The sequence below is a fragment of the Sphingomonas sp. PAMC26645 genome (assembly GCF_004795835.1).
In the GTDB taxonomy this organism is placed as follows: Bacteria; Pseudomonadota; Alphaproteobacteria; order Sphingomonadales; family Sphingomonadaceae; genus Sphingomonas.
Genome location: NZ_CP039249.1, coordinates 4,223,864 through 4,281,534, shown reverse-complemented (window position 1 = coordinate 4,281,534; position 57,671 = coordinate 4,223,864). Strand labels below are relative to the sequence as shown.

At 66.4% G+C, this 57,671-nt stretch carries 48 protein-coding genes (2 of these 48 running past the window's edge); 24 read left to right on the top strand and 24 right to left on the bottom strand.

The annotated features are described in order from the left end of the window. On the top strand, nt 1-3 hold the 3' portion of the coding sequence (gene groL / locus E5673_RS19485) for a chaperonin GroEL (RefSeq protein WP_056065680.1). Its footprint begins 1,641 nt before the window's first position; the window shows 3 of its 1,644 coding nt (coding positions 1,642-1,644); its start codon lies beyond the left edge, outside the window; the stop codon is at nt 1-3. Between the two features lie 199 nt (nt 4-202). After that, on the top strand, nt 203-757 hold the full coding sequence (locus E5673_RS19480; RefSeq protein WP_136191265.1) for a Uma2 family endonuclease: 555 nt from the start codon (nt 203-205) through the stop codon (nt 755-757). Between the two features lie 5 nt (nt 758-762). Here E5673_RS19480 and E5673_RS19475 read toward each other — a convergent pair whose 3' ends face one another. Beyond that, the gene (locus tag E5673_RS19475) at nt 763-1,638 is read right to left on the bottom strand and encodes an alpha/beta hydrolase (RefSeq protein ID WP_136191264.1); all 876 of its coding nucleotides are present in this window, start codon (nt 1,636-1,638) and stop codon (nt 763-765) included. A 145-nt stretch (nt 1,639-1,783) separates the two neighbouring features. On the opposite strand from E5673_RS19475, the gene E5673_RS19470 reads away from it, so the two are divergent. The 3 genes from E5673_RS19470 to E5673_RS19460 are packed head-to-tail and all read left to right on the top strand — an operon-like array spanning nt 1,784 to nt 3,688. Further along, nucleotides 1,784-2,776: a sigma factor-like helix-turn-helix DNA-binding protein gene (locus E5673_RS19470; protein WP_136191263.1), complete on the top strand. Its 993-nt coding sequence runs from the start codon at nt 1,784-1,786 to the stop codon at nt 2,774-2,776. A gap of 47 nt (nt 2,777-2,823) precedes the next feature. Further along, on the top strand, nt 2,824-3,267 hold the full coding sequence (locus E5673_RS19465; RefSeq protein WP_056489716.1) for a hypothetical protein: 444 nt from the start codon (nt 2,824-2,826) through the stop codon (nt 3,265-3,267). A 19-nt stretch (nt 3,268-3,286) separates the two neighbouring features. Further along, a complete protein-coding gene (locus E5673_RS19460) occupies nt 3,287-3,688 on the top strand; it encodes a winged helix DNA-binding protein (protein ID WP_136191262.1) in 402 nt (133 codons plus the stop codon). Nucleotides 3,689-3,752: 64 nt separating this feature from the next. On the opposite strand, the gene E5673_RS19455 is transcribed toward E5673_RS19460, so the two are convergent. After that, a complete protein-coding gene (locus tag E5673_RS19455; protein ID WP_247599707.1) occupies nt 3,753-6,074 on the bottom strand; it encodes a glycoside hydrolase family 31 protein in 2,322 nt (773 codons plus the stop codon). 263 nt (nt 6,075-6,337) lie between these two features. On the opposite strand from E5673_RS19455, the gene E5673_RS19450 reads away from it, so the two are divergent. The 12 genes from E5673_RS19450 to mdoH all read left to right on the top strand — a co-directional run bounded on the left by E5673_RS19450 (nt 6,338) and on the right by mdoH (nt 21,792). Beyond that, complete coding sequence (locus E5673_RS19450) at nt 6,338-7,732, top strand: FAD/NAD(P)-binding protein (RefSeq protein ID WP_136191647.1); 1,395 nt, start codon at nt 6,338-6,340, stop codon at nt 7,730-7,732. Then, nucleotides 7,729-8,856 carry a Na+/H+ antiporter NhaA gene (gene nhaA, locus E5673_RS19445; protein WP_348769876.1) on the top strand — a complete coding sequence of 376 codons (1,128 nt, stop codon included), beginning with the start codon at nt 7,729-7,731 and terminating at the stop codon, nt 8,854-8,856. Before E5673_RS19450 ends, nhaA begins: the two co-directional genes overlap by 4 nt. 128 nt (nt 8,857-8,984) lie before the next feature. Next, nucleotides 8,985-9,833 (top strand): TorF family putative porin, encoded by an 849-nt coding sequence (locus E5673_RS19440; protein WP_136191259.1) that lies wholly within the window; start codon nt 8,985-8,987, stop codon nt 9,831-9,833. Nucleotides 9,834-9,946: 113 nt separating this feature from the next. Then, the gene (kdpF, locus tag E5673_RS19435; RefSeq protein WP_055875324.1) at nt 9,947-10,036 is read left to right on the top strand and encodes a K(+)-transporting ATPase subunit F; all 90 of its coding nucleotides are present in this window, start codon (nt 9,947-9,949) and stop codon (nt 10,034-10,036) included. 12 nt (nt 10,037-10,048) lie between these two features. Continuing rightward, nucleotides 10,049-11,752, top strand: coding sequence for a potassium-transporting ATPase subunit KdpA (gene kdpA / locus E5673_RS19430; RefSeq protein ID WP_136191258.1), 1,704 nt, complete (start codon nt 10,049-10,051; stop codon nt 11,750-11,752). Between the two features lie 14 nt (nt 11,753-11,766). Then, a complete protein-coding gene (gene kdpB / locus E5673_RS19425) occupies nt 11,767-13,797 on the top strand; it encodes a potassium-transporting ATPase subunit KdpB (RefSeq protein ID WP_136191257.1) in 2,031 nt (676 codons plus the stop codon). A gap of 274 nt (nt 13,798-14,071) precedes the next feature. Then, the gene (gene kdpC, locus E5673_RS19420; protein WP_136191256.1) at nt 14,072-14,653 is read left to right on the top strand and encodes a potassium-transporting ATPase subunit KdpC; all 582 of its coding nucleotides are present in this window, start codon (nt 14,072-14,074) and stop codon (nt 14,651-14,653) included. After that, on the top strand, nt 14,650-17,310 hold the full coding sequence (locus E5673_RS19415; RefSeq protein WP_136191255.1) for a sensor histidine kinase KdpD: 2,661 nt from the start codon (nt 14,650-14,652) through the stop codon (nt 17,308-17,310). Before kdpC ends, E5673_RS19415 begins: the two co-directional genes overlap by 4 nt. Continuing rightward, nucleotides 17,307-17,996, top strand: a complete 690-nt coding sequence (locus E5673_RS19410; RefSeq protein ID WP_136191254.1) for a response regulator transcription factor — start codon at nt 17,307-17,309, stop codon at nt 17,994-17,996. The genes E5673_RS19415 and E5673_RS19410 overlap by 4 nt, the downstream gene beginning before the upstream one ends. Before the next feature lie 158 nt (nt 17,997-18,154). Further along, nucleotides 18,155-18,400, top strand: a complete 246-nt coding sequence (locus E5673_RS19405) for a hypothetical protein (protein WP_136191253.1) — start codon at nt 18,155-18,157, stop codon at nt 18,398-18,400. Between the two features lie 90 nt (nt 18,401-18,490). Next, nucleotides 18,491-19,984: a glucan biosynthesis protein gene (locus tag E5673_RS19400; protein WP_136191252.1), complete on the top strand. Its 1,494-nt coding sequence runs from the start codon at nt 18,491-18,493 to the stop codon at nt 19,982-19,984. After that, nucleotides 19,984-21,792, top strand: a complete 1,809-nt coding sequence (gene mdoH, locus E5673_RS19395; RefSeq protein WP_247599488.1) for a glucans biosynthesis glucosyltransferase MdoH — start codon at nt 19,984-19,986, stop codon at nt 21,790-21,792. The genes E5673_RS19400 and mdoH overlap by 1 nt, the downstream gene beginning before the upstream one ends. 135 nt (nt 21,793-21,927) lie before the next feature. Here mdoH and E5673_RS19390 read toward each other — a convergent pair whose 3' ends face one another. From E5673_RS19390 to E5673_RS19330, 13 genes are all read right to left on the bottom strand, one after another. Then, the gene (locus tag E5673_RS19390) at nt 21,928-23,427 is read right to left on the bottom strand and encodes a DHA2 family efflux MFS transporter permease subunit (protein WP_136191251.1); all 1,500 of its coding nucleotides are present in this window, start codon (nt 23,425-23,427) and stop codon (nt 21,928-21,930) included. Next, on the bottom strand, nt 23,424-24,806 hold the full coding sequence (locus E5673_RS19385) for an efflux transporter outer membrane subunit (protein ID WP_247599706.1): 1,383 nt from the start codon (nt 24,804-24,806) through the stop codon (nt 23,424-23,426). The genes E5673_RS19390 and E5673_RS19385 overlap by 4 nt, the downstream gene beginning before the upstream one ends. Nucleotides 24,807-24,961: 155 nt before the next feature. Beyond that, the gene (locus E5673_RS19380) at nt 24,962-25,864 is read right to left on the bottom strand and encodes an efflux RND transporter periplasmic adaptor subunit (RefSeq protein ID WP_136191249.1); all 903 of its coding nucleotides are present in this window, start codon (nt 25,862-25,864) and stop codon (nt 24,962-24,964) included. After that, nucleotides 25,861-26,067, bottom strand: coding sequence for a DUF1656 domain-containing protein (locus tag E5673_RS19375; RefSeq protein WP_056065737.1), 207 nt, complete (start codon nt 26,065-26,067; stop codon nt 25,861-25,863). Before E5673_RS19375 ends, E5673_RS19380 begins: the two co-directional genes overlap by 4 nt. Continuing rightward, entirely contained in the window at nt 26,064-28,106 is a 2,043-nt protein-coding gene (locus tag E5673_RS19370; RefSeq protein ID WP_136191248.1) for an FUSC family protein, read from the bottom strand. The genes E5673_RS19375 and E5673_RS19370 overlap by 4 nt, the downstream gene beginning before the upstream one ends. Before the next feature lie 10 nt (nt 28,107-28,116). Then, nucleotides 28,117-28,470, bottom strand: coding sequence for a MarR family transcriptional regulator (locus E5673_RS19365; protein ID WP_247599487.1), 354 nt, complete (start codon nt 28,468-28,470; stop codon nt 28,117-28,119). Nucleotides 28,471-28,782: 312 nt separating this feature from the next. Beyond that, on the bottom strand, nt 28,783-29,580 hold the full coding sequence (locus E5673_RS19360; protein ID WP_136191246.1) for a TOBE domain-containing protein: 798 nt from the start codon (nt 29,578-29,580) through the stop codon (nt 28,783-28,785). 13 nt (nt 29,581-29,593) lie between these two features. Beyond that, nucleotides 29,594-31,984 carry a TonB-dependent receptor gene (locus E5673_RS19355; protein ID WP_247599486.1) on the bottom strand — a complete coding sequence of 797 codons (2,391 nt, stop codon included), beginning with the start codon at nt 31,982-31,984 and terminating at the stop codon, nt 29,594-29,596. 272 nt (nt 31,985-32,256) lie between these two features. Continuing rightward, nucleotides 32,257-32,916, bottom strand: coding sequence for a thymidylate kinase (locus tag E5673_RS19350; protein ID WP_136191244.1), 660 nt, complete (start codon nt 32,914-32,916; stop codon nt 32,257-32,259). Between the two features lie 19 nt (nt 32,917-32,935). Continuing rightward, nucleotides 32,936-35,482 carry a bifunctional lysylphosphatidylglycerol flippase/synthetase MprF gene (gene mprF / locus E5673_RS19345; RefSeq protein WP_136191243.1) on the bottom strand — a complete coding sequence of 849 codons (2,547 nt, stop codon included), beginning with the start codon at nt 35,480-35,482 and terminating at the stop codon, nt 32,936-32,938. 4 nt (nt 35,483-35,486) lie between these two features. After that, complete coding sequence (locus tag E5673_RS19340) at nt 35,487-35,873, bottom strand: DUF2147 domain-containing protein (protein WP_120301320.1); 387 nt, start codon at nt 35,871-35,873, stop codon at nt 35,487-35,489. Nucleotides 35,874-35,883: 10 nt separating this feature from the next. Next, on the bottom strand, nt 35,884-36,585 hold the full coding sequence (locus E5673_RS19335; RefSeq protein WP_136191242.1) for an AcvB/VirJ family lysyl-phosphatidylglycerol hydrolase: 702 nt from the start codon (nt 36,583-36,585) through the stop codon (nt 35,884-35,886). A gap of 191 nt (nt 36,586-36,776) precedes the next feature. Next, the gene (locus E5673_RS19330; protein WP_107954710.1) at nt 36,777-37,064 is read right to left on the bottom strand and encodes a chorismate mutase; all 288 of its coding nucleotides are present in this window, start codon (nt 37,062-37,064) and stop codon (nt 36,777-36,779) included. 149 nt (nt 37,065-37,213) lie between these two features. Between E5673_RS19330 and E5673_RS19325 the strand changes: the two genes are divergently transcribed. Further along, nucleotides 37,214-38,242: a polyprenyl synthetase family protein gene (locus E5673_RS19325; RefSeq protein WP_136191241.1), complete on the top strand. Its 1,029-nt coding sequence runs from the start codon at nt 37,214-37,216 to the stop codon at nt 38,240-38,242. 5 nt (nt 38,243-38,247) lie between these two features. Here E5673_RS19325 and E5673_RS19320 read toward each other — a convergent pair whose 3' ends face one another. From E5673_RS19320 to E5673_RS19305, 4 genes are all read right to left on the bottom strand, one after another. Next, nucleotides 38,248-39,765: an oligosaccharide flippase family protein gene (locus E5673_RS19320; RefSeq protein WP_136191240.1), complete on the bottom strand. Its 1,518-nt coding sequence runs from the start codon at nt 39,763-39,765 to the stop codon at nt 38,248-38,250. Nucleotides 39,766-39,883: 118 nt separating this feature from the next. Beyond that, nucleotides 39,884-42,658, bottom strand: coding sequence for a DNA polymerase I (gene polA, locus E5673_RS19315; RefSeq protein WP_136191239.1), 2,775 nt, complete (start codon nt 42,656-42,658; stop codon nt 39,884-39,886). Between the two features lie 405 nt (nt 42,659-43,063). Continuing rightward, a complete protein-coding gene (locus tag E5673_RS19310; protein ID WP_136191238.1) occupies nt 43,064-44,020 on the bottom strand; it encodes a 2-oxoglutarate and iron-dependent oxygenase domain-containing protein in 957 nt (318 codons plus the stop codon). A 130-nt stretch (nt 44,021-44,150) separates the two neighbouring features. Then, a complete protein-coding gene (locus E5673_RS19305) occupies nt 44,151-44,648 on the bottom strand; it encodes a hypothetical protein (RefSeq protein WP_136191237.1) in 498 nt (165 codons plus the stop codon). 128 nt (nt 44,649-44,776) lie between these two features. On the opposite strand from E5673_RS19305, the gene E5673_RS19300 reads away from it, so the two are divergent. Both E5673_RS19300 and E5673_RS19295 read left to right on the top strand, forming a co-directional pair. Then, complete coding sequence (locus tag E5673_RS19300) at nt 44,777-46,036, top strand: multidrug effflux MFS transporter (protein ID WP_136191236.1); 1,260 nt, start codon at nt 44,777-44,779, stop codon at nt 46,034-46,036. Between the two features lie 79 nt (nt 46,037-46,115). Further along, a complete protein-coding gene (locus E5673_RS19295) occupies nt 46,116-46,460 on the top strand; it encodes a DNA primase (protein ID WP_136191235.1) in 345 nt (114 codons plus the stop codon). 36 nt (nt 46,461-46,496) lie between these two features. Here the strand turns inward: E5673_RS19295 and E5673_RS19290 are convergent, their stop codons facing one another. After that, nucleotides 46,497-46,706, bottom strand: a complete 210-nt coding sequence (locus tag E5673_RS19290; RefSeq protein ID WP_136191234.1) for a hypothetical protein — start codon at nt 46,704-46,706, stop codon at nt 46,497-46,499. Between the two features lie 308 nt (nt 46,707-47,014). Here E5673_RS19290 and E5673_RS19285 point away from each other — a divergent pair, with 308 nt between their 5' ends. Beyond that, nucleotides 47,015-47,680, top strand: coding sequence for a hypothetical protein (locus E5673_RS19285; RefSeq protein WP_056065788.1), 666 nt, complete (start codon nt 47,015-47,017; stop codon nt 47,678-47,680). Nucleotides 47,681-47,946: 266 nt separating this feature from the next. On the opposite strand, the gene E5673_RS19820 is transcribed toward E5673_RS19285, so the two are convergent. Further along, entirely contained in the window at nt 47,947-48,099 is a 153-nt protein-coding gene (locus tag E5673_RS19820; protein ID WP_168711678.1) for a hypothetical protein, read from the bottom strand. A gap of 99 nt (nt 48,100-48,198) precedes the next feature. On the opposite strand from E5673_RS19820, the gene E5673_RS19280 reads away from it, so the two are divergent. After that, the gene (locus E5673_RS19280) at nt 48,199-48,981 is read left to right on the top strand and encodes a thermonuclease family protein (RefSeq protein WP_247599485.1); all 783 of its coding nucleotides are present in this window, start codon (nt 48,199-48,201) and stop codon (nt 48,979-48,981) included. Between the two features lie 109 nt (nt 48,982-49,090). Here E5673_RS19280 and E5673_RS19275 read toward each other — a convergent pair whose 3' ends face one another. The 3 genes from E5673_RS19275 to E5673_RS19265 all read right to left on the bottom strand — a co-directional run bounded on the left by E5673_RS19275 (nt 49,091) and on the right by E5673_RS19265 (nt 54,371). Further along, complete coding sequence (locus E5673_RS19275) at nt 49,091-50,020, bottom strand: hypothetical protein (RefSeq protein ID WP_247599484.1); 930 nt, start codon at nt 50,018-50,020, stop codon at nt 49,091-49,093. Between the two features lie 31 nt (nt 50,021-50,051). After that, nucleotides 50,052-53,138 (bottom strand): TonB-dependent receptor, encoded by a 3,087-nt coding sequence (locus E5673_RS19270; RefSeq protein WP_210731780.1) that lies wholly within the window; start codon nt 53,136-53,138, stop codon nt 50,052-50,054. Nucleotides 53,139-53,324: 186 nt separating this feature from the next. Continuing rightward, the gene (locus E5673_RS19265) at nt 53,325-54,371 is read right to left on the bottom strand and encodes a LacI family DNA-binding transcriptional regulator (protein WP_136191233.1); all 1,047 of its coding nucleotides are present in this window, start codon (nt 54,369-54,371) and stop codon (nt 53,325-53,327) included. A 261-nt stretch (nt 54,372-54,632) separates the two neighbouring features. On the opposite strand from E5673_RS19265, the gene E5673_RS19260 reads away from it, so the two are divergent. After that, complete coding sequence (locus E5673_RS19260) at nt 54,633-56,720, top strand: alpha-L-arabinofuranosidase C-terminal domain-containing protein (RefSeq protein ID WP_210731779.1); 2,088 nt, start codon at nt 54,633-54,635, stop codon at nt 56,718-56,720. Nucleotides 56,721-56,855: 135 nt separating this feature from the next. Then, nucleotides 56,856-57,671 carry the 5' portion of an MFS transporter gene (locus tag E5673_RS19255; protein ID WP_247599483.1) on the top strand. 426 nt of this gene lie beyond the right edge of the window, so 816 of the gene's 1,242 nt are visible here — the first part of the coding sequence; the start codon lies at nt 56,856-56,858; the stop codon falls past the right edge of the window.

The window sequence follows — 57,671 nt, the reverse complement described above, 5'->3', positions numbered from 1 at the left end:
TGATTTCGGACGGGGCCAGCATATGCTGGCCCCGACACGAAATCAGAACGGCCGGCGGGCTGGGCGGCGCAAGCCCCCAGTCCCGTCCGACGAAAAGGACCGGCTTCGCCGGTCCTCCGTTCCGAACAGACGACCAAAGCAAAGGGCCGGGGAGCAATTCCCGGCCCTTTGTTTGTCCGCCCAACCAGCGTATGTCCCCGTCATGGCGAGCGACCCGCACTACCGGCTGCTGACAGCCGAGGAATTCCTCCAGATCGATTTCGGCGCCGACATGAAGGCCGAACTCGACAACGGCGTCATCCGCATGATGGCCGGCGGCACACGCGATCATTCACGCGTGCAAGTGAACCTGACGGCGTTTGTCCGGTCTGCCCTGCGCGGTTCGGGCTGCACACCCTACGGCTCCGACATGGCAGTCCGCACGCAGGATCGATCGGTGCGCTACCCCGATCTCACCATCGATTGCGGCGCGCCCGGCGACCGGCCCGACGATCTGACCCTGTCCGATCCGCGCGTCATCATCGAGATACTGTCCCCATCGACCCGACACTTCGATTTGACCGTCAAGCGAGACGAATACCGCGCGATCGATTCCGTCGACACGCTCGCCTTCGTCGACGTCGATGCCGAGGCGCTGTCGGTTCACCAGCGGATCGAGGGCGGCTGGATCGAAACATTGTTTTCGACCTCGCTTGACCTCGTCATTCCCTCGCTCGGCCTCACGATCCCCCACAGCGAGATCTTCGCTCGCGACTAAACCCGCTACTTCGCTGCCGTCGCTTCGTCCGCGGCAATCTGGTCCAGCGCACGCCACACCACCGGCGCGATGTGGCTCAAGTCGAAGCTGTGATACGCCTCACCGTCGATCGGCACGACCAAAGCCTTGCCACCAGCCGCCGCGCGCAACCGCTCCGCCGCGGCAAACGGCACGACCTCGTCCTTGCGGCCGTGCATCAGCAGCACCGGCACCGTCACGCGACGAATAGCCGCAACATTGTCGAACGCCGCTGCATATAGGCCACGCTCCAGGCCAGGCACGAACCGCGCGAAGGAGTCGAACGCGCCGAGCGTCACGACCCCGTCGACGCCCGCCCCGGCCGATAAATCCGCGGCCACGTGCAACGCCACTGCTGCGCCGAGTCCGTCACCAAACAGGAAGTGCTTGCCCTCTGGCACGAGCCGTTCTGCCAAATCCACAAACGCGCGGCCGTCCTGGTACAGTCCGCGTTCGTCCGGAACGCCCGGATTGTCGCCATAGCCTCGATACGACGCGACGAGCACGCCGCGGCCGTCACGCGCGAAGGCCTGCGCGGCCTTCGCCGCGATGTCGCGATTGCCCGCACGTCCTGGGACATAGATCAGCACCGCGCCGCCCGGTGTTTTCGGCGGCCAGAACCAGCCCTGCAAATGAACTCCGTCAGCCGCGATTGCTTCGACCAGCCTCGGCGTCCGTCCGGTCCATGTCGGCGTCGTTGCGAGCGGGGCAGGCTGGTACAGCGAACGGCCAACCGGATTGACGCAACCGGCGAGCATCGTGGACAATATCGCCGCCGCAATCAGTGGAAATCCGCCCCGCCTCAGGCGTTGCTTTTCCTCCACGCGCAGGCCCAGCCTGGCGTTTGCCGCAGCATCGATCATCGCACCCTCTCTATTTGCGCCGATACTAAGATCTGCTCGTCAATTGGGCTCCAGAAATTCTTTCCAATTCAGGGGTTTGTAATTCAGTTTCCTCCGCTCTCACGCGGAAGGTGCAACCGTCATGGGTTCCCGCTACCATCGCGGCATGACCGCAGGACGCATCGATCAGTTGACCGAAGCCCAACGCGCCTGTCTCCGGCTCGTACTGACCCATCACAACTCGAAGGAGATCGCGCTGATCGTCGGCGTGTCGCCGTCTGCGATCGACAAGCGGATCGAGCGTGCGATCCAGATCCTCGGCGTCGGCACGCGGTTCGAGGCGGCCCGTCGGCTGCAAGACCATGAGCGTGAGGGGGTGGACGATGTCCTGCTCGCTCGCGACCGTCCTGCGTCCAACGCTGGTACCCTTGCCGAGCCAGCATTACCTGCCGAACAGGCCGGCGCATACGAACGGCTACCATCCGAACCACTCGACGTTCCCTCCACCCCCTCCAAGTCTGCAAGCAGCGATCAGATCGAGCCATGGGGGTTTGTTCGCCGCTTCCTTGGGTTGTCCCGTGGCAGCGGATCGACGGGGGGCGCGCGCAATCGGTTTTCGATCGGCGACAGGATATTTCGACTGCTTGCACTCATGGGACTGATCGCTGTCACGTCGATGGCGGTGGTCAACATGGCGATGACGTTGACGACGCTGTTACGATCGAACCGAGAGCAGAACGCTCCTGTGCACGGCACCGCAACGTCGGTGCCCAGGGGAGGAATTTCGATGTTGAGGGAACGACGCCGCGCCGCCGACAGGGTAGCCAATGACTTTCTCGAGGCAGAGGCCGCGGTCGACAAGGCCGCGATGCTCACCGCTTCGTGCATGGCGACGCTGATGCAGCAGCGCGTTGCGGCGAACCTGCCGCTCGGCACCGGCGCTGCCGCGTTACAGATGGTATCGCAGGCATCGTTCGAGATGGTCGCCGTCCGGCAGCGCTTCATCGATGCACACCGTGCGTTGGTCGATGTCCGTACCGAGATCGGTCTCGGCCAGTTCTACGGCTACGGCGACACCGCGGAATGCCCGCCGAACGAGGGCACGCTGCGGCTTGCGACCGAATTCGACGCCCCGGTCCATCTGGCCGCGGTCGCCTGAACGACCGACTGACGGTCCTGCGGAGATAAGAGTTGGATCGGGTCTGGGTGTTCTACGCGATACAGTTGACCGCGTCCGGCTACGCGCTCCTGCGGGGCGGGGCACCGGAGCGGTTGACGGGCCTGGCCCTGTTGCTGGCAGCGCTCTCCACCAGCGTCATCCAGCGCGACATCCCGGTATTGTTCGCCGGGATGGAGGTCGGTGTCATGGTCGTCGACCTGATCCTGCTTGTCGTGATGATCATGATCACGTTGCATGCCGATCGCTTCTGGCCAGCCTGGGTCACCGCGCTCCACGCATTGGGGACGGGGGCTCATCTGGCCAAGGCGATCAGCCCTGACGTCATCCGGCTCGTCTATGCCGTCCTCTCTGCCGTCTGGAGTTATCCCATCGTTCTGCTTCTCGTGATCGGGACGGTCAGGCATTCGCGGCGGATCCAGGCCCAGGGCTGGGATCTCGACTGGAGTCGTCAGGACCGCACGATCCGATAAGCGAATTCGGAAGACGTTTATGACCTACGCACTTGCCATGGCGCCGATCAATATCGCCAAGCGCGCGACGCCGTTCGCCGTATCGGATACCGTTCTGGTCGATATGGCCCGGCGGCTGTACGAACTCCGCAAGGTCCGGGATGCGATGCTTGGCGACGCGCTGTTCTCGGAACCTGCCTGGGATATCCTACTGGATCTGTTCATCTCGGAACACGAGCAACGCCGGCTGAGCGTCTCGGCGGTCTGCATCGGCGCGCGGGCGCCATCGGCCACCGCGCTACGCTATCTGACGATGTTGCAGGATGCCGACCTGGTCGAACGCATTCGCGATGCCCGCGACGGCCGCCGATCGCACGTTCAGCTAACCGTGCTCGGTCGACTGCGCATGACGAACCTGCTGGGTCGGCTAGTCGACGCGTAGCCGAACAGGAAAACGCTCAGGGCAGGTCGCCTCTAAAGAAACGGGACCTGCCCTTCGTCGGGCCCTAGCGTGCCGCCGCCAGCTCGCGCGGCGTCACGATCTTCACCAGCGTATTGACCGCTTGGCGGGTCGGCAGGGGGCCGGATGCGGTCAATGTCTTCGCCGCATCGTTCCAACGAAGAACAGCGCTAGATCCGCTGCCCTTCTTGTAACCATTGGTCACGCCGTCATCGTCGTACAGCGTGAAGCTCGCGTCACGGCCGGGATAGACCTTGATCGTCTCGAGCGCCTGTTTCGTCGCAGTGCTCGGCACCTGCACGCCCATCGGGACGATCGAACCCGCGCGGACGAACAGTGGAATGCGGTCGATTGGCGCTGCGGCCAAAATCGTCTGACCACCGGCAAACCGCTGATCGGTCCAATAATCATACCATTCTGAACCGGCCGGCAGATAGACCTTGCGGCTGGTGGCGCCTTGTTCCGTGACCGGTGCTACCAGGAAGGCCGGGCCGAACATATATTCGTCGCCGATCGTCGCGACGGCGGGGTCGTTCGGGAAGTCCATGAACAGCGCGCGCATGAACGGCGCCCCCGTCTTGTAGGTCTGATAGCCGAGCGAATAGAGATACGGGATCAGCGCATATCGCAGCTTCAGGAAGCCCGCGAGCACCGGTTCCGCCGCCGCACCGTAATCCCAGATCGCCGTCGCCGGACGCTGGCCGTGAATGCGCAGCGTCGGCGTGAAGCTGTTATACGCGAACCAGCGCGTGAATAGTTCGGGATAGTCTGTGTAGCTCGGCGACATCGCGGTCGCACCCGCCGGATCAAGCAACGGCGCATGTTCCGCCTTCGGGCCGTTCGGATACTGCCAGCCGCCGGTGTCGCTGCTCCAATACGCCATGCCGGTCGCGGTAAAGCCGAGCCCCGCGGGAACTTGGCGGTGCAGCGTTTCCCAGTTCGCCTGCACGTCCGACGACCAGAACAGCGCGCCGTTCCGCTGCGTCCCAAGATAGGCGGCTCGCGCGAGGATCAGGTTGCGGAAGTCGGGCCGGTCGCGCGCGGACCCTTCCGCGACGCTGTTGGTGTGCACCAGCGGATAGAGGTTGTGATACCGGTCGCCCGACCCGATCGAGAAGAAATTGCCGTCCGGCACGAGATCCGGCTCGGTCTCGTCGAGCCAAAACCAGTCAAAGCCCTGGCTCGCGATATTGTCGCGGATCCGGTCCCAGAACCAGCCGCGCGCATCCGGATTGGTCGAATCGAGCAGCGCGCCGGCACGGTCCGAACGGATCGGTAGGCCGTCCACCACGCCGCCGTCCTTGTCCTTCAGCAGCCACCCCTTGGTGCCCAGGAAATTGAAATAGCGCGATTCCTTCTCGAACCGCGGCCACACGCTGATGATCGAGTGCATCCCCATGCTCTTCAGCGTGTCGTTCATGCCCTTGGGATCGGGGAAATAGGTGCGGTCGATGTCGAGTTGGCCCATTCGCGTCCAGTAGAACCAGTCGAGCACCATCACGTCGAGCGGCAGCCCGCGCTTCCGGTAGCCGCTGGCGACACCGAGCAGTTCGGCCTGCGTCTCGTAGCGTGCCTTGGACTGGATCAGCCCGAATGCGGCCTTTGGCGGCAGCGGCGTCGCGCCGGTCAGCTTGGCATAACCGGCGTACAATTCGTCGGTGGTGTTGCCCGTGATGACGAAGAACGACACGCGTTCGCCGACGGTCGACTGCCAGTGAGTCGAATTCGACAGGCCGGGGGAGACAGTGGTCGCCGACGGATTGTCCCAGACGATGCCGTAGCCCTTGTTGGTGACCATGAACGGCACGCACACCGTCTCGCCCGCCGGCGCGTCGTAATTGTGGCGGCAATCGATCGTCCGGCCCTTGAGATCGAGCACGCCTTCCTGGTTCTGGCCGAGCCCGTAATAATGCTCGTTCGGCTGCACCGCGAAGCTTGCACCGACGCGGAACGTCTTTTCGCCGTTGACGGTCTGCGGCGACATCTCCCAGCCGGTCATCTCGGCGATCGTCGAACCATCGGGCTTGCGCACGGCGACGGACACGGGCGGCAGCGACGGCGCGAAATAGCGCTGCATCTGCGACGGCGCCTTTGGCCAGGGCTGTGCCTTGACGGTCAACGCCATTGCGCTGGAAGCGAACACGTCGCCGCTTGCGTCGGTGCCGTGCGTCCAGCCTGTCGCGTTCGACTTTGCGTTGGGGCCTTCGCCCGGTGGCGCATCGGCCAGCGCGCGATCGAGCGAAATGGTGACCCGGACGATGTTCGGCGCATAGGGTTCGATCGCGACGAGGCTTCCGTTGCGGTCGAGCGTCGCGAGCGGATCGGCCTTTGCATGCGTCATGATTGCCGACGTCAGGCACGTGCCCATCAACAGGAGGCGCGCGGCAGAAGGGAGGGTCGGCATAGTATCGTATCTTCCGTAAGCTCAGGCCGCGCGGGCGCCGTGTTCACCCGCAAGCATGCTCGGCTTGCAGTCGGAATGCCAGATATCACGTGGTCGTAAATCGGCTCGGGATGCGCGAACGGACAGGGGGCAATGTGACGGGTTCGGAAGTGGCGATGTCGCTCGGGGGTAGGCTAGTCGCTGCCGATCAGGCATGGCGTCCAGCGTCTAACGAGGTGAACGAGCAGATGGACGACCGAGCGACGATGCCGCGGATTGCGGGGCCCGAGGATCATGTCGTCGTCGTCGGGGGCGGATTTTCGGGAGCGCTGTTCGCAGTCAATCTGATGCGGCACGAGGGGCCGCGCGTGACCTTGATCGAACGGCGAGACCGGCAGCTTGCGCGTGGTGTCGCGTATAGTGCGGCGCATCCGGATCACTTGCTCAACGTCCGCGCGGGGAACATGAGCGCGTTGCCCGACGATCCCGACCACTTCGTCCGCTGGCTCGAGGCGCACGGCAAGGGCGACCGCAAGACCTTCGTTCCGCGCACGACGTATGGCGCGTATCTGCGCGAACTGCTCGATGCGACCATCGCGGAGTCGGACGGGCGGCTGGTGCATGTCGAGGGCGAGGTCTGCGCGATCGATCCGGTCGAAGACGACGGCGTGGCGCTGACGATGGCGGATGGGCGCAAGATCGCGGCCGACACCGCGGTGCTCGCACTTGGAAACCTGCCGCCGCATACGCCGCCGGGCTTGAAGCCGGATGCCCTGCCAGTCGGCGTCTACTACGCGGACCCTTGGGCGGCGGATTTAGCCACGGGCTTGAGCGCGGAGGATACCGTCGTGCTGGTCGGAACTGGACTGACCGCGATCGACGCGGCGTTGCTGCTCGATGCTCAAGGGTTTGCCGGGCATATCCTGGCGACGTCGCGGCGCGGGTTGTCGCCGCGGCGGCACGTCGATGGCGCGCCGGCGCACCGCGGCGTCTCGGACAAACCGCAGGGTGGGCTGACCGACCTCGTCCGCCATGTCCGCGCGCGAGCCGCCGAAGAGGGCTGGCGCTGCGCAGTCGACGAGCTTCGGCCGGTCACGCAGATGCTGTGGGCGGCGGCGTCGCAGGAGGTGCGCGGGCGCTTCCTTCGCCATCTGCGACCCTATTGGGACGTCCATCGCCACCGCCTCGCACCGGCGGTTGCGGACCGTGTCGAGGCACTCGTCGCGACCGGGCGGTTGACCTTCGCGGCGGGCAAGATCGTTTCCGCCGAAGCCGACGGAACGCAGGCAAAGCTGACGTGGCGACCACGGGGCGAGACCGACCCGGTCGTCACGCGCGCGGTGCGGATCGTGAACTGCACCGGGCCGCAGGGCGACCTACTGCGCTCGGAGCAGCCGCTCGTGAAGCACCTGCTCGCGGCGAGCGCGATCCGACCCGATCCGTTGCGGCTGGGCGTCGACGTCGATGCGCAGTCGCGCGCGATCCGCGCCGACGGGACGCCCGACGATCGTATCCACTGTATCGGACCGATGACTCGCGGCGGACTGTGGGAGGTCGTCGCGGTGCCCGATATCCGCGTCCAGAGCTGGGATCTCGCGCGGCGTCTGTCCAATGCGCAATGGGTCGGGGGCGAAGGCCTTTGACCGCGATCCGGCGCTTTTTCTCGGGCGATGCGGCGGGCGCGATCGTGCTGCTCGCGGCGGCGATAGCGGCACTGATCGTTGCAAATTCACCGCTCGCGTCAACGTACTTCTCCACTCTGCACCACGTAGTCGGCGGGATGAGCGTCCATCACTGGATCGACGACGGTGCGATGGCGCTGTTCTTCCTGCTGATCGGGCTGGAGGTGAAGAGCGAGTTCGTCTCGGGGCATCTCTCGACCTGGGGCGAGCGCATCATGCCCGGTGCGGCGGCGCTCGCGGGCATGGCGGTGCCGGCGGGCCTCTATGTGCTCGTCAACATGGATACGGCCGCCAATCTGCGCGGCTGGGCTATCCCGGCGGCGACCGACATCGCGTTCGCGCTCGGCATCCTGGCCCTGCTCGGGTCGCGCGTACCGACCTCTTTGAAAGTGTTGTTGACGGCGATCGCGGTGATCGACGACCTGCTCGCGATCCTCGTCATCGCGCTGTTCTATACCGGCCATATCGCGCTGCTGCCGTTGCTTGCGGCGGGCGCCGGGCTCGGCGTGCTCGTCATCCTGAACCTGTCGGGCGTGCGGTCGCTGGTGCCGTACCTGCTGATCGGTGTCGGCATCTGGTACGGTGTCCTGCTGTCGGGCGTCCATGCGACGCTCGCCGGCGTGGCGGTCGCGTTCACGATTCCGCTGCGGACGGGGGACGGCCGACCGCCGCTCAAACGTCTCGAACACGCACTTCAACCCTGGTCGAGTTTCTTGATCGTGCCGGCGTTCGGGTTCGCCAACGCCGGGATCGCGTTCGGCGAGATGGTGGCGGACGACGTGATCGCGCCACTGCCGGTCGGGATCATGCTCGGGCTGTTCCTCGGCAAGCAGATCGGCATCTTCGCGACGATCCGTGGGCTCGTGACCTTCCGGCTAGCCGAAGCGCCCAAGAACGCGAACTGGGCCCAGGTCTACGGCATGGCAGTGCTGTGCGGGATTGGCTTTACGATGAGCCTGTTCATCGGCGGGCTCGCATTCGCCGGTGCACCGCACGCGATGGACTCGGTGAAGATCGGCGTATTCGCCGGTTCTATCCTGTCGGGCGTCGCCGGGTGGGTATTGCTACGCCGCGCCGCAGCATAATTCCGACAATGCTACGCGAAACATACGCGTAAGCCCGGCAATCGATCTCGAATTGCTACGTCGCCGGAGCCTAATTGCCAGTCCTCGCGAACCGCCATCCTTTCGGCGGCACGCGCATGGGGACCACAATGCACATTCTTCGTTTCGTCGCCGCCGCCGGTATCCTGACCGGCCTCGCCACGCCCGCGTTCGCGCAGGATACCGCGCCGCCGTCTCCCGTGACCGTCAGCGGTTCGGTGACGCTCGCGACCGATTACCGCCTGCGCGGCGTGTCGCAGTCGGACAAGGACAGCGCGATCCAGGGCGGGCTGACGATCGCGCACCAGAGCGGCGTGTATGTCGGCGCCTGGGGATCGAACCTGTCGGGCTGGGGCACGTTCGGCGGCTCGAACATGGAGCTCGACCTGATCGGCGGCTACAAGCACAAGCTCGCGGACAACGCGACGATCGACGTCGGCCTGACCTGGTACATGTATCCGGGCGGCGCCTCGAAGACGGACTATGCCGAGCCCTATGTGAAGCTCAGCGGCACGACTGGCCCAGCGACGCTGACCGCTAGCGCCTTCTATGCGCCCAAGCAGCAGGCGCTCGGCAAATGGTATCGCACCGGCGCCGATGCCGCGGCGGGAGTCTACACCGACGCGGGCGACAAGGAGGACAATCTGTACCTGACCGGCGACGGCGCATTCGCGCTTCCCGGCACGCCGGTCACCGCCAAGGCGCATATCGGCCATAGCTGGGGCAATGACGGCCTCGGGCCCAACGCGACCAGCGCGGCGCCGACCGGCGACTATTGGGATTGGTCGCTCGGTGCGGACACCACGTATAAGAATCTGACGCTGAACGTGAGCTATGTCGACACCGACATCACGCGTCGCAGTGCTGCGTATCTCCAGCCGAGCTTCTCGCGCGGCCAGGACGGCACCGGATCGATCGCCGACGGCACGATCGTTGCCTCGCTCACCGCCGCCTTCTGAAGGATCGACCGATGCAGGATCTACTCTGGATAGCGTTCATGGTCGGACTGGTGGCGGCGACGCTCGCCTATGTCCGCCTGTGCGACAACGCCTGAGCCCATGAGGACACCATCATGACCCTCGACCTCTGGCTCGCCGCGATCGTCGCGCTCGGGCTGCTGTTTTACCTCGTGGCGGTGCTCATCCGCCCCGAACGCTTTTAGGAGCGCGTCCTCATGACATTCGAAGGATGGATCCTCATCCTGGGCTTCGTCGGCATATTGCTGGCGTTGACCAAACCCGTCGGTATGTGGCTGTTCGCCTTGTACGAAGGCCGTCGCACGCCGATCCACGCCATCCTCGGCCCCGTCGAGACCGGCTTCTACAAGCTCAGCGGCATCGATCCGAAACAGGAGCAGGGCTGGCGCCGCTACGCGCTGCACATGATCATGTTCAACGCGATGCTGATGGCGCTGACCTACGCGGTGCTGCGTCTGCAAGGCGTGCTCCCCGGCAATCCACAGGGTCTCGCGGGGCTCAGCCCCCATCTCGCGTTCAACACCGCGATCAGCTTCACGACGAACACCAATTGGCAGAGCTATGGTGGCGAATCCACCATGTCGAACTTCAGCCAGATGTTCGGCCTGACGATCCACAACTTCCTGTCGGCGGCCACCGGCATCGCGCTGGCGTTCGCGCTGTTCCGCGGGTTCGCGCGGCGATCGAGCGCGACGATCGGTAATTTCTGGGCCGATATGATGCGCGTCACGCTGTACGTGCTGCTGCCGATCTGCGTCGTCGTGACGCTCTTCTACATCGCCAGCGGCGTGCCGCAGACGATGGCCGGCACGGTCGACATCTCCACGCTCGAAGGGCTCAAGCAGACGCTGGTCCTCGGCCCCGTGGCGAGCCAGGAAGCGATCAAGATGCTCGGCACCAATGGTGGCGGCTTCTTCAACGCGAACTCGGCGCATCCGTTCGAAAACCCGACCGCGCTCGTCAACCTCGTGCAGATGCTGTCGATCTTCCTGATCGGCTTCGGCCTCACCTGGACGTTCGGCAAGGCCGTCGGCAACACCAGGCAGGGCTGGGCGATCCTCTCGGCAATGCTCGTGCTGTTCCTCGCCGGCGTCACCGTAACCTATTGGCAGGAAGCCGCGGGCAACCCGATCCTCCACAATATCGGCGTCGCGGGCGGCAACATGGAAGGCAAGGAGGTCCGCTTCGGGATCGCCGCGTCCGCCCTGTTCTCGGTCGTCACCACCGCCGCATCGTGCGGCGCGGTCAACGCCATGCACGACAGCTTCACCGCGCTCGGCGGCATGATCCCGCTGCTTAACATCCAGCTCGGCGAAGTCGTCATCGGCGGCGTCGGCGCAGGCATCTACGGCTTCCTGCTGTTCGCCATCCTGGCCGTGTTCGTCGCGGGCCTGATGGTCGGCCGCACGCCCGAATATGTCGGCAAGAAGATCGAGGCGCGCGAAGTGAAACTGGCGGTGCTGGCGATCGCCATCCTGCCGCTCGTCATCGTCGGCTTCACCGCGCTCAGCGCCGTGCTGCCCGACGGGCTCGCGGGGCCGCTCAACAAGGGGCCGCACGGGTTCAGCGAGATCCTCTACGCATTCACCAGCGCGGTCGGGAACAACGGGTCGGCGTTCGCCGGACTCACCGCCAACACGCCGTATTACAACGGCTTGCTGGGGGTCGCGATGTGGCTCGGGCGCTTCTTCATCATCGTGCCGATGCTCGCCATCGCCGGTGGTCTCGCGGCCAAGAAGTACACGCCGGAGAGCTCAGGCTCGTTCCCGACGACGGGCGCACTGTGGGTCGGCCTGCTGGTCGGGATCATCCTGATCGTCGGTGGCCTGACCTTCCTGCCGAGCCTCGCGCTCGGTCCCATCGCCGATCATCTCGCGATGATCAGCGGCAAAACCTTCTGACGGGACAAGCCAAAATGGCACGCACCCCTACCAAGTCGCTGTTCACAGCCGACTTGATCGTTCCCGCGATCGGCGACGCTTTCCGCAAGCTCGATCCGCGGCAGTTGATCCGCAACCCGGTGATGTTCGTCACCGCCGTCGTCGCCACGCTGTTGACGATCCTCGTCAATTTCGGCGGCGACGGGCTCTCGGTCGGCTTCAAGATACAGCTGGTGATCTGGCTGTGGCTCACCGTGCTGTTCGGCACCTTTGCCGAAGCGCTGGCCGAAGGCCGCGGCAAGGCGCAGGCCGCGTCGTTGCGCGCGACCAAGGCTGAGCTGACCGCCCGCCGCATGAAGGGCGACCAGGTCGAGTCCGTCCCCGCCAGCATGCTGCGCGCGGGCGACATCGTCCTGGTAACGATGGGCGACCTGATCCCGGCTGACGGCGAAGTCGTCTGGGGCGTCGCCTCGGTCAACGAAGCCGCGATCACCGGCGAAAGCGCGCCGGTGATCCGCGAGGCGGGCGGCGATCGCTCCGCCGTCACGGCGGGCACGCGCGTCATCTCCGACGAGATCCGCGTGAAGGTCACCGCCAACCCCGGCGAAGGCTTTCTCGACCGCATGATCGCGCTGGTCGAAGGCGCCGAGCGGCAGAAGACGCCGAACGAGATCGCGCTGACGCTGTTGCTCGTCGGCCTGACGATCATCTTCCTGATCGCGGTCGGGACGATCCCCGGGTTTGCCAGCTATGCCGGCGGCCGCGTGCCGGTCGCGATCCTGGCGGCGCTGCTGATCACGCTGATCCCGACGACCATTGCGGCGCTGCTGTCGGCGATCGGTATCGCGGGCATGGACCGACTGGTGCGCTTCAACGTGCTGGCGAAGTCCGGCCGTGCGGTCGAGGCGGCGGGCGATATCGACGTCCTGCTGCTCGACAAGACCGGCACGATCACGATCGGCGACCGTCAGGCGAGCGAGTTCCGCTCAGTCGGTGGCACGCGTGACGAGGAACTGGCCGAGGCGGCGTTGCTGGCGAGCCTCGCGGACGAGACGCCCGAGGGCCGCTCAATCGTGGTGCTGGCGCGTGACAAGTTCGGTGTGACGACGAGTGCGTTGCCGGACGATGCGGAAGTCATCCCGTTCACCGCGCAGACGCGCATCTCGGGCGTGAAGGTAAACGGTTCGCTGATCCAGAAGGGCGCCGTCGACTCGATCCTGAAGGCCAATCCGGGGGCAGGGGCGACCGCCGCCGCCACCGAACTGCGCCGCATCACCGACGAGATCGCCCGTGCCGGCGGTACCCCGCTGGCGGTAGCGATGGACGGGCGGCTGCTCGGTGCGATCTTCCTCAAGGACGTCGTGAAGGCCGGCATCCGCGAACGCTTCGGCGAGCTGCGCGCGATGGGCATCCGCACGGTGATGATCACCGGCGACAACCCGCTCACCGCCGCCGCCATCGCCGCCGAGGCGGGCGTCGACGACTTCCTCGCGCAGGCGACGCCCGAGGACAAGCTCGACCTGATCCGCAAGGAACAGCAGGGGGGCAGGCTGGTCGCGATGTGCGGCGACGGTACCAACGACGCGCCGGCTTTGGCCCAAGCCGATGTCGGCGTGGCGATGAACACCGGCACGCAAGCCGCGCGCGAGGCGGGCAACATGGTCGACCTCGACAGCGATCCGACCAAGCTGATCGAGATCGTCGGTCTCGGGAAGCAACTCCTGATGACCCGCGGTGCGCTGACGACCTTCTCGGTCGCGAACGACGTGGCGAAGTATTTCGCGATCATCCCGGCGATGTTCGTCGCGCTCTATCCGGGGCTTGGCGTGCTGAACGTGATGCGGCTCGGTTCGCCGGAGAGTGCGATCCTGTCGGCGATCATCTTCAACGCGATCATCATCCCGATGCTGGTCCCACTCGCGCTGAAGGGCGTCGCGTACAAGCCGATGGCCGCGGGGCCGCTGCTCGCGCGGAACTTGGCGGTGTATGGGCTGGGGGGGCTGATCGCGCCGTTCGTGGGGATCAAGCTGATCGACCTGCTGGTCGGTGCGCTGGGGCTGGCCTGATGATCCAGACCAGTCCGTTGCGCGCACATGCACCCTCGCACCGACCCCCAACACCACCCCGGCGAAGGCCGGGGCCCAGATGGAAAGGTCGCAGTAACGAAGCGCATCCGCAGTTAGCAACGTCACCCAACTGGACCCCGGCCTTCGCCGGGGAGGTGCCAGGTGGGTGGTCGCGAGCTTCGACGTGTGACCTCACCCCAAAGAAATGTTCACCCGCGAAGGCGGGTGCCCAGACTGTGTACCCGCCTTCGCGCGGACACATGGAGACGACAGAATGACCTCCGATTTCACCTCCGCCCTCCGCCCGGCGTTCGTCATGACGATCCTGTTCGCGCTGTTGCTCGGGATCGTCTATCCCCTAGCGATGACCGGGATCGGACAGGCCATCTTCCCCGCGCAAGCGAACGGCAGCCTCGTCATGGCCAACGGAAAGGCGATCGGCTCGACCGTCGTCGGGCAGGCCTTCACCACCGATCGCTATTTCCAGACGCGTCCGTCTGCAGCGGGCAAAGGCTATGACGGCCTGGCCTCGTCGGGCTCGAACTACGGCCCGACCAGCCAGGCGCTCGTCGATCGCACCAAGGCCGATGTCGCCAAGCGTCATGCAGAAGGTGTGACCGGGCCACTCCCGGCCGATCTCGCCACGGCATCGGGTTCGGGTCTCGACCCGGACCTGTCGCCAGCGTCGGCTTACGCACAGGTCGCCCGCGTCGCCCGTACCCGCGGCCTCCCTGCCGCCAAGGTCCGCGCGCTAGTCGCCGCCAACGTCGACCGCCCGATGCTCGGCATCCTTGGCGAGCCACGCGTGAACGTCTTCGCCCTCAACCGCGCGCTGGACGCAACGGGCGCACGTTGAACGACGACACGCGACCATCACCCGAGGCCCTTCTGCGACAGGCGTCGCAGGAGGGTCGCGGCCGTCTGAAGATCTTCCTCGGCGCCGCCCCCGGTGTCGGGAAAACCTATGAGATGCTCTCGGAGGGTGCGGAACGTCGCCGCGCAGGCGTAGATATCGTCATCGGCGTGGTCGAGACGCACGGCCGCGTCGAAACCGAAGCGCTGACCAGGGGCCACGAGATCGTCCCGCGAAAGGCGATCCTCTATGAGGGCCGCACGCTCGACGAGATGGACCTCGACGCCATCCTCGAACGCGCGCCGACGCTCGTGCTGGTCGACGAACTCGCCCATACCAACGCGCCCGGCAGCCGCCACCCGAAACGCTACCAGGACGTCGAGGAACTGCTCGCGGCCGGCATCGACGTCTATTCGACGATCAACATTCAGCACATCGAGAGCCTGAACGACGTCGTCGCGTCGTTCACGCGCGTCCGCGTTCGCGAGACCGTTCCCGACAGCATCGTCGAGGCCGCCGAAATCGAAGTCGTCGACATCCCGCCCGACGAACTGATCGAGCGGCTGAAGGCGGGCAAGGTCTACCTCCCCCACGAAGCCACCCGAGCGCTCGCGCACTTCTTCTCCAAGTCGAACCTCTCGGCCTTACGCGAACTCGCGCTCCGTCGCGCCGCGCAGGCCGTCGATGCGCAGATGCTCGAACACGTCCGCGCGCTTGGCGTCGGCGGGACATGGGCAGGCGGCGAGCGGATCGTCGTTGCGATCAGCGAACTGCCCGGCGCGCTTGGTCTCGTCCGCGCCACTAAGCGGATCGCCGACGCTATGCACGCGCCCTGGACGGCGGTGTATATCGAGACGCCCCGCGCGCAGTCGTTTGGCGAGGTCGAGCACCGCCAGCTCGCCGCGGTCTTCAACCTGGCGACGCAACTGGGCGGCGATGTCGCGACCGTCCCCGCGACGTCGGTGGTCGACGGCCTGAAGACCTTCACCACCGAAGCCCGCGCGACTCAGCTGGTGGTCGGCAAGTCCACCCGCTCGCGCTGGTTCGAACTGCGCCACGGCTCTGTCGTCGACCAGATGGTCCGCGAGTCACCCGGCATCGCCGTCCACGTCCTGCCGATGGACCCGCCCACCGCGCCTCGCGGCACGCGCGTGCGGACCGGCGGATGGGGCAGCAAATCTGGCTACGCCTGGACGACGGCGATGGTCGCGGGTGTCACCGGCGTGGCGAGCGCGCTGTTCCACATCCTCAACCTCGGCAACGTCGCGCTGCTCTATTTGCTGCCGGTGATGGCCGCGGCGAGCCTGTTCGGCCTGCGTACCGGGCTGTTCGCAGGCGTGGTTTCGTCGATCGCGTACAACTTCTTCTTCCTGCCGCCGACCGGCACGCTGACGATCAACAATCCCGAGAACGTAATCTCGATTCTCGTGCTGCTCGGCATCGCGTTCGTGACCAGCCAGCTCACATCACGGGTCCGCGCACAGGCCGACATCGCCGCCGCCAGCGCGCGCACCAACGCCGCGCTCGCCGGCTTCCTGCGCCAACTGACCTCGCTCAACGAGCCCGTCGCGCTGGCCCGCGCGATCTGCGAGGAAATCGGCCGGTTGTTCGGCGTGCGCGCGGTGATCCTCGTCGCGGGGGACCCTGGCCTTGCGGTCCAGGCGGCGAACGGCGCGGATTACCGGCTCGAGACGATGGAGATGGCGGCCGCGCAGTGGGCGTATGATACCGGCGCGCCGGCGGGCCGCGGGTCGAGCACGCTGGCGGCGTCGGAGTGGTTTTTCCAGCCGTTGCGCTCGGGCGAGCGGACGCTGGCGGTGCTTGGGCTGGCTCGCGAGGCGGGGGGCGATCCGGTGCGATCGGACCAGTTGCCGTTGCTTATGAGCCTCGTCGATCAGGCGTCGCTTGTGCTCGAACGCGCGCGGCTGGAGGTCGAGATGCGCGACGTCGATGCGGTGCGCGAGCGCGATCGGTTGCGGCAGGCGTTGCTGTCGTCGGTCAGCCACGACCTGCGCACGCCACTCACCTCGGTGATGGCAGCGGCAGCGGAATTGCACCGCGGCGTCACGCCTGAGCTGATCGACACGATCGAGACCGAGGCGGCGCGGCTCAATCGGTTCGTCGGCAATCTGCTCGACATGGCGCGCGTCGAGGCAGGCGCGCTCCGACTGCGTCTCGAACCGACCGACCTCACTGACGCGGTCGCGGGCGCGGTGCATGACACGAAACGCGTGCTCGAAGGCCACGCGATCGAACTCGACGTCGCGCCGAACCTGCCTTTGGTCCGCGTCGATCCGCAACTGCTGCATCATTGCCTGCTCAACCTGCTCGACAATGCGGGGCGCTATGCCGACCCCGGCACGCCGATCGTCGTGAGGGCGGAACACCGTTTCGGGATGCTGCGGCTGTCGGTGATCGATCAGGGGCCCGGCCTGCCACCCGGTCGCGAGAAGGAGGTGTTCGAGACGTTCCGCCGCCTCGAAGGCTCCGACCGCGCGATCGGTGGCACCGGGCTCGGGCTTGCGATCGTGAAAGCGTTCGCCGAAGCGATGGGCATGACCGTCGAAGCCAGCAACCGCGAAGACCTCACCGGCGCGCAATTCAGCCTGTGCTTCCCCGTGGCCTTGCTCGTTCGCGACATCGGTGGAGCGAACTTATGAGCACGCAAACGGTCCTGATCGTAGACGACGAACTGCATATCCGGCGGTTGTTGAAGAACACGCTGGAGCGGGCGGGGTACGGCGTCGAGGAAGCGGTCGACGCGCGCGAGGCGTTGCGGATCGCGGCGAGCCGACCACTGACCGCGGTGCTGCTGGACCTGGGGTTGCCCGATCGCGACGGGCTCGAACTGGTGCCGCTGCTGAAGAAGCTCGGCGATCCGATCATCCTCGTCGTCTCCGCGCGCGAGGCGACCGACCAGAAGGTCGCGGCGCTCGATCTGGGGGCGGAAGATTATGTGACGAAGCCGTTCGACACCGAGGAACTGCTCGCCCGCCTCCGCGTCGCGCTGCGCGGTCGAGGGGAGGCGACGTCGCGGCCGACGGTCCTGCGTGCGCATGGGGTGGAGATTGATTTCGAGCATCGGCTCGTCCGGCGCGGGAACGAGGAGGCGCATCTGACGCGGAAGGAGTTCGACGTGCTCTCGGCACTCGCGGCGCATCCGGGGAGGGTCGTGACGCATCAGCGGATCCTGGAGGCGGCGTGGCCGACCGATCATGATCGCCGGATCGAATATCTCCGTATCGTCGTGCGTAACTTGCGGCAGAAGCTGGAGGGGACGGGGGGAGTCGGCACGGTGATCGCGAACGAACTCGGGATCGGGTACCGGCTGTTGGTCGACGCCTGAACCGGGAATATTAGTGTGTTTCCCCGCAGTAGGTCGCCCCCGCCGCGCGAGGTCCCGGCTTTCGCCGGGATGACGGGGTTGCGCACTATGTGAATACTATGGCTCCCTTCGTTATCGATCTCGAACGCATATGCGGCAGGCGATAGCTGACGTGTCGCATGACCGACGCCCACCGCCTCCGCACCGATCTCAGCCTCCGCGCCAGTGGTGTTCTGTCGCTTGCGATTGCCATTACCGCGGTCCACGCGCTCGCTCGCCTTCACTCGGCAGCCGGCCCGTTCGCGTTTCTGCTCGCCACGATCGGCTTCGTCTGCGCGAGTGCCGGCGCGATGCTGGTGGTTGTCGGCAGCCATATCCACGACCCGGTCAGTATCAGCGCCCGGTGGCAACGCGCCGCGCGATAGGGCGCGCCCGCCGCGGGACCTGTCGACGCGCGCGCGCATCGTCACTATGCTACCGCACTGCAGCATGATGACGACAAGGGAGCGCTCTGCATGATCGGTCGACGCGAAGTAGTAACCGCGCTGGGTCTGTTGGGTGTCCTCCCACAGGCCGCCGCCGCGATGCGTGCAGCGCCCGGCAAGGCCGAGCCGTTCTCTTGGGACGCGCTCCAGCAGCGCGCCGCGACGCTCGCGACCAAGCCATACGCCGCTCCCGCAAAGGTCGCCGCAGCCGCCGCGATCGATTACGACAAGGTCGGCAGCATCCGCTTCCGCGCGGACAAGACGCTGGCGGGCGGTATCCGCCTGTTCCCGCTCGGCCGCTATGCGCCGATGCCGGTCGCGATCAACGTCGTCGAGGGCGGGCAGGCGCGCCGCATCGAGTTTTCGCGCGACCTGTTCGAGGCCGAAGAGGGCCACGCCGCCTCGCTCGGTATCGCCGGGTTCCGCGCGATGGCGCCGGGCGGGACCAGCGACTGGATGGCGTTCCAGGGCGCCTCCTATTTCCGGACCGCCGGCGCGCAGGACCAGTACGGCCTGTCCGCGCGCGGGCTCGCGATCAACACCGGGCTGCCGGGCCGCGAGGAATTTCCCGACTTCACCGAATTCTGGATCGAGCGGACCGGCGCGGACGCGTACACGATCTATGCGCTGATGGACGGCGCGAGCGTCACCGGCGCGTACCGCATCCAGTCGCGCCACGTCGCCGGCGCGGGGGTCGAGCAGCAGGTCTCGTCCGTGCTCAACGTCCGTCGCGACATCGAACGGCTCGGCGTCGCGCCTGCGACCAGCATGTTCTGGTACGGCGAAGGCAATCGCGCCGCTGCGGTCGACTGGCGTCCCGAGATCCACGATTCGGACGGCCTGGCGCTCCTCACCGGCGCCGGCGAACGCATCTGGCGCCCGCTCAACAACCCGCCGCACGATACGCTCGATAGTTTCGCAGATCAGGCGCCCAAGGGCTTCGGGCTGATCCAGCGCGATCGCAATTTCGACCATTATCAGGACGACGGCGCGTTCTACGATCGCCGGCCGAACTTGTGGGTTCAGCCGCAGGGCGACTGGGGCAAGGGCGCGGTAATGCTCTATGCGTTCCCGACCAACAGCGAGACGGTGGATAACGTCGTCTCGTTCTGGACCCCGGCAGCGCCTGCAAAAGCGGGGCAGCGGTTGCAGTTCGATTACTCGCTGTCGTGGAAATCGGTCGATCCGACCGCCGTCGCCGCGACAGCGCACGTCGTCGATTGCTGGCAGGGCGTCGCCGGCCGACCGGGCGCCGAGCCGGTGAAGGGCGCGCGGAAGCTCGTGGTCGATTTCATCGGTGAGGGTCTTGCTGGTCTCGATCGCCAGAGCGGGGTGACCGCCAAGATCGACGTCGTCCGCGGCAAGGTACTCGCCAACGCGGCCTATCCCGTCGTCGGCCAGAAGAACCGCTGGCGCGTCACCGCCGACGTGGCCCCCGACGCGCAAGGACCCGCCGACGTCAGGCTGTTCCTCACGCGCGGAGGTCGCGCACTTAGCGAAACCGTCCTGACCCCGATCTTCTGATGCCCGCGCTTCCCGCAATGATGCCGGGCGAAACGCCGATCGAGATGCCCTCGCAGCGTTTCGACGGTCCGCCGCCGCCTTGGTCCGCGCCCGAGCCGGGCCCGGGCATGGTCGTATCCTCCGACGACATGCTCGCGCGCCGCATCCTCCTCGTGCTGATGACCGGGCTGCTGGCAACCGCGGCGTCGTCGGCGGTGCAGGAATCGCTGCTCGCCGACGGACTGAGCTTCTGGGACGCGGCGTTGCTCGCGCTGTTCTTCCCGCTGTTCGCGTGGATCGCGTTCGGATTCATGAATGCCGCGATCGGCTTCGTGCTGTTGATGACCGGCGGGCATCCGGGCTTCGTACCGACGCCGCGCCAGTCCGAACCGCTCGAGGGCCGCACCGCGATCCTGATGCCGGTCCACAACGAGGACATCGATGCGGTGTTCGAGCGGATCGCGTGGATGGCGCGCGCGATCGCCGCGGGCGGTGTCGCCGACCGGTTCGATATCTTCATCCTGAGCGATTCCGGCGAAACGGCGGAGGCGGCCGAGGTCGCGGCGTGGGAGCGCCTCGCGCCGACGCTCGACTGCGCGCTCTATTACCGCCGCCGCACCGTGAACGTGGGGCGGAAACCCGGCAACGTGGCCGAATGGATCCGGCGGTTCGGCGGCGGCTATCGCTATATGCTGATGCTCGACGCGGACAGCCTGATGGGCGGGAATACGATCATCGGCATGGCGCAGGTGCTCGAACGTCGTCCGGCGGTCGCGCTGCTCCAGACCGTACCGGCAGTGATCAACGGCGTGACGTTCTTCCAGCGCTGGATGCAATTCGCCAGTCGGTTGTACGGTCCGATTTCCACCGCCGGGCTGGTCTGGTGGTCAGGCTCGGAAGCGACCTTCTGGGGGCATAATGCGCTGATCCGGATCGAGGCGTTCGCTTCGAGTTGCGGGCTACCGGACCTTCCCGGCCGCGCGCCGTTCGGTGGGGTCATCATGAGCCACGACATGGTCGAGGCGGCACTGCTCCGCAGGCGCGGCTGGCGCGTCCACATGCTGATGACCGAGGAGACGTTCGAGGAATATCCGCCGACGCTGATTGACGCGGCGGTGCGCGACCGGCGCTGGGCGCAGGGGAATATCCAGCATCTCAGCCTGCTGACGTCGTCGGGGTTCCACTGGATCAGCCGGCTGCAACTGCTGATGGGCGCGTCCGCGTTCATCACCTCGCCGGTATGGCTGCTGATGATCGCGACGAGCGTCGTGCAGGCGCTGATTGGCGAGCGCAACATCGTCGAGGCGCAGACTTCGCTGCAGGTGCTGTTCGTCACACTGCTGCTGTTGTTCGGGCCGAAGCTGTTGAGCGTGATCTGGGCATTCTCGAATGCGGAGCGGCGCGCGGGGTTCGGCGGGCGGCGCGGGATCGTCCGCTCGGTGCTGGTCGACGTGCCGTTCTCGATGCTGTCCGCGCCGGTGATCGCGTTAACGCAGACGATGGATCTCGCGGGGATCCTGATGGGGCGGAAATCCGGTTGGGCGCCGCAGAACCGTGACGCGCACGAACTGTCGCTGGCGGACGTGATGCCGCGATATCGCTGGCATGTCGGGGTGGGGGTGGCGTTGCTGCTGGTCACGCCGTTCGCGCCGATCACCGCGGCTTGGCTTGCGCCGGTGACGCTGGGGTTGTTGCTAAGTCCGTTCCTGACGATGTTGACGGCGAGCGAGAAGGCGGGGCGGTGGGCTGCTGCGCATGGGATGTTCGTGGAGCCCGGCGAGCATGTGTCGGTGCTTTCGCGACCGTCGCTGCCGGCGACGCAGGTCTGACGCTCTCTACTTCCCCCCTCCCTGGAAGGGAGGGGCCGGGGGTGGGTTGCTTTCCGTACGCCGAACGGTCGCGGCACAAGCTGGCCTACCCACCCCCAACCCCTCCCTTTCAGGGAGGGGGGCAGGTTGGTCCTGCTATGCCCGGTGTCCGCTTAAGTCCGCCCCCGCATCCACCGCGAACCGGCGGTTCCAGATGGTCGCCGACGCCGACACTGCCGTCACCACTAGGAACGCCAGCGTGAAGTCCGTCAGCGCCGGACGCGTCGCGCCCGTCCCGAGCATCCCGACATGCAGCGACGCCGCGCCGACGCAGATGCCGAGCGAGAGCATAAGTTGCTGGAACGTCGCGTAGAAGCTTGTCGCGCTGCTCATCCGCGACGAGGGAATCTCGTCATACGCGATCGTGTTGTACGCCGAGAACTGGAACGACATGAAGAAGCCCGAGATCATCAGCACGCCGAAGATCACCGGGATCGGCCAGTCGGGGCGGAAGAGGCCTGCGAGCGCATAGCCGGAGCTTGCGCAGAGTCCGCCGACGATCAGGCTGTTCCGGAACCCGAAGCGACGGAGCACGCGCGGGGCGAGCCCCTTCATTCCCAGCGAACCGATCGCGCCGGCGATAGTGATCGCGCCGCTAGCCGCCGCGGTCATGCCGAAGCCCAATTGGAGCATCATCGGCAACAGGAACGGTTGCGCGCCCTGCGTGATGCGGGTCAGCGATCCGCCGATCACCGACAGGCGGAAGGTGGGGATTCGCATCAGCGACAGGTCGAGGATCGGGTCGCTGCGGTGCTTGGCATGGCGTATATACGCGATGCCGGCGACCAGTCCGACGACGATCAGGACGATCGCGCGAGAGAGTTCACCGGTGCGGCTGGTCATCTCGAACCCGAACAACAGACAGCCGAGCGACACGCCCGACAGGATGAAGCCGGGCACGTCGAAGCGCGCCGGCTTGTCCTCGCGGACCTCGCCGATGAAGCGTGTCACCAGCACCACGCCGAGCAGGCCGATCGGGACGTTGAGGTAGAAGATCCAGCGCCAGTCGAGATAGGTGACGATCGCGCCGCCGACCGGGGGGCCCAGGATCGGGCCGATCAGCGCGGGCATGATCAGCCACGACATCGCCTGGACCATGTCCTCCTTGGCGACGCTGCGGAGCAGGACGAGGCGGCCGATCGGGATCATCATCGCGCCGCCGAGCCCTTGCAGGAAGCGCGCGACCATCATGAACGGCAGGCTGGTCGCCTGGCCGCACAACATCGAGCCACCCACGAAGATCAGGATCGCCGCGCGGAAGATCGTCCGCGAGCCGAACCGGTCCGCGAGACGCCCGCTTGCCGGAATGAAGATCGCGAGGGCCAGCAGGTACGAGGTCAGCGCCGAGCTCATGCTGGTGGCGGGGACGCCGAAATCGCGCGCCATCGTCGGCAGCGCGGTCGCGAGCACGGTCGAGTCCATCTGTTCCATGAACAGTGCGCAGGCGATGATCAGCGCGGTGATGCGGTAGTTGCTCGGCGTATGCGGCAACGCGTCCGGGTCCTTGGCGACGCGCGCGATCGTGTCGGCGGCGGGCATGATGCCATCGCGGATTTCGCTGTTGATCGACGCCAGCCCGCGGCGACGCAGCCTCAAGTCTGCCACCCCCCGCCGAGTGCCTTGAAGACGTCGACCTGGCGATCGACCAGCAGGGCGTCGGAGGCGGCGAGGTTCGCCTGCGCGGTGGTCAGCGCCGCCTGCGCGGTCAGCAACGAGAGGAAGTCTGTGCGGCCGAAACGGTAGAGCGTGCCGGCCTGATCCGCGGCGCGCGCGGCGCTGGACTGCGCGCGGCGGAGGGCTGCGTTGCGGTCGCCTTCGCGGGCATAGGCGGAAAGTGCGGTCTCGGTCTGGCGGAGCGCTTCGAGCGTGGTCGAATCGAACTGCGCTAATGCTTGGTCCGCAGTGGCGCCGGCTTGGGCGATCTGCGCGCGGATGACCGGGCGGTTGGGGAAGCTCCAGCTGATCAGCGGTCCGAGCCCGAGGTGGAATGCGTTGGTCGAGCCGAGCGACGAGACCGGCCCGGTGAACCCGGCCGAGCCGCCGAGGCTGACCTGCGGATAGAGGTTGGCGGTTGCCACGCCGATCCGCGCGGTCGCGGCGGCGAGCGTGCGTTCGGCCTGCCGGATGTCGGGGCGGCGCAGGATCAACGCGGTCCCGTCGCCGATCGGCAGCGGGCGGGTGAGCGCGGGCGGCTTGGCGCAGGTCGCGACGTCCTTGGGATAGTCGGCGGGCGCGCGACCCATCAGCGTGGCGAGCCGGTACAGCGCGGCGGTTCGTGTCGCGACCTGCGAGGGGATCAGCGCTTCGCTTTGGTCGACTGCGGTTCTTGCGCGCGTTACGTCGAACGCGGTGCCGCGGCCGCCGCGTTGCAGGCGCTGCGTCACGTTCAGCGTCTGGCGTTGCAGCGCTAGGATACGGTTGTTTGCGGCCAGCACCGAGTTGGCGGTGCAGGCGGTGGCGTAGCTGCGCGCGGTTTCCGCGGCGACGGTGACGCGGACATTGTCGCGTGCGGCGGCGACCGCCTCGGCATCGCCCTGCGCCGCTTCGATCGCGCGGCGGATGCGACCCGACAGGTCGAGCGGATAGGCGAGCGTGATGCCGAGGTTGTAGTCGAGCGTGCCGGGCAGGCTGCCGCCGGTCGTGTAGGGACGGTCCAGCGAGGTGCCGCCGCCGAGCACGGTCGACAGCGTTCGGCCCGCGGCGACTTCGGCGACGACCGCGTCTGCGCGGCGCAGGTTGGCGTCGGCGGCGCGGAGATCGGTGTTGGCGGCGAGCGCTTCGGTGACGAACGCGTCGAGGCGGGGGTCGCCGTAGAGTTGCCACCAGTGATCGGGGAGCGGGGTGTCGACGAACGCCTTCTCGTGGCTGCTGTCGAATGCGCCTTGGGCGGAGGGGCGGTTGACGACTGCGGACTCGGGGAGCGCGTAGTTTGGGCCGGCGGTGGTGCAGGCCGCGAGCGCGAGCGAGGCGATGATCGTTGCGAGACCGCGGCGACCGGCGTGCTTAGTGCCCCCTCTTGCGTCATCCTGACGAAAGTCACGATCCAGAGCCACGCAGGACATCGCTTGTAACCCTGGGTCCTGACTTTCGTCAGGATGACGGCGGGGGGTGGGGCGGATGGAGGCGCGCATCATGATGTCGTCCCCGGAGCGACCCGCGGCACCACCGTCACCGTTGCGGTGCGGCCCACAATCAACTGCGTACCCTTCGGCACGCTCGTCAGCTTCACCCGCACCGGGATACGCTGCGCCAGTCGCACCCAATTGAACGTCGGGTTCACGTTTGGCAGCAGGTTGGTCGTATTCGTCCGTTCGCTGTCGTTGATCCCCGCGGCGATGCTGTCGACGCGGCCGTGGAGCGCCTGTGGCTCGCCCATCAGGTGGACGACCACCGGATCGCCGACTCGGATGCTGCCGAGCTTGGTCTCCTCGAAATAACCCTCGACGCGGAGTGAGTCGGTGTCGACCAGCGCCATCGCCTGTGCGCCGGTCGCGATATAGTCACCGGGATGGAGATCGAGGTTGGTGACGATGCCGTGCACCGTCGCACGCACCGTCGTCCGCGCGAGGTTCAGCGCCGCGGTCGAGCGCGCGCTCTGCGCCTGGGCAAGTGCAGCCGACGCTGTGGCCACGCGCGCGACGTTCTGCTCGTGCGTCTCCTTCGCCACCAGATCGCCGAGCGCAAGATCGCGCTGCGCCTCGCGGCGCGCCTGCAACAGCGTCGCGCGCGCGCTCGCGATCGACGCGTCGGACTGCGCCAGCGTCAGCTGGAAGCGCGGACGATCGACCACGAACAGCACGTCGCCGGGCTTCACCGCCTGGTTGTCGTGCACCGCGACCTGCGTGACCAAGCCGGCGACGTCGGGCGTCACGCGGACGATGTCAGCGCGGATATGCCCGTCGCGCGTCCACGGATCGGTCTCGTACCGCTTCCACAGCCACAGCGCGACCAGCACCGCGAGCGCGACGATGATCAGCGTGACGGCCGAGCGACCCAGCGGGGCGAACAGCGACTTGAGGCGGGAAGAGGTCATGCGGAAGGTCCGGTCAGCAGGGCGAGCAGCCCGAGGATGAGGATGAACAGCGCGAGGTCGACGAGCGGTCGATACGTCACCACGCGGTAGGCGCCCGCGAACGCGAGCAGCCGCGTGGCGATGCCGGTCAGGATGACGGCGGCGACGGCGAGCAGCAGGATGCTCGGCAAGTAGACGCCGCCGATCGAGATTTCGCCGGTCATGCCGGTGCTCCGTATGCTGGCGCTTGTGGGAACAGGTTGCGACGGAGCGAGGTCAGCGCGAGCACGCCGGTGCGGTGGCGATCGGGCGTGCTGGTCGCGAAACCTCTCATCGCGGTGTCGATTCCGGCGAGCAGGTCGGGTTCGGGTGGCGCGGGTTCATCCGGACGTAACGCACGGTAATGCGCGCCGATACCACGAAGGACCGGCGTGATCACCGCGGCCTCGTCGGGGGAGCCATCGATCCGCAACTGCTTGAGTTCGCCGACAGCGACGCCGACGCGCAGGTCGGTCAACGCGTCGAGCAGCGGCTTGCCCGGATCCTCGCCCTGCAACGCGAGGCGCGGGGCGAGCAGGCCGATGCGGTCGAGCATCCGTGCGATCCAGCCCGCCGCGTCGGGGCGGCTCATCGAATCGCTGCGCGCCGCCAGTTCGCGCCAGCCTGCGCGGATCAGCCGCCGCGCGCTGGTATCCGCGCCGATCGTCTGGAACAGGCCGACCGTCACGACCGCGAACAGCGTGCCGATCAACTGCGCGATGCCGCCGTTGAGGAACGCGTCGAAGCTGCCGCCGAACCGGTCGTTGAGGCCGACCGTGTTCAGCGCGCCGAGCAACCCGCCGAGCGTCATCAGCAAGGTCGCTGGACGGGCGAGAAACATCCCTCCGATCAGCATCGGCGGTGCGAGCACAGCGGCAAGCGTCACGAAATCGGTCACGCGCGGCAGGATGGCGAAGGCGTAGACGGCGGATATGACCAGCCCGATGATCGTGCCGTAGAAGAACGCCAGGATCGATGGTGCGGGGTCATCGCTGTTGCCGAACAGCGCGCAGCACACGCCCGCGATCAGCACCGCGCCGGCGCCGTCCGACCAGCCCGTACCGATCCAGAAGACGCAGCCGAGCAGGATGGTCGCGACGGTGCCGGCGGCGGCGCGGAGTGCGATACCCCGGTCGCGGTGAAGCGGTCGCTTGGCGATTCGGGCGAGCAGCCGTGCGACCGCAGGCGTGACCGGTGCGCGCGATGGCGAGCGCATCTGGTCGCGCAGGTCGCGCGCGTTACGGTGCGCGTCGACCAGTTCGCCAAGCCGCGCGAGGAGGCTGAGCCGCAACGCATCGCGCCAGATGAGCGTGTCGCCTACTACCGGCTCGAGAACGCGGGCGCGTTCGATCAAGGCGTCTGCGGTCGGGCCGCGGTCGGCCACGGGCGGCGGATCGCGCAGCCATTCGCGGACGTCCTCGATCAACGCGAGCGCTTCGGGGCGAGGCGCATCTGCACCGCGCTTCAGCTCGACGATCCGGTCGTCGACCGCGCTTGCCAGGGGCAGCAGCATCGACAACTCCGCCTGCAACGCACGCAGCGTCCGCGTACGGGGCAGCAGGCGCGCGGTGTCGAATGGCAGGTGGATGGACAACTGATGAAGCTCGTTGATGTCGAGCGCGAGGCGCCGCCGATCGCGGTCGAGTGCGGCATCGGATGCTCCCGCCAGCGAATCGCGCGACCAGCGCTCGGCATCTGCCAGGATCGCGTCGATCCGCGCGAGCAGCGTCGCGGTCACGGTCTGCGGGAAGACGAAGCCGTGGACCAGGCTCCCGCACAGGATGCCGATCGTGATCTCCTGCACGCGCAAGGCGGCGATCGTGAACACCGCACCCGGAGTCGTGACCGACGGAAATCCGATGATGCTGGCCGTATAGCCTGCGAGCAGGAACAGGTACGCGCGCGGCGTCCGGTCGAGCAGCGAGATGTACAGGCACAGCCCGAGCCACAGCGCCAGGCCGAGCGACAGCAATTCGGGCGCGTTGACCAGGTTCGGCACCAGCACCACCGCGGCGGCCGCGCCGAGCACCGTGCCGGCGACGCGGAACACCGCCTTCGACAGCACCGCGCCGGCCAGTGGCTGCGCTACGATGTACGACGTCGTCACTGCCCAATAGGGACGCGTCAGCCCGATCCTGAGCGCGATGTAATAGGCGAGAAAAGCAGCGATCAGGCACTTGACCGAGAAGAGCGCTTCCTTTCCGCCGAACCGGGTGAGGTTCATCGTGCCGGACTCATCGGGCGTGATCCGCGGTGAACCGTGCGCCGAGCCGCTCCGCGACGTGCAACGCGGTGGCGAGATCGTCGTCGGACACGTCGTCGAGCATCCCCGCGCGCAGGCTGGCGAACTTCGCCTCGATCGTGGTGACGAGGGCACGGCCGTGGTCGGTCAGGCGAATACGGCTGACGCGTGCATCGGAGGGGTCGCGGCGACGCTCGACGAGGTTGGCCGCCGACATCTGGTCGATCGAGCGGACCAGCGATGCCTGCGTGACGTCGAGTTCGTTGGCGAGATCGGTCTGGCGGACGTCGTCGCCGAGCCGCCCTACCTGCACCAACGTCCACCCGATCGACGCGGAGACGTTCATGTCGCTGAGCGCCCGATCGGCAGCCCGCCGCCACATCTTTGCGAGCGGCAGGAGAGTGCGAGCGTAGGCTGACTCAAGGAAGGCGCGGTGAGAAGTCATTAGCGTGCTAAGTAATGCCGTTTTCTCATGCTGCAATGCGGAAAAGAATCATGACGGAAATGTTAGGATTGGCGTTAAACCGATCTGCACCCCCCGGCGGGGGCCGGGGTCCAACTGGAGAGGTCGCGGTAACGGAAGGCCGAACTCCGCTATCAACGTTCCCCAATTGGGCTTCGGCCTCCGCCGGGGCGGTATCGGGTGGGGTAAACGTTCTTACTCGACCGCCAGGATCACATGGCTGGCCTTGATCAACGCCAGCGCGCGCGTGCCGATCTGCAGGTCGAGCGCCTCCGCGCTCTCCTTGGTCAACGTCGCGGTCAGCGTCTTGCCGAGCGTCAGTTCCAGCGTCACTTCGCTGGAGATCGCGCCGTCCTCGCGGGCGATCACCGTCCCCGCCAGCGTGTTGCGGGCCGACGTCCGCAAGCTCTCGTCACCACGCGCGAGGATCACGAAGCTCGACTTGATGAGCGCCAACGCTGTCGCGCCCGGTACCAGTCCCAGATCCTCGGCGCTGCCGCGCGTGATCGTCGCGACGATCTCGACGCCATCCGCCACCGCCAGCGTAACCTCGGCATCGATCGTCCCTGGGGTCACGCGCGACACGGTGCCGCGCAACACGTTGCGCGCGCTCGTCTTCATTCCGATTCCCCATAGCAAAGGCTTCAGCGACAGCCCGTTCGACACGCTAGCCTCGATCCGCGCCATCGCGCTGGCGAGCTCGGCCTCGGCGACCGCATAACCGTCGAGCACCGCCACGCCCGCCTCGGTGATTGGGCTCGCGCCGCCGTCCTTGCCGCCCGCCGCGGGGAGCACGAGCGGCCGGTCGAACAGATTGTTCATCACCTGCACCGCGTCCCATGCCGCCTTGTAGCTCAGCCCCACGACCTTGGCCGCGCTGGTGATCGAGCCGCCGTCGCGGATCGCGCGGAGCAGCGCGATCCGGTCGGCGCCGACGCGGCCTGTCTGGTCCTTGGCGAGCAGGATCGTGGCGTGGAGGGCGGGGTCGGGCATCCCACCCCCATACTCACTGGCGGATGCGGAAGGTAAGTCCGATCGTGCGCGGGTCGCTCGGCGTGGCCAGGATCAGGCCGGAATTGCCCGCCTGGATCGTCACGTTCTGGATATAGTCCTTGTTCAGCAGGTTGCGTGAGAACACGGCGAGTTCCCAGCCCTGCTTCGAGCGGAAGCCGATGCTGCCGTTGACGATCGTGTAGCCCTGGATGACCGTGAACGCCGAACCCGAGGGATCGCCGAACTGCCGCGTGCGCGTGTTCGAATCGACATGGACGAAGCCGCTGCCGATGTCGGCGATCGGCTGGTTGTAGTCCGCGCCGAGCGTGTACGACCATCGCGGCAGGCTCGATAGGCGCTGGCCGCTGAGATCGCAGAAGGCGGCAGTGTTGAAGATCCGTTCGATCGGGCAGGGGGCGGCCGGGTAGGAATTGAACTTGCCGTCCGCATAGGCGACGCTGCCGCGCAGCGACAGGTTGCGGGTGACGAGCGCGGTCGCGTCCGCCTCGAACCCGCGCACCGTCACTTTCGGGATGTTGGCGAGGTACGTGCGGAGCGCAGCGGCGGCGCGGGTGTCGGTGACGTTCGACTGGAAATCGGTGACGCGCGTATAATAGCCGTCGACGTTGAAGATCAGGCGATTGTCGAACAGCTGCGTCTTCAGGCCAATCTCGTACGCGGTGTTCTTCTCGGGGCGCACCACGGCGGTGCCGATCGCGGGCTGGTTCTGGTCATTGAGCGGAAGGCCAGACATGTTGATACCGCCCGATTTTTCGCCGCGCGCGTAGCTGGCGTAGGCGAGGACGTTATCGGTCGCCTGGTACGCGATGTTGCCGCGCCCCGTCAGCGCACCGTCCTTGTCGCTGGCGGCGTAGTTCTGGCCGCGCAGGATCGACAGCTTGGCCGCATTGAGCGCCGCGTTCGTCGTCTGCAAGCCGCCGAAGGTGAAGGTGTCGTACGTCCCCTCCTTTTCCTCATAGGTATACCGAAGCCCGCCGGTCAGCGTCAGGCGGTCGATCGGCTTCCAGTTCACTTCGCCGAACGCGGCATAGCTGTCCGAGTGGAAATCGGTGCGGCCGTCGGTGCCGTAGCCATCGAGCAGGTTGCTGGGGACGGCGGTTGCGGCGGCGCCCGTGCCCGTCGACGTGCCGATCAGATAGCGTGCGGCGGCGGGGCCGTAGATCGAAATCGGGCGGCCGATGACGCGCTGGCGGAAGAAATACAGCCCGCCGACGTAGCTCAGTTTGTGGTCGCCGTTCGAGGCGAGGCGCAGTTCCTGGCTATACTGGTCCTGGCGCGAGGGGATGTGCTGTTCGGTCTGGATCGGGATCCCGGTATAGTCGCGATCGTTGTCGGCATCCCAGTTCCAGAAGCGCCACGCGCTGACCGAAGTGAGCGTCGCGGCCCCAAGGTTCCAATCCGCGATCACGCCGACGCCGCCTTCGTTGGTATCGACGCCGAGCGCGGCGTCGATGTCGGTCTTGCGGTCGTACGGATTTGTGCTCGGTGGTGCGTAGTTGAACTGCGCGGCGAGGCCGGTCGGGCCGCCGAACTGGCGCGTGGCGGTGCGGAACAACCGGCCGTCGGTGCCACTGCCGGGGCGAGTGGCGACGTTGTAATAGACCTGCGTGCAGCAGTTGCTCTGAAAGTTGGTGAAGTCGGCGCTGACCTTCACCTGGAACACCGCCGAGGGGCGGAACAGCAATTGGCCGCGGATCGCCTGGTTGCCGATGGTGTTCTGGTCGCGGCCGGTGACGACGTTGTCGATCACGCCGTCGCGGCGCGTGCTGACCACCGACACGCGGCCGGCGAGCGTGTCGCCGATGATCGGGCCCGAGACGGCGCCCTTCACTTGGAGAAAGTTGTAGCTCGCATAGCTGATCTCCGCCTCGCCTTCGGTGGTGAAGGTCGGTGCTCGCGTCGTGATGTTGATCGCGCCAGCGGTCGAGTTCTTGCCGAACAGCGTCCCCTGTGGACCGCGTAGAACTTCGACCTGCTCGATGTCGCTGAAGTCGAACGCGGCGGTGGCGGGGCGGGCGTGATAGACCTGGTCGACATAATAGCCGACGCCGGGTTCGAGCCCGTCATTGGCCTGACTGACCGCGACGACGCTGCTGCCGAGCCCGCGGATCGTGAACGCGGTGTTGCGGGGATTGGCCGAGCTGTAGTTCAACGCGGGGACGAGCTGCGCCAGCTGCTGCGTGTTCACGCTGTAGGAGCGGTCGAGTAGCGCGCCACCGACAACGGACAGCGAGCCGGGGATCTTCTGGGCGTTCTCGGCGCGACGGCGAGCAGTGACGATCACCTCCATCGAGGTGTCGGGGTCGTCGCTCGGTTGGGCTGTGGTGCCCTCGGTGCGTGTCTGTTCCGGATTGGCGGCGCTGGCCTGCGCGGCTGCCATCATCGGTAGGCAAGTTGTAGCCAGCAGCACGGCACTCAGCCGCGTGAAATCATGTCCCCGCATTGTCGTCGCCCCTTCGTTATATAGTCGAGCTACATAACGAGAAGTTTGAAAACGAATAGAGGGATTTGCGGACGCGCACGTACGCGCAACCGCATACCACCCCGGCGAAGGCCGGGGCCCAATTGGGGGACGACGCTTGGCGGGCATTGCACGCCGTTACTGTGACTTTTCCAATTGGGCCCCGGCCTTCGCCGGGGTGGAGGGCAGCGGCGTTAGGAAAGGAGAGCGACGATCTCCGCGGCGATCTCGGCGGGCAAGCGCGACGCGCCGTCAGCGACCGTCGACACCGTCGCCCAGCGGCCTAACAGCCCAGCCTCGGCCATCGCCGCGTAGTTCGTCCGAACCCGGTCCTGCAGTCCGGTATCCGCCTCGTACGCGTCAAACGCATCGTCGGTGTAGGACCGCTTCCGCTTCTTCAGGATCAGCCCGCGCGCGATGTCGGCCGGCGTGTCGAGATACACCGACAGGTCGGGCTTCGGGAGCGCGAACGAGCCCGTCTCCAAATCGGCGATCCACACCATCATTGCGTCCGCTTCGTCCGCCGGCACCTGCGCCGCCTGATACGCCATGTTCGAGGCAATATAGCGGTCGAACACCACCACATCGTTCGCCGCCATCGTCGCCAGCAGATGATCGCGCGACTCCATACGGTCGAGCGCATATAGCACCGCCGCTGCCTTGGGCGACGTGCCGCGCGGCAAGGTGCCGGCCAGCATCGCGCCGAGTGCCCAGCCGCCGACCGTCTCGGTATAGCGCGGGAACGATACGACGTCGGCGGTGCGGCCCGCGACGCGCAACTGCTCGACCACCAGTGCCGAGGCGGTAGCCTTGCCCGCGCCGTCGGCGCCTTCGATTGCCAGGAGGAAGCTCATGGAGCGGCCCTAGCAAGCCTTACCGGCTCACCAAAGCCCGCAAATCGATCAGCCCGCGCAGCAAGGATGTGCCGCCCGGCGATGCGATATAGCGCGGCGTCCAGTTCGGGCGAAACTTCTCCTTGTACGCGCGCAGGCCGGCGAACCCGTAGAAGCGCTCGCCGTGGCGGAACAGAAACGCTGCCACCTTCGACCAGGTCGGCGACAGCCGCCGCGCCTCGATCCCCGACAGCGGCGCCATCCCCAGCGAGAAATTGCGATAGCCATGCTCGTGCCCCCATAGCATCAGCCGCGTGAACAGGAAGTCCATGCCACCCTGCGGCATGTCCTCGGCGTGGCGCATCAGGTCGACCGACAGCTCCTGCCTGTTCGGCGTGCCCCAGACGTTGGCGAAGGCGACGATCCTGCCCTCGATCCGCACCACCGCGCAGTCGAACTTCGCCATGTATCCCGGCTCGAACCGACCGACGCTGAAACTCTTCTCGGCATGATCCTTGTCGGCGAGCCACCAGTCGGAGATCGCTTGCAGTTCTGGGATGATCGCGGGCATTTCGGCGGCCGGCACGACCGCGAACTCCGCGCCTGCGCGTTCGGCGACACGGCTGGCCTTCCGCACGCTGCGCATCTCGGGTGTTTCCAGCGTGAAGCCGTCGAGCTCGACGGTCGCCTCTTCGCCGTATTTGACCAGCTTGAGGCCCATCTCGATCGCGATCGGCACGATGCGCAGGCCGATCTGGTACAGCAGCAGCCGGCCCTGAGCTGCGTCGGCGCGGGCGCGGATGGCCCATAACAGCTCCGACCATGCCTCGCTTGGCCCGACCGGATCGCCCAGCACGATCCAGCTCGCGCCCTTCACCTGGTACATCAGGAACGCGTCGCCGCTGTCCGAGACCAGGAAGCGCTTGTCGCCGGTGAAGGCGAGCATCGCGTCGGTGCGGTCGGCATGCGCGAGCGCGGCGGTCGCGACATCGTCGGGCAGCATGTCGTGGACCATCGGCACCGGTGCCGCGGCGAACAGTCGCCAGATCGCCGCACCGATCAGCAATAGCCCGACCGCTAGGCTGGTGCGCAGGAAGCGCGAGGCGTTGGCGTTGGTCTCGAATTGCCACCACAGGTCGCTCGAATAGCCGACGCGGCGGTAGGCGAAGAAGCCGATCAGCACCGACAGGCCGATCGCGGCACCGACGCCGACCAGCCATTCGGGGGATAGCGGCTCCGCGGTCAGCCGCGTCCGCCGGTAGAACGCCGCGCGCGTCCATTGCAGCGCGGCGGCGGTGAGCAGCAGGATCGTCGCCTCCTCGTAGTCGAGGCCCTTGGCGATCGACAGCAGCGCGCCTGCGACGAGCAACGTCCGCGCCGCCCAGAACGCGCCGTCGAGCCGCCGGTACAGCCCGAGTGCGACCAGCAACAGCATCACGCCGACGAGGCTCGCCGCGACGTGGGCCATCTCGCTGATCGGCAGCGGCAGGATCGTCGCCAAAGTGTCCATGCGACCAGGGGCCGCGGGCAGCGCGCCCGAGACGAGCAGCATCGCACCGCTTAGGAACACCAGCACGCCCAGCAGCAAGGGCGCCAGCGGCAGCGCGATCGCCAGCGGATCGGTGCCTCGCCCACGCCACTGACGCCCCTCGTGGAACGCCATCAGTACAGCAGCGAGGATCAGCGGTGCGACGTAATAGATGATGCGGTAGGCAAGCAAAGCAGCGAGGACCGTCGCATTGTCCTGCGGCATCGTCGCGATGATCACCGCCTCGAACACGCCGAGCCCGCCCGGCACATGGCTGATCAACGCGACGACGATCGCCACCGCGTAGCCCAGGAACAGCACCGGATAGAGTTCGGGCGAAGCGTTCGGCAGCAGCACGAACAAGGCTGCGCTCGCCGCTGCGAGGTCGACCGTCGAGACCAGCAGGAGCGCGAGCGCCTGCCGCCAGTTCGGCAGGGGCAGCCTCCAGCCGAGCAGCCCGATCGATCCACCCTGTCGGTGACGCAGCACGACCCCCAGCATGACGAGCGGGATGACGATGCCGACGCTGCGCTCCAGCAGAGGCGGCATCGTCCACTTCACGATTGGAAGCGTCCCCGGATGGATCGCCATCGACAGGCACGCGACCGTGATGACCCCCGCCCAGAACGTCACGCCGGCTATCAGCACGACGCGCGCCACGGCGGCTTCGTCTAGCCCGGCGCGGCTATATACGCGGTATCGCGCCGACCCGCCGGTCAGCATGGCGAGGCCGAGATTGTGGCTGATCGTATAGCTGGTGAACGACGCCACCGCGGCGGTGCGCCACGGCAGCGGATGGCCGATCACTTTCAGCGCGATCGAATCGTAGAAGGTCAGCGCGATATAGCTGACGACGGTCAGCCCGATCGCTACCGAGAGCTGCGACCAGCCGAGCGCGGAAAACGCGGCGCGCACTTCGGACAGGCGGATTTCGGCGGTCAGCTTGTGGATCGCAGCAAAGCCAAGCACCGCGACGATGAGTACCGCCAGCGCGATTAGCGTGCCGCGGCGATGCGCGATCCAGTCGCGGGTCCGGATGATCAACGGACGAGTCGTCATCGGGTCAACCGCGGTGCCAGGTCTGCGTCTTGCACAGGAACCCGCCGATCAGGCAGCCTTTCACGTCGATCGTATTCGCGTCGACCAGCGTCAGCGTCGACCCGAAGGTGCGGCCCATGTCGGGGACGAAGATCTGGCCCGACCATTTCCTGCGGCCGCTAGGGCGATATTCGCGAAGCAAGGCGGTGCCGATCAGTTTCGGCGTGCCGCCATCGCGGGCGTCGGCCTGCGCCTCGTCGCTGGCGCGCACCACCCAGCCGCACAGCCTGTCCCCGCAGGCGCCTGTCTTCACGGCCACGCTGTTCTTCGGATTGTGCCAGGTGCCTTCCACGGGGGAAGCAGGGGCCGGGCTGCCCACGGCCATCGCGAGCGCCATCATCACAGGAATCATCGGTCGATCCTCAATCCGCGAAAACGAACCGCGCCAGCACCTCGTAGAGCGCATCGGCGTCGCGGTGAAGCGGGTGTCCGCCCGGCAACGCGATCCGCGTCGTATTGGCCTGAGTCAGCAACGGGCACAGGCTGCCGACTTCCTCCACGCCCTGCACGCATAGCAAAGGTGCCCAGGCCAGCTGGCGCGCGGTCGGCACCGCGTCGACGGTCGGGGTCCAGAGATCGAAGACCTCGCTTGGCGACGCGCGGAACTGGACGTTGTCCTCGGGCACGATCAGCGCGACCTTGGCGATCTTCGCGCGCAGTTCGGGGGCAAGGTCGACCAGCCCGACATGCAACATGTCCGCGCCGAACGACTGGCCGATCAGCACTACCCGATCGGCATGGCCGAGCCGCAACGCGCGCTGCTCGGCACGCGCGATCAGCGTCGTGATGTCCGCCGGCGTCCGCGTCGTGCGCAGATAGGTCAGCGTGTTGACCGCGACCACCGGCACGCCATCCGCCGCCAGCCGCCGTGCGATCTGCGGCGCCATGCCGATCTTGTAGCCGAGATCGCCGGTGAGGAGCACGACGGCGAATGGCCGCTCCGGCTTGGTCGGGTAGACATCGGTGAACAACGGCCCACCGAAATAGCCGAGCCAGCCCATGAAGCCAGCCGCGGCGATAGCGGCCAGGACCAGCGCGAGCAGGGATCGGTAGAGCCATGTCATCCGCAACCGATTGCACCGGGGCGGGTGATCGGCACGTGGAGCGATAGTGAAGTTTTCTTCATGCTCTGCTGCCCTTCCTGGAAGGAGGGGCTGGGGTGGGTTGGCGCGCTCGTGCCGTAACGGTCTGATATGCGGAAACCGACCCACCCCCGACCCCTCCCTTTCAGGGGGGGGAAGAACCATCTCGCCCCTCAAACCGGATCGTGCGCCAACCGCTCGTGATGACGGATCACCTCGTCGATGATGAAGCGCAGGAATTTTTCGGAAAACTCGGGATCGAGCTGCGCTTCCGCCGCCAGATGGCGCAACCGGGCGATCTGGCGCTCTTCCCGGCCGGGATCTGCAGCGGGCAAGCCATGCGTCGCTTTGTGCCGGCCCACCGCCTGCGTCACCTTGAAGCGCTCGGCAAGCATGTGGATCAGTGCCGCATCGATGTTGTCGATGCTCTGCCGGTATCCGGTCAACAGGTCGTCAGCCACCAAAATACCCTTTCGTTGGTTCGGCGCGCCTTTTGCGGTGGTGCAACCGGATCGGCAAGGCGTCGCACGGCAGATCGGGGCGAGCCGGGGCAGCTCGACGCCCGGCAAGGGTTGCTTTGCAGGGGCATAGGCGTCAGAGGCTCGGGAAGATGAGCGCCACCGTCCACCGCCTCGACACCCTTCGTCCCACGCCCGAGTCCCAGCCCTCGCTGGACCCGATGGTCAAGCTTGTCCGTGGCGACATGGACCAGGTCAACGCGGTGATCCGCGGCCGGATGGAGTCGGAGATCCCGCTGATTCCCGAACTCGCCGGTCACCTGATCGCGGGTGGCGGCAAGCGGATGCGGCCGATGCTGACGCTCGCGAGCGCGCAACTGATCGGCTATGCGGGTACGCAGCATCATCTGCTCGCGGCCGCGGTCGAGTTCATCCACACCGCGACGCTGCTGCACGACGACGTCGTCGATGGCTCGGACCTGCGCCGTGGCAAGCGCACCGCCAACATCATCTGGGGTAACCCCGCCAGCGTGCTGGTCGGCGATTTCCTGTTCAGCCGCAGCTTCGAACTGATGGTCGAGGCAGGCAGCCTCAAGGCGCTGAAGATCCTGTCCTCGACCAGCGCGGTCATCGCCGAGGGCGAGGTCAATCAGCTCACTGCTGCGCGCCGCGTCGATCTCGGCGAGGAGCGCTATCTCGACATCATTGGCGCGAAGACCGCGGCGTTGTTCGCGGCCGCGTGCCGGATTTCGGCCGTGGTCGCCGATCGCCCCGAGGCCGAAGAGGCCGCACTCGACGCCTATGGCCGCAATCTGGGCATCGCATTCCAGTTGGTCGACGATGCGATCGATTACGTCTCCGATGCTGATACGATGGGCAAGGATGCGGGCGACGACTTCCGTGAGGGCAAGATGACGCTTCCCGTGATCCTCGCCTATGCGCGTGGCTCGGCCGAGGACCGTGCGTTCTGGAAGGATGCGGTCGAAGGTCGTCGTGACAGCGAGGCCGATCTTCAGAATGCGATCCGCCTGATCCGCTCCACTCGCGCGATCGACGACACCTTCGCCAGGGCGCGTCATTACGGCCAGCGCGCGATCGACTCGATCGCCGGCTTCCCCAACGGCGCCGCCAAGGACGCAATGATCGAAGCCGTCGAGTTCGCGGTCGCCCGCGCATACTGATCGCGTTAGCGGATGGGTGATCCGGCGTTCGGCAGCGTCGCCTCGCCGACCGGCGTCGATTTGCCGAACAAGGCGCGGTCCGCGGGGCCAAACGCGTATTTCCACAGGATGTAGAGATAGGTGGCCGCGATCGCGGGTTCGCCGATCGCCAGCTCGACCCATTCGTAACGCTTGGGTAGCGCGGTGAAGCCTGCGCCCACCACGATCGCCGCTAGTGCGGCCCACACTAGTGGCCAGCGCCACGGCGAGACGCTGGTCCCGAGCAGATGGCCGAGCAGCTTCGACTTGATAATCGAGGTCAGACCCACCGACAGCATCAGCGCGATCGCCGGGCCTGCCGCCTGGTAATTGACCGGATAGCCCAGTGCCCGGATCGTGAAGATCAGCGCAAAGCTCAGACCGACCTGGAACGCGAGCATCGCCGCCGAGATCATTAGGTTGCGGTGTCGGGCGATGTAGACGAGCGCGGATTCGCTGACCGCGCCGGTCGAGGCGAGCACCTCGGCGGTCAGCAGGAACGCGAGCGCGGCGGTGCCGGCGACGAACTGCGGTCCGACCACGCCCATCACCGCTTCGCCGGGGATCGAACCCATCAGCGCGAGTCCGCCTTGCGCGGCCATGATCCAGAAGGCGACCTGGCGGACCTGGTTGGCGATGGCGGCGCGGTCGTTGATCGCGAGGCTGTGGGTGATGACGGGTCCGAGGATCGGGTCGAAGCTGGTCTTCAATTTCTGCGGCAGGCTCGCGACCTGTTGCGCCATGTAATAGATGCCGACGACCTTGGGCTCGAACATCACGCCGAGGATGAAGCGGTCGACGTTGCGGCTGCCCCATTCGAGGATGTCGGCACCGGCGAGCGGCACGTTGGCGCGGGCGAGCGCGTAGAGGGGACGTAGCTGCGGTTTCCAGCCGCGCGGCACGCCGTAGCTGCGCAGGAACGGCACGAGGCTGGCGATCAGTGCCGCGGTCATCGACGCAACGTAGCTGAGAACTAGGCCGTCGCGGATCGTGAAATACGAGAACGCCCAGGCGGCGATCGAGATCGTCCAGGGCTCGACCACCGCGCGGGCGGTGACGGCTGCCTTGACGTTCAGCCGGTAAGCGAGCGCGGCGAGACTGACGTCGGACCAGGCGACCGCGACAATGATCAGCGGCAGGAACCGGTCGAGCCCGGTGATCGCGCTGTTCGGATACATGATCTGCGGGAAGGTGCAGAGCACTGCGCTGGCGACGAGCGAGGCGACGAATGCCACGGCCATGGCGTCCCAGACGACGTTGGCGTGCGGGCGGTCGGCGCTACTGAGCGCCTGCGCGAGGCCGCGTTTGAGGCCGAGCGTCGCGAGGAGTGCGGCGAGTTCGACCACCACGACGGCGATTGCGAAGCGGCCAACGAGGTCAGGGCCGTAGATGCGGCCGGCGATGAACAGGAACGGGATACGCGCGGCGAGGCGGAGGACGAAGCCGGCGATGTTGGTCCGACCACCCTTGGCAAGCGTGTCGATATCCTGCGTGGCCTCGGTCACGCTGCTGCGCCATTCGTGGATCGCGCCGCGGCAAAGCCGCGTCGTCGGTCGGAGCGAACGCTCCGCCGGCCGCGCTGGTGCGAGTCAGCCGGACGTGGCCGGCTGCCGCCCTGCGCGTTCAATGTGCCGCTCCCCAGCTAAGGCCGGTGCCGATCTCGATGCCCAGCGGCACGTCGAGGGTGACCGCGGGGAGTGCCGCATTGGCCATGACCTGCTCGATCACCGGCTTGGCTGCCTCCACGTCACCTTCCGGCAGTTCGAACACAAGTTCGTCGTGGACCTGGAGCAGCATGCGGACATTCGGGAGGCCCGCTTCGAGCAAGGCCGGCCCCATCCGCACCATCGCGCGCTTGATGATGTCCGCGCTCGTCCCCTGGATCGGCGCGTTGATCGCGGCGCGTTCGGCGCCCTGGCGTTCGTGCTGGATCTTCGAGCGGATGCGGGGGAAGTGCGTTTTGCGCCCGAACAGCGTGGTGGTGAAGCCGCTCGCGCGGACGCTCTCGGTGGTCTCGACGATATAGTTCGAGATGCCGGGGAAGCGGTCGAAATAGCGGTCGATCATCGCTTGCGCTTCGTCCGCCGACACGTCCAAACGCCCTGCGAGACCCCAGCGCGAGATGCCGTAGAGGATCGCGAAGTTGATCGTCTTCGCGCGGCCGCGGGTGTCGCGGTTGACCTCGCCGAACAGTTCCTGCGCGGTGAGGCTGTGGATGTCGTCGCCGTTCGCGAACGCCGCCTTCAGCGCGGGGACGTTCGCCATGTGCGCGGCCAGCCGCAGCTCGATCTGCGAGTAATCGGCGGCGAGGATGACGTTGCCGGGCTCGGCCACGAACGCGTCGCGGATCTGGCGACCGATCTCGGTGCGGATCGGGATGTTCTGCAGGTTCGGATCGGTCGACGACAGGCGCCCGGTCTGTGCGCCGGTCAGCGAGTAGGACGTGTGGACCCGGCCCGTCGCCGGGTTGATCTGCGCCTGCAACGCATCGGTGTAGGTCGATTTCAGCTTCGACAGCTGGCGCCAGTCGAGCACTTTCCGGGCGATCACCGCGCCGGGCGAGTCCTTGTCCGCCGCGATCCGTTCGAGCTCGTTGACGTCGGTCGAATAGACGCCGGACTTGCCCTTGCGGCCGCCCTTGATGCCCATCTTCTCGAACAGCACGTCGCCCAATTGCTTGGGGCTGCCGATCGTGAAGGGCGCGCCGGCGAGCGCGTGGATCTCGGTCTCCAGGCTCGCCATCTGGCCGGCGAACTCGGTCGACAACTTCGACAGTTTCGCGGCATCGACCTTGATGCCGTGCATCTCCATCTGCGCGATGACGGGGACGAGCGGGCGGTCGACCATCTCGTAGACGCGGGTCGAGCCTTCGGCGGGCAGGCGGCGCTTGAACCGGCGCCAGAGGCGGAGCGTCACGTCGGCATCCTCGGCGGCGTAGCGCGTGGCGGCCTTCAGGTCGATTTCGTTGAAGGTCCGCTGCGTCTTGCCGGTGCCGACGACGTCCTTGAACGCGATGCAGCTGTGCGACAGGTGCGTGGCGGCGAGCTCGTCCATGCCGTGACCGTGCAGCCCGGCGTCGAGATCGAAGCTCATCACGATCGTGTCGTCGAACGGCGCGATCTGTACACCGCCGGTGGACGCATAGGCGCGGCCGAGGACGATCATGTCGTATTTGAGGTTGTGGCCGATCTTCAGGACGCTCGGATCCTCCAGCAACGGCTTCAGTTTCTCTAGCACGAGCGCGCGATCGAGCTGGACCGGGTTTTCCGCGAGCAAATCGGTGCCGCCATGTGCGATAGGTACGTAGCAGGCGAGGTTCGGATGCAGCGCCATGCTCACCCCGACGAGGTCCGCGCGCGTCGCGTCGATGCCGGTGGTCTCGGTGTCGATGGCGATCCAGCCTTGATGGCGGGCGACGGTGATCCAGCGATCGAGTGCGGCTTCGTCGACGACCGTTTCATAGTCGTCATGCTTGCAGGGCTCGTCCTCGTCGAATTCGGCCGTGCTTGCCGGTTCCGCGACGGGGGCTTCGGCGACCGCGGACAGTTTGGCGATCAGCGACTTGAAGCCGTGGTGTTCGAGGAACGCGCGCAACGGAGCGTCGGGGATGCCCTTGAGTTCGAGATCCTCCAGCGGTTCGGGCAGCGCGACGTCGCATTTGAGCGTGACGAGCACCTTCGACAGCCGCGCCATCTCGGCATGCTCGATCAGGTTGTCGCGCAGCTTGCCCTTCTTCATGCCGTCGGCGGCGGCGAGCACGGATTCGAGATCGCCATGTTCGAGGATCAGCTTCGCCGCGGTCTTGGGGCCGACACCGGGGACACCGGGGACGTTGTCGACGCTGTCGCCCATCAGCGCCAGCACGTCGCCGAGCTGCGCGGGCGTGACGCCGTGGAATTTCTCCGCGACATGCTCCGCGCCGAGCCGGCGGTTGTTCATCGTGTCGTACATGTCGAGTCCGGGCTCGATCAGCTGCATCAGGTCCTTGTCGGACGACACGATCGTGACTTCCCAGCCTTGGGCGAGCGCGGCCTTCGCATAGCAGGCGATGATGTCATCGGCTTCTAGGCCTTCGGTCTCGATGCAGGGGAGGCTGAACGCACGCGTCGCGTCGCGGATCATCGGGAACTGGGGGACGAGGTCCTCGGGCGGGGGCGGACGCTGGGCCTTGTACTTGTCGTAGAGATCGTTGCGGAACGTCTTCGACGACTTGTCGAGAATGACCGCCATGTGGGTGGGGCCGTCTGCCGCGTGAACCTCGTCGGCGAGCTTCCACAGCATCGTCGTGTAGCCGTACACCGCACCGACGGGCTCGCCATGCTTGTTGGTGAGCGGCGGCAGCCGGTGATAGGCGCGGAAGATATAGCCGGAGCCGTCGACGAGATAGAGATGGGGCATCGCGCGCGGTCTAGCGGATGCGGGGGCGCGCACCAATGGGCGATGCGTGGTTGTTGGGTATCAGGTGGGGAGAAAAGCGGTGGGGTGTTTGGGCGGCTTTACCGGTCCCGTGCGGAACACCACCCCGGCGAAGGCCGGGGCCCAATCGGAAAGGTGGTCGTAACGGCGCGCTGCGCTTCGTTATTGCTGTCCCCCAATTGGGCCCCGGCCTTCGCCGGGGTGGAGGAGGAAGGGGTAGCGGAGGTTCGGGGCCTGCGCGTCATCTCATTCCTCCCCCGCTAGGTGGAGGTGGCGCCGAAGGTGACGGAGGGGGAGGGTACGGAACGACGGTTACCCCTTTCCTCCCCCTCCGTCTGGCGAGTGCCAGCCACCTCCCCCTGGGGGGGAGGATCGATAGATCCGCCGTTACTTCTTGATCAGCCCGATCTCGACCAGCCGCTCGTACAGGTAATCGTGCGCGGTGATCGGGTTTGGATAGCGGTTCGCGTTGTCCGGGGTGATCGTGCCCGGCAGCGTCTCGATCAGGAAATCGGGCGCGGGGTGCAGGAAGAACGGCATCGAATAGCGCGAGTGGCCGCGGCGCTCGGGCGGCGGGTTGACGACGCGGTGCGTGGTGGAGGGCAGCACGTTGTTGGTCAGCCGCTGGAGCATGTCGCCGACGTTGACGACCATCGCGCCCTCGGGCGGCTTGATCGACAGCCAGCGGCCGTTGGCGCGGTCGAGTAGTTCGAGCCCGGCTTCCTCGGCGCCGAGCAGCAGCGTGATGAGGTTGATGTCCTCATGCGCGCCGGCGCGTACGCCTTCGGCATCGGCGGGGATGGGCGGGTAGTGGAGCAGACGAAGGATGCTGTTGCCGTCCCTCACCGCGGGATCGAACCAGTCGGGCTTGAGCTGCAGGTGGCGCGCGATCGCCGACAGCAGCTTGTCGCCGGCGCGGTCGAATGCGGCGAACAGTTCGAGGAAGACCGGCTTGAAGCCCTCGGGCCGCGTCGGCCAGACGTTCGGCGCCATCGTGTCCGCATAGCGATGACCCTCGGGCAGCTCGCGACCGACGTGCCAGAATTCCTTGAGGTCGACGACCTTGGCGTCCTTGGCGATCTCGGTCTTGAACGGCGTGTAGCCGCGCGCGCCGCCGCCGCCGGGGATGTGGTAGCCACGCTTTTCGTCCTCGGGGAGGTCGAACAGGAGTTTCGTCTCGGCCCAGGCGCGCTCGATCAGGTCGGCGGGGATGCCGTGATCGGCGACGATCGCAAAGCCGTACCGCTCGAACGATTCGCCGAACGCGGCGGCGAAACCGTCGGGGTCGGAATCCTGCGTGGCGAGGCTGAGCGTCGGGACCTGGGCGGCGGGGGTGTCGAGCATGAGGTGCGTGTCCGGATTGGGGGACGCCCGATATAGGGGATTGGGGGTGCCGTGCCAAATGCTTGGGTTAGGGTTGGTCGGGATTTGGAATCTGTAATGATCCTCCCCCTGGCGGGAGAGGATCGTAGACTTATCCGCTAATGACGATCGTGCCGGTCGCCTTGTCCTTGCCGTCGGGCGCGAGTTCGAGGCGGAAAGGTTTGTTCTCGTCGGTGGTGCCGATCAGATTCGCGCCCTCGGGATGGACCTGGTAGCCGACCTTGCCGAGCCGCTGTGCGAACCAGTCGCGGACGATAGTGGGTGTTGCCGGGCTGGCGAAGGCGACGCGCAACCCGCCGGCCTTGTCGTCGCCGACGATGTTGAGCGTCTTGATCGACGATCCCGGATACAGGCGCACGCCGTTGAGATCGAAATTGCTCGTGTCGATCTTGATCTTCGGCAGCTTCACCGAGCCCTGGAAGCCGGGCACGTCGATCTTCATCTCGCCGGTCTCGCCGTTGATCGCGCCGAGCACGTTCCCGCCATCGGCGTTGATCGAGACCGATGCGCCTTCGTTCGAGCGATCGCAGGCGGACAGGGCAAGCACGCTGGTGAGACCGACAGCGGCGAGCAAATACGGGCGGATCATGGTCATCTCCGAAGTGTGTTGTTCTTGCAATACAGATAGGGGTCGTCGGTGCACTGCGCAATCGTCGCGTAGCTGCGCCGGTTAGCGGGTTCCGCGCGACCGCCCGAGCGGGTACAGGGCCACGCATCATGCAGACCCAGGATCCACAATCCGACGCGCCAGCGATGCGCGGCGCGCCGATCGGCTTCGTCGAGTTCGTCGCGCTCGTCGCCTCGCTGATGTCGCTGACCGCGCTCGGCATCGACTCGATGCTGCCAGCGCTGCCGGCGATCGGCAACTCGCTCGGTGTCGCGACCGAGAACGGGCGGCAGTTCGTCGTGACCGCGTTCGTGATCGGTTTCGGCGTCGCGCAGCTCGTCCACGGCCCGCTTGCGGATCGGTTCGGGCGGCGGACGGTGCTGCTCTGGTCGCTCATGCTCTACATCATCGCCAACGTTGCCTGCGCGACCGCGGGAAGCTTCACTTGGTTGCTGGCCGCGCGCGCGTTTGGCGGCGCGGTGATCGCCGCGGCCCGTGTCGCGACGATCGCGCTGGTGCGGGACTGTTACCACGGGCGGGCGATGGCGCGGGTGATGTCGATCGCGTTCATGGTGTTCATGATCGTGCCGATCCTCGCGCCGACGTTCGGCTGGGCGGTGCTGCAGTTCGGCGACTGGCGCGCGATCTTCTGGACGGTTGCGGTGCTGACGCTGGGGGTGCTGGTCTGGTTCTATCTGCGGATGCCCGAGACGCTGGCGCCCGAGAACGTCCTGCCGATCACGCCGGGACGGATCCTCAGCGACTGGCGGCAGACGCTCGGCGACCGCAATTCGCTCGGCTACACGCTCGCCTCGACCGCGTTGCTCGGATCGCTGTACGGCTATCTCAATTCGATCCAGCAGATCATGGCGGACGTGTTCCACAAGCCGTCGCTGCTCGCGCTGATCTTTGCCACCACGTCGGTGACGATGGCGATCTGTAACCTGCTCAACTCGCGGATCGTGATGCGGCTGGGGACGCGATTGATCAGCCATGGTGCTCTGTCGCTGATGATCCTGGTGTCGCTCGTCCACCTGTTCGCGATCGAGGTCGGCTTCGAGACGCTGGTCAGCTTCGCGGTGTTCCAGGCGCTGACGCTCGGCTGTTTCGGGCTGGCGACGTCGAATTTCTCGGCGATGGCGATGGAGAATATGGGGCGGATCGCCGGTACTGCGTCGAGCGTGCAGGGGTTCCTGAGCGTGACCATCGGTGCGGTGTTCGGCGCACTGATCGGGCAGGCCTTTAACGGCACCACCGTGCCGCTGGTCGGCGGGTTCCTGCTCGCCGGACTCGCCGCACTCCTGTCGATCCTGATAACCGAGCGCGGTCGCCTGTTCCGGCCCGCGTCGACGGCACCGGTCCGCGCTTGAAGGAACCACCGCGCACGTCCACCGTTCGCATCTGGTAGGCCTGCAAAACGCGGGCGTCCTGGAACGAGGGAGTGTGACCATGGGCGGACATCAGGTGCCGAGTGCCGGTTCGGGCGACGACGGTTATGACGAAGAGGGCTATGACGAGAGCCAGCGCGCCGAGATCCTCGAAGCCACGCGCAACGGGCCGAGCGACGGCATCATCCTGACCGACCTCGAACCCGATCTGGGCGAAGACGACACCGACGACGAGTCGATCGACGAGACCAAGATGGATTCCGAAGAGGTCGGCGAGACGGACTCGTCCGTGACGATGGACGAAGCCGACATGGACGAGGACGACGTCCAGAACGAGCTCGACGACGACACGATCGACGACGACGAAGACCTGAAGGACGCCGACGACGTTGCGCTGAAGCCCTGAACTATCCGCGACGCGCCTCTGACAGGCGCGTCGCCCTCAGCCGGCGGCGTTGGCGAGGATCGCGAGATCGTCTGCGTTGAATGCAGCACCGGCGGCGTCGGTCGGTCGCTCCACCGTATTACCCGAAGTCGCGTTCGTTGCGGCCGGTTCCGGTGCGTCGCTCGCGACGTCATAGGCCGTCCACACGATTCCCGCCGACCAGAAGAGCGCCGCCCAGCGGCTGCGGAACAGGCGTGAAAACCCCATCGATGCTGCATCGCACACTGGTTGTCACCAGAGGGTAAACGGACGGCGTTAACACCGGTCGCGGCTGCTTTTTGCCGCTTTTCCGCTGTATTCCTGCCTAGTCCGCCCCGCAGCGGCCATGGTTCGTTCATCCAAATGACAGGAACCGTTGCTGTAACGCAACACAGCGGAACAGTTCCCTGCCAGTTCCCTGAATGTGACGTTTTTTGTGCAACCATGTGCTCGCCGACCGGTTTGGCTTGCCTGGACCGAACCGACGCACCGTGCAGTCGGCGATCCACGCAACAACACGGTATAAGGTCAAACTCATGCGTAAGCTTTCCCTGGCAATCGCCCTCGCCGCCGCAACGGTCGCAGTTCCCGCCTTCGCGCAGGACATGTCGGCACCGGCACCCGTCGACAACAGCGCACAGCCCGGCGAAGCAGCAGCGCCCGACGGCTCGAAGGCATTCGGCATCGAGCCGTATTTCGGCGTGATGGGCGGCTGGGAGCAGTTCGACAACGAGCGCGGCCACGGCATTCCGCAGGCGATCAACGCTGACGGTTCGACCCGTCGCAGCTACAAGCCATCGGGCTCGCTGGTTCAGGGCGTGCTCGGCGTGAACGTGCCGCTCGGCCCGGTCTTCGTCGGCGCAGAAGGCAACGTGATCAAGGGCATCGATGGCAACATCGATTGGGAATACGGCGCAGCAGGCCGCTTCGGCTTCCGCGCTGGCGACAGCGGCCTGATCTACGGCAAGGTCGGCTACCAGTGGGTCAACTTCGACCATTTCTCGGGTCGTTCGAACGTCGTCGCAGACACCGGTCGTGACTACAGCGCGATCACCTACGGCATCGGCGCAGAAGTCGGTCCGCAGAACATCGGCCTGAAGGGCATCACCGGCAACGCAGGCTTCCGCATCCGCGCCGAGGTCAACACCTTCGGCGACGCGCAGAGCTTCCGTCCGATGCTCGGTATCATCACGCACTTCTAAGCCTTTGCCTCGCAAGAGGGAAAAGCTGGACGCGTAACGGGGGCGGGGAGTGGCTAGGGCCATTTCCCGCCCTTCGTGCGTCTGAGGTCGTCGGGCTTTCGGGCCGAGATCGAGCGGTTCGAACGCTTGCGATCGCGGTGTCGCCGATGCCCGGATTGCGCGGAAGTGCACAAAGTTCACACGCTGGCGCGGTTGTGCACATCGCGCGACAGCGTCGTAATCGGTCGTCCGGATGCGGATGGGTGCCATGCTCACGCTGCATCTGATCACGGCTCGGCAATGTAGGACAGCAGCATCGCTCGTGCCCACGCCGCGTTCCCGGGATGTTGGACGCCCCCATGAAGTTGCTCCGGCACGACGCTGATGCGGCAACGCACGCCCGCCATCGCACCCGAGATGTGCATCCGGTCGATGTTCACGATGCGTTCGCCTTATTTCCGACTCCGCCCGTCGCAACCTTCGCCGCCGCGAGGTGACATCGTCGCGCGCGCGCGTACGCGCGAGGGACGATGGAGTATGTGTTTGATTTCATGCGGTTGCTAAGTGGCGATCGCGCTGGCGCCACGCGCCGCGGTGGATCCGGTCGGCGCCCGGCGCCCGGAGTCCTGCTGCAACTCCGCCTGGTATTCTACGGTGTGCTGCTCGGGCTGATGGTGCCGGTGATCCGCCAGATCGACTGGGCGGCTCTGGTGCCGCCGGGGTTGAAGGTCGAATGGCCCAGCGGGTTCGGCATTGCCTGGCCGGCCGGGCATCTGCGTGTGCCCGGCGGCTGGAGCAAGGCCGCGGACGCTGCCGTGGCGGACGCGTCGTCCTCCGCAAACGCTACCGCCGCCGCCGCTTCCACCACCACCGGTGCGCTGGCCACCGCGGCAGGCGTCGCGAGTGCGGCGTCGACCGCCGCTGCCGCCGCCTCCGCTCTGTCGGGCGGCAAGGCGGTATCCGCGCGCTTCACGATATGCGGCCATGCCAAGCGGATCGACTGCATGGTCGACGGCGACACCTTCTGGATGGCGGGCACCAAGATCCGCATCGCTGACATCGACACGCCCGAAACCCATCCGCCCCGTTGCGCGTCCGAAGCCCGCGCCGGCAAGGCCGCTACGCTCAAGATGCAGGCGTTGCTCAACGCCGGCCCCTTCACGCTGGTCCCGATCAAGCGCGACGTCGACCGCTATGGCCGCAAACTGCGCATCGTCGAGCGTGACGGGAAATCGCTCGGCGAGGCGCTGGTACGGACCGGGCTTGCGCGCCGTTACGGTGGCGGCAAGCGCGCGCCTTGGTGTCGAACCGGCTGGTTCTGACGGGACGGCGCAGCGTCCTCCCGGCGATCACCCGCGTTTCGGTTACCGACCTCGCCTTCCGGGAAGGGCGGTTTCGATATCTCCGTCCATCACCGTGCGGACGGCCGATCTAGTCGAAGTGTTTGCGCTCGATCGTGAGCCGCGTGTCCTGGCAGAAGCCGCAATCCTTGCCGACGAAGCGCGCGGCGGCGGTTCGGTCGTTCTTCAAACGCCAGTCCAGCCACGCGGTCACGACTTCCGCCGCGATACCGCCATGCGGCTGCATGTAGGTGCCGCCATGACCCACCGGTATGTTGACCAGCGCCGCGGGGATATGGTCGATCCGCTGGAAATCGTCGGTGCCGTTCGCGACCGCGATGTCGGTCGGGCCGCCGAGGACATAGAGGATCGAGCCGTGCAGCGTCTTCAGCAACGCCTTGTCGGACACGACGCCGCCGATCGGGTTCGCGCCCTCGGGAAAGAAGCCGCTGTTCATGATCACCGCGGTCGTCACGCGCGGGTCCTGCGCCGCCGATAATGCCTGCAAGCCGCCGCAACTCCAGCCGGACGCCGCGATCTCGGTGGTGGCGATCCTGCCCTTGAACGGACTGCCGGCGCGGGCATTCTCCCGCTGCGCCCAGTCGATCGCGTCGGTCAGTGCGCGTGTCGACGTTGCCGAGGTCAGCTTCGTGCCGGGGGCGGGGGTCGGGTCGGGTTTGGTCGCGGCGTCGGACTTCGGCTTGGGGATCGTGCCCGAGGCGATGACGAGATAGCCGTGCGAGGCGATCTCCAGCAGGTGGTTGCGCGAACTCGTACCGTCCGCGCTGCAGCCGCCATTGCCGAAGACGTAGATCCCGAGCTTGGCCCGACCCAGCGCACCAAAATCCGCCGGGCGGTAGACGACATGGTCGGGCAGGTCCGGTCGTTCCTCGAAGATCGCGGGGTACGTGCCCGACCCGCGTTCCAGTGGCGTCGGTTGCGCCGCCGCGGCCCCGGCGGTCTGCGCGATCGCGGAGGAACTCAGCATCATCCCGGCAATCAGAAGGGCGAGAGCGCGCATGCTGGATCTCCGTATTGGTAGAGGTGGGGCGTCAGAACGAGAAGCGGACGCCGACACGGTAGATGCGCCCGACGATGTCGTACAGCGCCGGGTTGGCGCTCTGCGGCGAGGCGGCCGGGTCGTGATCGAAGACGTTGTCGACCTTGAAATACCCGGACACCTGTTTGGTGATATTATACGTTCCACCGACGTCGAGATAGAAGGCGCCGGGCATGAAGTTGCGGTCGATCGTCGGCGCGGTGGTGGTCGATTTGGGGCATGTTCCGGGCGCGCAGACGACGTACTGGTTGCCGTAATTGCCGTCGCTGAACCAGCGTTCCTGCACCGTCAGGCTGAAGCGATCGTTGCTGAACGCCTGTACCGCGAGCAGCTTCCAGCGCGGGGTGGCGCCGAGGTTGACGCCGGCGCCGTCGGTCGGAATCGTCCCCGGCAGGCCGGTATCGGTGACGAACTTCCGGATGTGGGTCGCCAGGCCACGGAGCGTGAACGTCCCGTCCACACCGAGCGGGCGCCGCCACCGATAGCTTGCCTCGATATCGAAGCCGTCGGTCTTGATCGACGCGAGGTTGAACGCCTGCGTGTTGATGAAATTGGGCCCGGCGGTGTTGTTGAGATTATACGCGCTGCACGTTTCGGGCAGGATGTTGCGGAAGCACAGGTCGACGATCTGGGCCGCGCCAAGGCTGGAGATCACGTCGGTGACCTTGATGTTGTAGTAATCGACCGAGGCGCTGAACCCCGGCAGCCAGGACGGATTGGCATAGACCGCGCCGACTTCGGTGTTGCGCGCGATCTCGGGCGTGAGCGCCGGGTTGCCGATCGCGTTCTGGATGGCCACGACGTTGACGTTGCGCGCGGGGTCGAGGAAGTTGGGCAGCGTGGTCGTCACCGGTGCGGCGAACAGCTCGGACAGATTGGGTGCGCGAACGTCGCGCGAGGTGACGCCGCGCAGGCGCAGGCCGTTGAGCGGCGTGTCCCATGTCCCGCCGATCTTCCACGTCCAGACTCGGCCCGACGTGCTGTAGTCGGTGATGCGGGCCGCGCCGTTGATATTGGCCCTGCCCATCATGTCCGACTTGAAGAGTGGGACGTCGAGCTCGAGGAACGCTTCCTTGACGTCATAGGCGCCGGTGCCGTTCTTGTAGTTGCCGGCATACCAGTTGTTGCCCGCGGTTAGCAGGGTCGGGTCGGCGGGGTATTCGCTGGTATAGGGACTGAGCGCGGAAACGCCGGCGCCGTACGCATCGGCGCGGACCTTGTAGAATTCCTTGCGATATTCGCCGCCGAACGCGACCGACAGGGGACCTGCCCAGAGCTCGACGGGCGTGCCGGAGAAGGCGAGGCTCGCAACGTCCTGCGTCAAGTGGAGGCGCTGGATCGGGCCGTTCTCTGGCTGGACATACCGGCGCGCCGACTCGGATGGTGCCGCGCCGCCGATGATATTGAGCGGGATACAGCCATTGGCGCGTGCGACCGGATTGGCGCAGACGATCGCGCCGTTGAGCGTGATCGCCTGGATCGCCTGGTTGAAATGCGGCGTGAGGACGATGTCGTCGACGTCGATCGCGGTGTCGGTAATGCCGCGCTCGTAATAGGCGTCATAGGTCCAGGGCGACCCACCGAGTTCGAACTTGCCCTTCAGGCCGCCGACGACACGGTATTGGCGGCGATCGGTATGGACGATGGTGTTCGGCAGGATCGCGACGCTGGCGCCGAACTGGAAGTCCGTGATCCCCGCGGTCGCACATGCCGCCTGGATCGACGCCGGGACGAACGGGTTCGCGCACTGGAGCCTCAGGCCGGGTCGGTTGGCCCCGTTGGTCGGCTGGTTATGGGTCTTCACCTGGCCGACATTGACGCTGACATAGACTTCGTTGTCGGTCGCGAAGTCATAGCCGATCCGCCCATAGCTATCGATGCGCTGGATCGCCGACTGCAAGGTGCGGCCGGTATCGATGTTCCCCGACAGGTCGCCGCCGACGCAGAAGCCGGGCAGGCAGCCTCGGACCGCGCCGGAATTGTCGCGTGCGGGCACGCCGTTCGAGCCATATTGGAACTGGAAGGGGCGGCCGCTCTGGTCGAACGCGGTGCCCTGCAGCGGACCGGCGGTAATGAGGCCGTATTTCGTAAAGTTATACGGCTGGGCGAAATCGCGCAGGACGTATTGCGGCGATCCGTCGTCGACTACGTTGCGGTTGATCATCGTCGTCTGCGTGAACCAGTCGCGACCACCGGCGAGGTCGGTGCCGAAATCGCCAGGGCCAACGCCTGCTTCCTTGGCATATTCGCCGCTGACGACGAGGTGGAGTCGATCGTTCAGGTAGCTCCGTCCCGCGGCAAGCTGGATAAGCCCCTGGCCGTTGTCGCCGTAGTTCGTGATGCCGCCCTGGATGTTGCCTTTGAAGCCCTGGAAATGGGTGTCCGTGATGAAGTTGACGACGCCGCCGACCGCGTCGGATCCATAGGATGCGGACGCGCCGCCGTTGACGATGTCGACTCGCTTGATCAGCAGTTGCGGGAGCAGGCTGACGTCGGTGACGCCCGTATAATAGGCACCGACAACGCGCTGGCCGTCGACCAGGGTGAGCGTACGGATAGTGCCCAGGCCCCGGAGCGAGAACGAGCTCAGGCCCTGCTGGCCGCTCGACGTGCTGAAGGTGTTGGTCGTCGAACCGCTCGACCCCTGCAACGACGGCAGCTGCGCGATCGTCGTGAAGACGTTGGGCTGCGCGTTGTTCTGGATATCGGCTTCGCTGATGACCGTGGTCGGCGTCGGGGCGGTAAAGCCGCTCGACTGGATCCGGGAGCCGGTGACGATGATGTCGGCGGTTCTGACGGCCTCGGGTTCGGCGGGCTTGGGCGTCTCGGCGAGCGGCTCTGGGGCGGCGACGGTGTCGGTGGTTTGCGCTGGGGCGGCCTGTGCGAAAGACGGTGCTGCGTATAGCGAGAGGATAAGAGCGGCGATGCTACTCGATCCGGCGATGAGGGTGCGCCGTTGCCGTGTAGTCGGACTGGAAACGGTAGAAACCGATCGTGCCGCTGTTGTTAAACGCGATGTCTCTTGCGCCCAAACGCTGGCGCGGACGTGAGCCGACAGAGTCGTGATTCTGGAAACCATTGCATCCTACCCCCTTTAACGGCGCGCCGATTTACCGGCGTTCCCACAACGTCATCCCGCAACTCGATGTTGCTGTTTGATAACGTTACCACGCAACAATGCGTCGACATCATGGAGGAGTCAATACTCATACTATCGGCGGCGTGGAGTGAAGGCCGTCGACGTCCGCAGAAACGGCGGACGTCGTTAAGGCGTGGCGTCGTCCTGCGGCGGCGACGTCGACTGTCGCTTGATGATTTCGTGGTCCAGCACCCGGTCGGCGCGCTTGGCGGGTGTTCTCGGCGGCGTGGCGATCTCCGCGACCAGCAGGCCGAGCGCTTCCGCGGCGAGTCGGCGGACCGGCTGGTGCACCGTGGTCAGCGGCGGCCAGAGCATCACCGCTGCGGTGGTATCGTCGAATCCGACGACCGTCAGTTCGCGCGGTACATCGAGCTGTCGCCGATGCGCCACCGACACGACGGCGGCGGCCATGTCGTCGTTGCTCGCGAAGATCGCAGTGGGGGGCGGATCGGCCTGGAGCAACTGGTCGCCGGCGGCGAGTCCCGAGGCAAAGCTGAAATCGCCTTGCGCGATCGTTGCGCGAACGCCCGGATGTTCGCGCACCGCGGCGTAGAAGCCGTCGAGCCGCTTCAGACTGGCGACCTGATCGGGGTTGCCGACGACGAATCCGAGCCGGCGATGACCCATCGCAATCAGTTCGCGCGTCATCTCATATGCCGCGAGGCGATCGTCGATACGGACGCAAATCACGTTGTCGACATCGTGCGCGCCGACCGCCGCCACCGGCACGCGCGCCTTGCGCAACACGTCGAGGACCGCCGCGGATTCGCTCAACGGCGGCGCGCAGATCATGCCGGAGATGCCCGTAGCGACCAGGTTCTCCAGCGCGGCGGGGCTGGGCGGACGGCCGTCCTCGCCCTTCAGCAGGATCAGCCGTGCGCCGCGGATCGAGGCCTCCTCGAACACGCCAGTGAGGAAGTCGCTCATGAACGCGGCGCTAGGGTTGGCGTAGATCACGCCGATCTTGAGTTCGGTGGACGTGACCAGGCTGCGCGCGGCGAGGTTCGGCGTGTAGCCCAATGCGTCGATCGCATCCTGGACGCTCGCGCGGGTGGTCGGATCGACGCTGGCGCGGCCGTTGATGACGCGCGACACGGTCATCGGCGATACCCCGGCCTGCGCGGCGACATCGATGATCGTCGGGCTGCGCGAGCGCCGAGCGCGTTCCTTCACACCGATCCCTTCAACCCCGCCCGACGACCGTCACGTCGAGCCCCTCAATACGAACCATACACGTCGAAGCGACCTAGACCTTTGGCCCCGCGATGCAAGTTGGTCGGATCTCGACCAGAGTATGCCGACATGCCGAACGTCCATGTTGACGTTATCATTAGTCTGCGTAATCTATCTGGAGATGCGCTGCGACGTCGGGATCGAACCGGCGCGTCGCGATCATCGCCGCAATGGCGAGCACGCACGGAAGGGGAGAGGTCGATGAAACCGGTCATCGCAGCGTTCGTCCTGTTCGCGGGTCAAGTCACGGTCTTGGTCTCGGCCGAGGCGCAACGGGCTCAGGCTATCGCCGTCCGGGTCGACGCAACGGCGCGGTCGGCGGCGGTCACACCCTATGAATACGGCATGTTCATCGAACCGATCGGCGGACTCGTCGCGCGGACGCTGTGGGCGGAGATGCTCGACGACCGCAAATTCTATTACCCGGTCGGCCCCGCCGCCAGCGACGCGCCGCCACCGGTCAATGCCGAAGGGCGGCCCGGTGTCGTCTACCGCAAATGGCGCCCGATCGGCGGCGACGCGGCCGTGACGATGGACACGCAGCATCCGTACGTCGGCACGCAAAGCGCTCGGATCGCGGTGTTCGCCGACCATGTCACCGGCATAGGCCAAGGCGGGATCGAGGTCGTCCGCGGGCGGCGGTATGTCGGCAAGCTTCGGCTGAGCGGAGAGCCGGGCGTGGCGGTGTCGGTGGCGTTGATCTGGGGCGATCGGCCGCAGGACCGGCAGGTCGTGCCGTTGCCGACGCCGGGCGCGGACTGGAGCGAGGCGAGCTTCGCGTTCACGCCGACCGCGGCGGCGAGCGATGCGCGGCTGGAGATCACTGGCACTGGCACCGGCCCCGGCGTTTTTCGGGTCGGCGTGGTGTCGCTGATGCCGGCGGACAACGTCAATGGCTGGCGCGCGGATACGACCGCGATCGCGAAGTCGCTGAACTCGGGCGTCTGGCGCTTGCCCGGCGGAAACTTCCTGTCCGACTGGGATTGGCACGAGGCGATCGGGCCCCGCGATGCACGCCCGCCGATGTTCGATCACGCCTGGAGCGCGATGCAGCCGAACGATCTCGGCATGGACGAATGGATGGACCTGACGCGTCTCCTGGGCGTCGAACCCTATGTCACGGTCAATGCCGGGCTGGGCGATGCGAACTCGGCGGCGGAGGAGGTCGAATATCTGAACGGCGCGGCGACCTCCGAATGGGGCGCGAAGCGTGCAGCGAACGGTCATCTCGAGCCCTACCGCGTCAAATGGTGGAACATCGGCAACGAACCGTTCGGCTGGTGGCAGGTCGGCAAGACCTCGCTCGATTACTTCATGATCAAGCACAACGAATTCGCGAAGGCGATGCGGGCCAAGGACCCGTCGATAACGCTGATCGCATCGGGCGCGATGCCCGACCAGTTGCATCCGAAGGGCGTGCAGCAGAACTCTTCGATCGAAAGCATCCAGGCGAAGTTCGGTACCGAGGAGGACTGGACCGGCGGCTTCTTCGCCAAGGCATGGGGCAATTTCGACGGCATCACCGAGCATTGGTATGATCGTGCGGAAAAGCGGCCCGACGCGCCGGCCGCCGACGAACTTATCGAGTTCGTCCGTTCGCCCTCGAACCATGTCCGCATGGAGGCGGAGGAATGGGCGATCTACGAGACGAAGTTCCCCAAGATCCGCGCTGCCAAGACGTTCCTGTCGATCGACGAATATGCGTACATGGCGGGGCCGCCGACGCTGAAATCCTCGCTGGCCTATGCGATGGTATTCCAGGAGATGCTCCGCCACACCGATTTCCTGACGATGTCGGCGTTCACGACCGGCTTGTCGACGATGCACATCTCGCCATCCGCCGCGACCCTCAACGCCACTGGCACCGTGTTCAAGCTGTACGGCGAGCATTTCGGCGCCGGGACGGTTCCACTGAAGGTCGATGGCGATGTACCGCAACCAGAGCCGAAATACCCGGTCGGCCATGCGCATCCCAAGGTGCGCGCGGGCAGCCCGACCTATCCGCTCGACGTGATCGCGGGGCTGTCGCCGGACGGCACCAAACTGCGCCTCGCAGTGGTGAACGCGACGTTCCAGCCGCAGCATCTGAACCTTGCGCTTTCCGGCATGAGGCTGCGCGGCAGTGGCAGGCGCTGGGTCATGACCGGCAGGACGGTGGAGGCGGCGAACACCATTGCGTCCCCAAGCGGCGTGACGATCGTCGAAAGCAAGGTGGCGGGGACACGCACCGTGATGGTACCGGCGATCTCCGCGGCGATCTACGAATTGCCGATCGCGGCGGAGCACTGAGCCGGACCGCGACCGCGCCGCGCGTGGCTCCAGTTGCTCTCGACCGCAATTCGACGCGTTTTTGCAGCAGCAATGCTTGCCTAAGGCGAGCGTCGGCGGCTACCACGCGATGATAACGTTACCGAGGGGGTGAGGGTGCGGCGCTTCAGGAATATCCGCTGGACCATCATCGGCCTGTTCGTGGTGGCGATGGTCATCAACTATCTTGCACGCAGCGTGCTGGGCGTCGCGGCGCCGGCGATTATGGCCGAGCAGCATATCAGCGCCGCCGAATATTCCTGGATCACCGGCGCATTCCAGATCGGCATCATGTTCCAGCCGCTCGCCGGCTATGTGCTCGACGTGGTCGGGCTGAAGATCGGCTTCACGCTGTTCGTCACGGTCTGGTCGCTGATCACGATGGCGCACGGACTGGCGACCGGTTGGATGGGATTCGCCGGCTTGCGCGGTGCGCTGGGGCTGGTCGAGGGATCGGCGCAACCCGCGGGCATGAAGCTGGTCGCCGAATGGTTTCCGGCCCGAGAGCGCGGTGTCGCGGGCGGCATCTATCAGATCGGGGCCTCGTTCGGCGCGGTGTTCGCGCCGCCGCTGGTGGCCTGGGCGGTGCTCAACCATAGCTGGCGGGCGGCCTTCTTCATTGCCGGCGCGCTCGGGCTGGTGTGGGTGATCGCCTGGCTGTTCTGGTATGCGCCGCCCGCAAAACATCGACGGTTGTCGCCGGCGGAACGGACGCTGATCGTCGAAGGACAGGAGGCATCGCTCGCCACGCATCGCAAGCGTCCCCCGCTCGGCGAACTGCTGCGGCGTCGTAACCTGTGGGCGATCGCGGCGGCGCGGTTCCTCGCCGATCCGGTGTGGGGCATGCTGTCGTTCTGGATGCCGCTGTATCTCGTGCAGGTGCGCCATTTCGATCTCGGCCAGATCGCGATGTTCGCGTGGCTGCCGTTCCTG

Bases quoted from the DNA above. Each gene is read 5' to 3' on its own strand.
- kdpA (WP_136191258.1), top strand. From the start codon at position 10,049: ATGACATTCGAAGGATGGATCCTCATCCTGGGCTTCGTCGGCATATTG.
- E5673_RS19360 (WP_136191246.1), bottom strand. From the start codon at position 29,580: ATGCCCGACCCCGCCCTCCACGCCACGATCCTGCTCGCCAAGGACCAG.
- E5673_RS19460 (WP_136191262.1), top strand. From the start codon at position 3,287: ATGACCTACGCACTTGCCATGGCGCCGATCAATATCGCCAAGCGCGCG.
- E5673_RS19400 (WP_136191252.1), top strand. From the start codon at position 18,491: ATGATCGGTCGACGCGAAGTAGTAACCGCGCTGGGTCTGTTGGGTGTC.
- E5673_RS19325 (WP_136191241.1), top strand. From the start codon at position 37,214: ATGAGCGCCACCGTCCACCGCCTCGACACCCTTCGTCCCACGCCCGAG.
- polA (WP_136191239.1), bottom strand. From the start codon at position 42,658: ATGCCCCATCTCTATCTCGTCGACGGCTCCGGCTATATCTTCCGCGCC.
- mdoH (WP_247599488.1), top strand. From the start codon at position 19,984: ATGCCCGCGCTTCCCGCAATGATGCCGGGCGAAACGCCGATCGAGATG.
- E5673_RS19370 (WP_136191248.1), bottom strand. From the start codon at position 28,106: ATGAACCTCACCCGGTTCGGCGGAAAGGAAGCGCTCTTCTCGGTCAAG.
- E5673_RS19405 (WP_136191253.1), top strand. From the start codon at position 18,155: ATGACCGACGCCCACCGCCTCCGCACCGATCTCAGCCTCCGCGCCAGT.
- E5673_RS19480 (WP_136191265.1), top strand. From the start codon at position 203: ATGGCGAGCGACCCGCACTACCGGCTGCTGACAGCCGAGGAATTCCTC.
- kdpF (WP_055875324.1), top strand. From the start codon at position 9,947: ATGACCCTCGACCTCTGGCTCGCCGCGATCGTCGCGCTCGGGCTGCTG.
- E5673_RS19440 (WP_136191259.1), top strand. From the start codon at position 8,985: ATGCACATTCTTCGTTTCGTCGCCGCCGCCGGTATCCTGACCGGCCTC.
- E5673_RS19350 (WP_136191244.1), bottom strand. From the start codon at position 32,916: ATGAGCTTCCTCCTGGCAATCGAAGGCGCCGACGGCGCGGGCAAGGCT.
- E5673_RS19450 (WP_136191647.1), top strand. From the start codon at position 6,338: ATGGACGACCGAGCGACGATGCCGCGGATTGCGGGGCCCGAGGATCAT.
- E5673_RS19340 (WP_120301320.1), bottom strand. From the start codon at position 35,873: ATGATTCCTGTGATGATGGCGCTCGCGATGGCCGTGGGCAGCCCGGCC.
- E5673_RS19380 (WP_136191249.1), bottom strand. From the start codon at position 25,864: ATGACCTCTTCCCGCCTCAAGTCGCTGTTCGCCCCGCTGGGTCGCTCG.
- E5673_RS19275 (WP_247599484.1), bottom strand. From the start codon at position 50,020: ATGCGCGCTCTCGCCCTTCTGATTGCCGGGATGATGCTGAGTTCCTCC.
- E5673_RS19410 (WP_136191254.1), top strand. From the start codon at position 17,307: ATGAGCACGCAAACGGTCCTGATCGTAGACGACGAACTGCATATCCGG.
- E5673_RS19455 (WP_247599707.1), bottom strand. From the start codon at position 6,074: ATGGGCACGTGCCTGACGTCGGCAATCATGACGCATGCAAAGGCCGAT.
- E5673_RS19475 (WP_136191264.1), bottom strand. From the start codon at position 1,638: ATGATCGATGCTGCGGCAAACGCCAGGCTGGGCCTGCGCGTGGAGGAA.
- E5673_RS19300 (WP_136191236.1), top strand. From the start codon at position 44,777: ATGCAGACCCAGGATCCACAATCCGACGCGCCAGCGATGCGCGGCGCG.
- E5673_RS19365 (WP_247599487.1), bottom strand. From the start codon at position 28,470: ATGAACGTCTCCGCGTCGATCGGGTGGACGTTGGTGCAGGTAGGGCGG.
- E5673_RS19355 (WP_247599486.1), bottom strand. From the start codon at position 31,984: ATGATGGCAGCCGCGCAGGCCAGCGCCGCCAATCCGGAACAGACACGC.
- E5673_RS19305 (WP_136191237.1), bottom strand. From the start codon at position 44,648: ATGATCCGCCCGTATTTGCTCGCCGCTGTCGGTCTCACCAGCGTGCTT.
- E5673_RS19270 (WP_210731780.1), bottom strand. From the start codon at position 53,138: ATGGTTTCCAGAATCACGACTCTGTCGGCTCACGTCCGCGCCAGCGTT.
- kdpC (WP_136191256.1), top strand. From the start codon at position 14,072: ATGACCTCCGATTTCACCTCCGCCCTCCGCCCGGCGTTCGTCATGACG.
- E5673_RS19295 (WP_136191235.1), top strand. From the start codon at position 46,116: ATGGGCGGACATCAGGTGCCGAGTGCCGGTTCGGGCGACGACGGTTAT.
- E5673_RS19285 (WP_056065788.1), top strand. From the start codon at position 47,015: ATGCGTAAGCTTTCCCTGGCAATCGCCCTCGCCGCCGCAACGGTCGCA.
- E5673_RS19375 (WP_056065737.1), bottom strand. From the start codon at position 26,067: ATGACCGGCGAAATCTCGATCGGCGGCGTCTACTTGCCGAGCATCCTG.
- E5673_RS19470 (WP_136191263.1), top strand. From the start codon at position 1,784: ATGACCGCAGGACGCATCGATCAGTTGACCGAAGCCCAACGCGCCTGT.
- mprF (WP_136191243.1), bottom strand. From the start codon at position 35,482: ATGACGACTCGTCCGTTGATCATCCGGACCCGCGACTGGATCGCGCAT.
- E5673_RS19310 (WP_136191238.1), bottom strand. From the start codon at position 44,020: ATGCTCGACACCCCCGCCGCCCAGGTCCCGACGCTCAGCCTCGCCACG.
- E5673_RS19260 (WP_210731779.1), top strand. From the start codon at position 54,633: ATGAAACCGGTCATCGCAGCGTTCGTCCTGTTCGCGGGTCAAGTCACG.
- kdpB (WP_136191257.1), top strand. From the start codon at position 11,767: ATGGCACGCACCCCTACCAAGTCGCTGTTCACAGCCGACTTGATCGTT.
- E5673_RS19335 (WP_136191242.1), bottom strand. From the start codon at position 36,585: ATGACATGGCTCTACCGATCCCTGCTCGCGCTGGTCCTGGCCGCTATC.
- E5673_RS19290 (WP_136191234.1), bottom strand. From the start codon at position 46,706: ATGGGGTTTTCACGCCTGTTCCGCAGCCGCTGGGCGGCGCTCTTCTGG.